Source organism: Acinetobacter sp. BIGb0196, from assembly GCF_011759595.1.
Lineage (GTDB): Bacteria > Pseudomonadota > Gammaproteobacteria > Pseudomonadales > Moraxellaceae > Acinetobacter > Acinetobacter guillouiae.
Genome location: NZ_JAAOZA010000002.1, coordinates 519,043 through 576,713 on the forward strand (window position 1 = coordinate 519,043; position 57,671 = coordinate 576,713).

49 protein-coding genes and 5 tRNA genes (2 of these 54 only partly in view) are annotated in these 57,671 nt (G+C 39.2%); 43 read left to right on the forward strand and 11 right to left on the reverse strand.

Annotation, left to right across the window (positions count from 1 at the left end; all coding sequences use genetic code 11):
- From FHR28_RS15185 to FHR28_RS15280, 20 genes are all read left to right on the forward strand, one after another.
- Positions 1–331, forward strand: the final stretch of a protein-coding gene (locus FHR28_RS15185; RefSeq protein WP_004718502.1) for a type II secretion system protein N. It extends 515 nt beyond the left edge of the window; only the last 331 of its 846 coding nucleotides appear in the window; its start codon lies beyond the left edge, outside the window; the stop codon is at positions 329–331.
- Between the two features lie 41 nt (positions 332–372).
- Positions 373–2,619 carry a type II secretion system secretin GspD gene (gene gspD / locus FHR28_RS15190; protein WP_166783003.1) on the forward strand — a complete coding sequence of 749 codons (2,247 nt, stop codon included), beginning with the start codon at positions 373–375 and terminating at the stop codon, positions 2,617–2,619.
- A 184-nt stretch (positions 2,620–2,803) separates the two neighbouring features.
- On the forward strand, positions 2,804–3,526 hold the full coding sequence (locus FHR28_RS15195; RefSeq protein ID WP_166783004.1) for an FHA domain-containing protein: 723 nt from the start codon (positions 2,804–2,806) through the stop codon (positions 3,524–3,526).
- Between the two features lie 94 nt (positions 3,527–3,620).
- Positions 3,621–4,289 (forward strand): HAD-IA family hydrolase, encoded by a 669-nt coding sequence (locus FHR28_RS15200; RefSeq protein ID WP_004718496.1) that lies wholly within the window; start codon positions 3,621–3,623, stop codon positions 4,287–4,289.
- Between the two features lie 130 nt (positions 4,290–4,419).
- Positions 4,420–5,913, forward strand: a complete 1,494-nt coding sequence (gene trpE / locus FHR28_RS15205; RefSeq protein ID WP_166783005.1) for an anthranilate synthase component I — start codon at positions 4,420–4,422, stop codon at positions 5,911–5,913.
- A gap of 98 nt (positions 5,914–6,011) precedes the next feature.
- Positions 6,012–6,087, forward strand: a tRNA-Thr gene (locus FHR28_RS15210).
- A gap of 53 nt (positions 6,088–6,140) precedes the next feature.
- A tRNA-Tyr gene (locus FHR28_RS15215) sits at positions 6,141–6,224 on the forward strand.
- Positions 6,225–6,256: 32 nt separating this feature from the next.
- Positions 6,257–6,332 (forward strand) — tRNA-Gly (locus FHR28_RS15220).
- 11 nt (positions 6,333–6,343) lie between these two features.
- Positions 6,344–6,418, forward strand: a tRNA-Thr gene (locus tag FHR28_RS15225).
- A 144-nt stretch (positions 6,419–6,562) separates the two neighbouring features.
- Positions 6,563–7,753 carry an elongation factor Tu gene (tuf, locus tag FHR28_RS15230; RefSeq protein ID WP_004723653.1) on the forward strand — a complete coding sequence of 397 codons (1,191 nt, stop codon included), beginning with the start codon at positions 6,563–6,565 and terminating at the stop codon, positions 7,751–7,753.
- Between the two features lie 50 nt (positions 7,754–7,803).
- Positions 7,804–7,879: transfer RNA gene (locus tag FHR28_RS15235), tRNA-Trp, on the forward strand.
- 74 nt (positions 7,880–7,953) lie between these two features.
- Positions 7,954–8,394 (forward strand): preprotein translocase subunit SecE, encoded by a 441-nt coding sequence (secE, locus tag FHR28_RS15240; RefSeq protein ID WP_004718489.1) that lies wholly within the window; start codon positions 7,954–7,956, stop codon positions 8,392–8,394.
- 7 nt (positions 8,395–8,401) lie between these two features.
- Complete coding sequence (gene nusG, locus FHR28_RS15245; protein ID WP_004718486.1) at positions 8,402–8,935, forward strand: transcription termination/antitermination protein NusG; 534 nt, start codon at positions 8,402–8,404, stop codon at positions 8,933–8,935.
- A 117-nt stretch (positions 8,936–9,052) separates the two neighbouring features.
- Positions 9,053–9,481, forward strand: coding sequence for a 50S ribosomal protein L11 (gene rplK, locus FHR28_RS15250; RefSeq protein WP_004718484.1), 429 nt, complete (start codon positions 9,053–9,055; stop codon positions 9,479–9,481).
- A gap of 3 nt (positions 9,482–9,484) precedes the next feature.
- On the forward strand, positions 9,485–10,180 hold the full coding sequence (rplA, locus tag FHR28_RS15255; protein WP_004718482.1) for a 50S ribosomal protein L1: 696 nt from the start codon (positions 9,485–9,487) through the stop codon (positions 10,178–10,180).
- Positions 10,181–10,541: 361 nt separating this feature from the next.
- Complete coding sequence (rplJ, locus tag FHR28_RS15260; RefSeq protein ID WP_004718479.1) at positions 10,542–11,048, forward strand: 50S ribosomal protein L10; 507 nt, start codon at positions 10,542–10,544, stop codon at positions 11,046–11,048.
- Between the two features lie 48 nt (positions 11,049–11,096).
- A complete protein-coding gene (rplL, locus tag FHR28_RS15265; RefSeq protein WP_004718477.1) occupies positions 11,097–11,462 on the forward strand; it encodes a 50S ribosomal protein L7/L12 in 366 nt (121 codons plus the stop codon).
- 304 nt (positions 11,463–11,766) lie between these two features.
- On the forward strand, positions 11,767–15,855 hold the full coding sequence (rpoB, locus tag FHR28_RS15270; protein WP_004718475.1) for a DNA-directed RNA polymerase subunit beta: 4,089 nt from the start codon (positions 11,767–11,769) through the stop codon (positions 15,853–15,855).
- A 154-nt stretch (positions 15,856–16,009) separates the two neighbouring features.
- Positions 16,010–20,203, forward strand: a complete 4,194-nt coding sequence (rpoC, locus tag FHR28_RS15275) for a DNA-directed RNA polymerase subunit beta' (protein ID WP_004718473.1) — start codon at positions 16,010–16,012, stop codon at positions 20,201–20,203.
- Positions 20,204–20,289: 86 nt separating this feature from the next.
- Positions 20,290–22,497 carry a tetratricopeptide repeat protein gene (locus FHR28_RS15280; protein WP_166783006.1) on the forward strand — a complete coding sequence of 736 codons (2,208 nt, stop codon included), beginning with the start codon at positions 20,290–20,292 and terminating at the stop codon, positions 22,495–22,497.
- A gap of 115 nt (positions 22,498–22,612) precedes the next feature.
- Here FHR28_RS15280 and FHR28_RS15285 read toward each other — a convergent pair whose 3' ends face one another.
- Positions 22,613–23,653, reverse strand: a complete 1,041-nt coding sequence (locus tag FHR28_RS15285) for an IS481 family transposase (protein ID WP_166783007.1) — start codon at positions 23,651–23,653, stop codon at positions 22,613–22,615.
- Between the two features lie 131 nt (positions 23,654–23,784).
- Between FHR28_RS15285 and FHR28_RS15290 the strand changes: the two genes are divergently transcribed.
- Positions 23,785–24,348, forward strand: a complete 564-nt coding sequence (locus FHR28_RS15290; RefSeq protein WP_166783008.1) for a hypothetical protein — start codon at positions 23,785–23,787, stop codon at positions 24,346–24,348.
- A gap of 394 nt (positions 24,349–24,742) precedes the next feature.
- Entirely contained in the window at positions 24,743–25,099 is a 357-nt protein-coding gene (locus FHR28_RS15295) for a DNA transfer protein p32 (protein ID WP_166783009.1), read from the forward strand.
- 173 nt (positions 25,100–25,272) lie between these two features.
- On the opposite strand, the gene FHR28_RS15300 is transcribed toward FHR28_RS15295, so the two are convergent.
- The gene (locus FHR28_RS15300; RefSeq protein ID WP_004818511.1) at positions 25,273–25,761 is read right to left on the reverse strand and encodes a PaaI family thioesterase; all 489 of its coding nucleotides are present in this window, start codon (positions 25,759–25,761) and stop codon (positions 25,273–25,275) included.
- Between the two features lie 119 nt (positions 25,762–25,880).
- On the opposite strand from FHR28_RS15300, the gene FHR28_RS15305 reads away from it, so the two are divergent.
- The 6 genes from FHR28_RS15305 (at position 25,881) to FHR28_RS15330 (ending at position 32,315) form a co-directional block, all read left to right on the forward strand.
- Complete coding sequence (locus FHR28_RS15305; RefSeq protein ID WP_166783572.1) at positions 25,881–26,756, forward strand: alpha/beta fold hydrolase; 876 nt, start codon at positions 25,881–25,883, stop codon at positions 26,754–26,756.
- Between the two features lie 145 nt (positions 26,757–26,901).
- Positions 26,902–28,320 carry a Na+/H+ antiporter family protein gene (locus FHR28_RS15310; protein WP_004718465.1) on the forward strand — a complete coding sequence of 473 codons (1,419 nt, stop codon included), beginning with the start codon at positions 26,902–26,904 and terminating at the stop codon, positions 28,318–28,320.
- 379 nt (positions 28,321–28,699) lie between these two features.
- Positions 28,700–29,311 carry an OmpW/AlkL family protein gene (locus tag FHR28_RS15315; protein ID WP_016539694.1) on the forward strand — a complete coding sequence of 204 codons (612 nt, stop codon included), beginning with the start codon at positions 28,700–28,702 and terminating at the stop codon, positions 29,309–29,311.
- Positions 29,312–29,478: 167 nt separating this feature from the next.
- On the forward strand, positions 29,479–29,820 hold the full coding sequence (locus FHR28_RS15320; protein WP_004818519.1) for a lysozyme inhibitor LprI family protein: 342 nt from the start codon (positions 29,479–29,481) through the stop codon (positions 29,818–29,820).
- A 92-nt stretch (positions 29,821–29,912) separates the two neighbouring features.
- Positions 29,913–31,844 (forward strand): molecular chaperone HtpG, encoded by a 1,932-nt coding sequence (gene htpG, locus FHR28_RS15325; RefSeq protein WP_166783010.1) that lies wholly within the window; start codon positions 29,913–29,915, stop codon positions 31,842–31,844.
- Positions 31,845–31,973: 129 nt separating this feature from the next.
- On the forward strand, positions 31,974–32,315 hold the full coding sequence (locus FHR28_RS15330; RefSeq protein ID WP_228722093.1) for a hypothetical protein: 342 nt from the start codon (positions 31,974–31,976) through the stop codon (positions 32,313–32,315).
- A gap of 81 nt (positions 32,316–32,396) precedes the next feature.
- On the opposite strand, the gene FHR28_RS15335 is transcribed toward FHR28_RS15330, so the two are convergent.
- Positions 32,397–33,542: a hypothetical protein gene (locus FHR28_RS15335; protein WP_035372393.1), complete on the reverse strand. Its 1,146-nt coding sequence runs from the start codon at positions 33,540–33,542 to the stop codon at positions 32,397–32,399.
- A 722-nt stretch (positions 33,543–34,264) separates the two neighbouring features.
- On the reverse strand, positions 34,265–34,966 hold the full coding sequence (locus FHR28_RS15340) for a DsbA family oxidoreductase (protein ID WP_004818526.1): 702 nt from the start codon (positions 34,964–34,966) through the stop codon (positions 34,265–34,267).
- A gap of 191 nt (positions 34,967–35,157) precedes the next feature.
- On the opposite strand from FHR28_RS15340, the gene FHR28_RS15345 reads away from it, so the two are divergent.
- Positions 35,158–35,907, forward strand: a complete 750-nt coding sequence (locus tag FHR28_RS15345) for a hypothetical protein (RefSeq protein ID WP_105714611.1) — start codon at positions 35,158–35,160, stop codon at positions 35,905–35,907.
- A gap of 50 nt (positions 35,908–35,957) precedes the next feature.
- A complete protein-coding gene (locus FHR28_RS15350; RefSeq protein WP_166783012.1) occupies positions 35,958–36,773 on the forward strand; it encodes a DKNYY domain-containing protein in 816 nt (271 codons plus the stop codon).
- A 12-nt stretch (positions 36,774–36,785) separates the two neighbouring features.
- Here FHR28_RS15350 and FHR28_RS15355 read toward each other — a convergent pair whose 3' ends face one another.
- Entirely contained in the window at positions 36,786–37,151 is a 366-nt protein-coding gene (locus FHR28_RS15355; protein WP_166783013.1) for a MerR family transcriptional regulator, read from the reverse strand.
- Between the two features lie 239 nt (positions 37,152–37,390).
- Here FHR28_RS15355 and FHR28_RS15360 point away from each other — a divergent pair, with 239 nt between their 5' ends.
- Positions 37,391–37,900 (forward strand): hypothetical protein, encoded by a 510-nt coding sequence (locus FHR28_RS15360; RefSeq protein ID WP_166783014.1) that lies wholly within the window; start codon positions 37,391–37,393, stop codon positions 37,898–37,900.
- A 297-nt stretch (positions 37,901–38,197) separates the two neighbouring features.
- Here the strand turns inward: FHR28_RS15360 and fadA are convergent, their stop codons facing one another.
- Both fadA and fadB read right to left on the reverse strand, forming a co-directional pair.
- Entirely contained in the window at positions 38,198–39,370 is a 1,173-nt protein-coding gene (gene fadA, locus FHR28_RS15365; RefSeq protein ID WP_004718442.1) for an acetyl-CoA C-acyltransferase FadA, read from the reverse strand.
- Between the two features lie 12 nt (positions 39,371–39,382).
- On the reverse strand, positions 39,383–41,536 hold the full coding sequence (fadB, locus tag FHR28_RS15370) for a fatty acid oxidation complex subunit alpha FadB (protein WP_004718440.1): 2,154 nt from the start codon (positions 41,534–41,536) through the stop codon (positions 39,383–39,385).
- Between the two features lie 432 nt (positions 41,537–41,968).
- On the opposite strand from fadB, the gene FHR28_RS15375 reads away from it, so the two are divergent.
- The 9 genes from FHR28_RS15375 (at position 41,969) to FHR28_RS15415 (ending at position 51,469) form a co-directional block, all read left to right on the forward strand.
- Positions 41,969–42,961: a hypothetical protein gene (locus FHR28_RS15375; RefSeq protein ID WP_166783015.1), complete on the forward strand. Its 993-nt coding sequence runs from the start codon at positions 41,969–41,971 to the stop codon at positions 42,959–42,961.
- A 226-nt stretch (positions 42,962–43,187) separates the two neighbouring features.
- On the forward strand, positions 43,188–44,132 hold the full coding sequence (lpxO, locus tag FHR28_RS15380; RefSeq protein ID WP_004718437.1) for a lipid A hydroxylase LpxO: 945 nt from the start codon (positions 43,188–43,190) through the stop codon (positions 44,130–44,132).
- A 110-nt stretch (positions 44,133–44,242) separates the two neighbouring features.
- Positions 44,243–44,866, forward strand: coding sequence for a PH domain-containing protein (locus tag FHR28_RS15385; RefSeq protein ID WP_004718435.1), 624 nt, complete (start codon positions 44,243–44,245; stop codon positions 44,864–44,866).
- Positions 44,867–45,001: 135 nt separating this feature from the next.
- On the forward strand, positions 45,002–45,421 hold the full coding sequence (locus FHR28_RS15390; protein ID WP_166783016.1) for a PH domain-containing protein: 420 nt from the start codon (positions 45,002–45,004) through the stop codon (positions 45,419–45,421).
- Between the two features lie 321 nt (positions 45,422–45,742).
- The gene (locus FHR28_RS15395; protein ID WP_166783017.1) at positions 45,743–46,570 is read left to right on the forward strand and encodes a hypothetical protein; all 828 of its coding nucleotides are present in this window, start codon (positions 45,743–45,745) and stop codon (positions 46,568–46,570) included.
- Positions 46,571–46,680: 110 nt separating this feature from the next.
- The gene (gene uvrC, locus FHR28_RS15400; protein WP_034613521.1) at positions 46,681–48,480 is read left to right on the forward strand and encodes an excinuclease ABC subunit UvrC; all 1,800 of its coding nucleotides are present in this window, start codon (positions 46,681–46,683) and stop codon (positions 48,478–48,480) included.
- A 126-nt stretch (positions 48,481–48,606) separates the two neighbouring features.
- A complete protein-coding gene (locus FHR28_RS15405) occupies positions 48,607–49,401 on the forward strand; it encodes a thioesterase family protein (RefSeq protein ID WP_105714641.1) in 795 nt (264 codons plus the stop codon).
- Positions 49,402–49,506: 105 nt separating this feature from the next.
- On the forward strand, positions 49,507–50,094 hold the full coding sequence (gene pgsA / locus FHR28_RS15410; RefSeq protein ID WP_004718416.1) for a CDP-diacylglycerol--glycerol-3-phosphate 3-phosphatidyltransferase: 588 nt from the start codon (positions 49,507–49,509) through the stop codon (positions 50,092–50,094).
- A gap of 214 nt (positions 50,095–50,308) precedes the next feature.
- The gene (locus tag FHR28_RS15415; protein ID WP_166783018.1) at positions 50,309–51,469 is read left to right on the forward strand and encodes a hypothetical protein; all 1,161 of its coding nucleotides are present in this window, start codon (positions 50,309–50,311) and stop codon (positions 51,467–51,469) included.
- A gap of 102 nt (positions 51,470–51,571) precedes the next feature.
- On the opposite strand, the gene FHR28_RS15420 is transcribed toward FHR28_RS15415, so the two are convergent.
- The 4 genes from FHR28_RS15420 to FHR28_RS15435 all read right to left on the reverse strand — a co-directional run bounded on the left by FHR28_RS15420 (position 51,572) and on the right by FHR28_RS15435 (position 54,489).
- Entirely contained in the window at positions 51,572–51,790 is a 219-nt protein-coding gene (locus tag FHR28_RS15420; protein WP_056516559.1) for a hypothetical protein, read from the reverse strand.
- A gap of 188 nt (positions 51,791–51,978) precedes the next feature.
- Positions 51,979–52,608 carry a hypothetical protein gene (locus FHR28_RS15425; protein WP_259191662.1) on the reverse strand — a complete coding sequence of 210 codons (630 nt, stop codon included), beginning with the start codon at positions 52,606–52,608 and terminating at the stop codon, positions 51,979–51,981.
- Positions 52,609–52,640: 32 nt separating this feature from the next.
- Positions 52,641–53,048 carry a DNA polymerase III subunit chi gene (locus FHR28_RS15430; protein WP_004818553.1) on the reverse strand — a complete coding sequence of 136 codons (408 nt, stop codon included), beginning with the start codon at positions 53,046–53,048 and terminating at the stop codon, positions 52,641–52,643.
- On the reverse strand, positions 53,041–54,489 hold the full coding sequence (locus FHR28_RS15435) for a leucyl aminopeptidase (RefSeq protein ID WP_056516564.1): 1,449 nt from the start codon (positions 54,487–54,489) through the stop codon (positions 53,041–53,043). The genes FHR28_RS15430 and FHR28_RS15435 overlap by 8 nt, the downstream gene beginning before the upstream one ends.
- 144 nt (positions 54,490–54,633) lie before the next feature.
- Here FHR28_RS15435 and lptF point away from each other — a divergent pair, with 144 nt between their 5' ends.
- The 3 genes from lptF to gpmI form a co-directional block, all read left to right on the forward strand.
- Entirely contained in the window at positions 54,634–55,734 is a 1,101-nt protein-coding gene (gene lptF, locus FHR28_RS15440; protein WP_035371793.1) for an LPS export ABC transporter permease LptF, read from the forward strand.
- Complete coding sequence (lptG, locus tag FHR28_RS15445; protein WP_166783020.1) at positions 55,734–56,804, forward strand: LPS export ABC transporter permease LptG; 1,071 nt, start codon at positions 55,734–55,736, stop codon at positions 56,802–56,804. Before lptF ends, lptG begins: the two co-directional genes overlap by 1 nt.
- A gap of 154 nt (positions 56,805–56,958) precedes the next feature.
- Positions 56,959–57,671, forward strand: the 5' portion of a protein-coding gene (gpmI, locus tag FHR28_RS15450; protein ID WP_034613550.1) for a 2,3-bisphosphoglycerate-independent phosphoglycerate mutase. 835 nt of this gene lie beyond the right edge of the window; 713 of the gene's 1,548 nt are visible here — the first part of the coding sequence; the start codon lies at positions 56,959–56,961; its stop codon lies off the right edge, out of view.

Below are 57,671 nucleotides of genomic sequence, written 5' to 3' on the forward strand. Positions count from 1 at the left end.
TAATCCTGTGCCATCGCCACAACAAAATTCAAGCCAAAATGCTTTAGGGCAGGCGATTGAAAGGATGAATGAAAATCGGGACGAATACCTAAAGAACATGGGGGTTAACGCAAGTGGCGGTCAAGGCTATGAAGTGACAGATCAGACCCCCGCAGCGCTCCGAAATAAACTGGGACTAAGATCTGGAGATCGTATTCTTTCACTCAATGGACAATCAGTAGGTCAAGGACAGAGTGATGTTCAGCTGCTAGAACAAGCAAAGCGTGATGGCAAAGTAAAAATTGAAATTAAGCGTGGTGATCAGGTGATGACCATTCAGCAAAGTTTGTAAGTGGCTAGGACTACAAATAAAATTAGGATAGATAATAAGTTATGGCTTTTTTGAATCACAATCGACCACTTTGGGCTTTAGTTGCAGCGGCACCAATGATGGTTGCGGTCAGTACAGCAGCACATGCACAGACGTGGAAAATTAACTTACGCGATGCTGATCTCACGGCTTTTATCAACGAAGTTGCAGATATTACGGGCAAAAATTTTGCAGTCGATCCCCGTGTACGTGGCAATGTCACGGTTATTTCAAATAAACCTCTAAATAAAAATGAAGTTTATGACCTATTTTTAGGGGTGCTGAATGTCAATGGTGTGGTGGCTATTCCATCGGGGAATACCATTCGCTTGGTACCAGACAGTAATGTAAAAAACTCGGGTGTACCTTATGACCCACGCAATAATGCACGTGGTGATCAGGTTGTAACACGGGTGATCTGGTTGGAAAATACCAACCCCAATGATTTGATCCCAGCATTACGTCCTTTAATGCCACAATTTGCGCATTTGGCGGCAATACAAGGCACCAATGCGTTAATTGTGTCTGATCGTGCAGCGAATATTTATCAACTTGAAACCATTATTCGCAACTTAGATGGTACTGGGCAAAATGATATTGAAGCTGTTCCTTTACAACAGAGTCAGGCTGAAGAGATCATTAAGCAATTGGATGCCATGAGTTCGACAGGCGCATCGAAAGACTTTGCTGGGGCAAGGGTTCGTATTATTGCTGATGCACGGACCAACCGTATTTTGATTAAAGGGGATACAGGTACGCGTAAACGTATCCGCAATATGATTGAAATGTTGGATGTGCCTTCTGCAGATCGTTTAGGCGGTCTTAAAGTCTTTAAATTAAAATATGCCAGTGCAAAGAATTTATCTGAAATTTTACAAGGTTTGGTTACTGGTCAGGCAGTCAATTCTAGTTCAAATAATTCTTCTAATAGTAGTTCTAACAACAGCAATAGCAACAGTTTTAATAATAACAATTCATCATCGAATACCGGCTCAAGCACTGGAAGCAGTATTTCAACACCAGCAATTAATTTAAACAGCAACTCAAATAACAATAATCAAAATAATATCACCAGTTTTAATGCCAATGGTGTGAGCATTATTGCAGATGGTGCTCAAAATGCGTTGGTGGTTAAAGCTGAGCCACAACTTATGCGAGAAATAGAAGCTGCGATCCAACAGCTCGATGTCCGTCGTCAACAAGTATTGATTGAAGCGACGATTATTGAGGTTGAGGGTAATGATACTGATCAACTCGGTGTGCAATGGGCAATGGGTGATCTAAGTAGTGGTGTGGGTGTCGTCAATTTTTCAAATGTGGGTACAAGTTTATCTAAATTGGCAGCAGGCTATCTGTCAGGTGGGGCGGCTGGTTTAGGTAGTGCTGTTGGTGCAGGTACATCTCTGATTTTAGGGGATTATAGAGAAGGTGCTGATGGTTCTCGTAAATTATATGGTGCAGTGATTCAGGCTTTAAAAGCCAACACCAAGTCAAATTTATTATCTACGCCATCGATTGTCACAATGGATAATGAAGAAGCGTATATTGTCGTTGGGCAAAACGTTCCATTTGTTACAGGCTCAGTCAGTACCGGGACAGGGGGTACTGTCAATCCATATACCTCAATTGAGCGTAAGGATGTGGGGGTGACCTTAAAGGTAATTCCGCATATTGGTGAGGGTGGTTCGATTCGTTTAGAGGTAGAACAAGAAGTCTCCGCAGTTGCTGAAAATAAAGGACAGGCAACGGATTTGGTCACCAGTAAACGTTCTATTAAAACCTCTGTGCTTGCGGATCATGGGCAAACCGTGGTCTTAGGTGGCTTGATTTCAGATGATACTGCTCATACACGCCAATCTATACCATTCTTGGGTGATATCCCGGGCTTAGGCCGTTTATTTAGAGCGGAAGGCAAATCGAATGCTAAACGTAACTTATTGGTGTTTATTCACCCAACGATAATTGGTGATAATGCAGATATACGCCGTGTATCTCAACAACGTTATGATCAGCTGTATAGCCTGCAATTGGCGATGGATAAAGATGGTAATTTTGCCAAACTCCCAGCCAATGTTGATGATGTTTTTCAGCAACGACTGCCAATTACCTCAACACCAAGTTCGCAGCCTAAGCTGGTACAACCGCAACCGACAGCACAACCACCAAGTCAGTATCAAAAAGTGCCTACAGGTGCCAAGACAAGTGCAGTACAAGGCAATGCGGTGACTACACCCGTTGCAGAGGAACCAAATGATATCCGTAAGCAGTAGCATTGTGGGCTTCGCGTAACAAGTGCTTCTAATCGCATGCTTTATTTGATATTTAAAATAACTTGTTAAAGTATTGTGGTGTGTTCTGTTGTGGCGTAGACAACATAAAGCTTGGTTTTGCGCTGATTTAGCACTGTAGAAATGTCATGCTAAGATAGACTTGAATTAGAATGGGAAGATAATCATGACTTGGAAATTACAAGCAATTACAGGTGAGTTAGAAGGGCAGGAAGTCACGATTGACCGTGATATGCTGGTTGGACGCCATCAAGATGCAGACCTGTTATTACAAGCTGCGGAAATTTCACGTCGCCATGCTGCATTCTTATTAAAAGAAGATGCACTTTGGGTTCAAGATCTAAAGTCATCCAATGGTACTTTTGTGAATGATATCCGTATCGATCAAGATAAACTATTGATGGACGGCGATATCGTTCAATTTGCCAGTGTTAAATTTAATGTACTTGCACCGGTAAAACCTGTTGTTTTGCAAACTGAACAGGCAGCGCCTGAGGTTGAAGTTCAACCCGTTGTAGCTCCAGCAGGAACGCCGGTTCAACAACCTGCAGAGGCTGTGGCGACTGCTGAAATTAAACCAGTTGCCCCAGTAGAACGTACAGTGGCAGATCAGATGAATGAACAGGGCATGCCTGAGCTTTCAGAACGAGATAGCAGTGTGCAAATCAACCGTGAAGGTATGCCGTCTGGTGTAGCAATCCCTAAACCTGCGCCAATTCCAGAAGGTGTGGATATTCATGCGGCTACACAGCCAAAAGTAGAGCAGGTCAAAGCACCTGAACTTGTTGCAGAAGAACATGTCGAAACCCAGAAAAATGCAAAGTTAGGTTTGGCAACACTGGTGATTTTGATCATTTTGGCAATTATTGCATGGCTATTGTTTAAATAATTTGCGAATGCGCTACACTCAAGGCATGCAATCGCATGCCTTTGTTTTTTGTATTTTCGTTTTTAAAAATTAAAACTCGATTTAGGTGTAAATCATGAATGTGGCAAAGCTAGACCAACGCGAACTGATTTTATTTGATTTGGATGGGACCTTGGTTGATTCAGCATTTGATTTATATCGTGCCATGAATTTAAGTCTAGCGCGTTTGAACTTACCCCAAGTCACTGAACAACAGGTTCGGGTTTGGATTGGTAAAGGCACCTCGTTATTTTGTGAAAGTACATTGAAGTATTTAAAAGGTGAAGTGGATCCTGTACTGCATCAACAGCTTTTGGATACATTCTTGGAAATTTACAATGCAGAACCTTGTGTCGATACCAAACCATTCTCTGGAATTTTAGAATTTTTAGAATGGGGAATTGAAAACAATAAGAAATTGATTTGTGTGACCAATAAACCAGAACAGCCCGCCCGAAAAATTCTAGAAGAATTGCAAATGGATCACTATTTTGTCGATGTAATAGGTGGTGATCGTTTTGAAGTGCGTAAACCACATCCAAAACCATTGTTGTATTGTGTTGAAACTTATCAGTCATCAACTGACAAAACCTTGATGATTGGCGATTCAAGTAATGATGTCGAGGCTGCACGCCGTGCAGAGGTTGATTGTATTGTGGTCAGCTATGGTTATAATCACGGTGAAGATATTCAACTCTGTCAGCCACAACAAGTGGTGGATGATTTAACAGAGCTTTTGGCTTAACTCCGGTATATTTAAATTGTTGCGAAAAAAGGGAAGAGGAATGAATAGCAAACGCACTTTTCGATGGCGTCACTAAGTGAAATGCAGAGACATCCATACTTAGTATTATCGAAAATAGAGAGAATTCCTGATGACAACCTTAGCGCAATTTGAACAACTAAAATCAGTGGGTTATAACCTTATCCCTGTATACCGCCAACGCTTAGCCGATACAGATACGCCATTGTCTGTATTTGCACGTTTAAAACAGCATCAACAAGCCTATCTTTTTGAATCTGTCGAAGGTGGTGAAAACTGGGCAAGATATTCAATTATTGGACTGGGAGAGTCAATCGTGTTTTCCTGTAATGCAGGACAGCTCACGATAAAATTAGTAGATGGCTCGATAGATACCCAACTATGCGCAGATCCCTTTCAATATATCCGTGATTTTCAAGCGCAGTTTAAAGTACCCACCCAGCAAGATTTACCCGCACTGCCTAATTTTACTGGCGGCTTGGTGGGCTACTTTGGCTATGACGCAGTACGTTATATTGAGCCACGGTTAAAGAATGTGCCTGAGGCGGATCCCGTTGGACTGCCTGACTTATGGATGATGTTGTCTAAAACCGTCATTGTGTTTGATAACTTAAAAGATACTTTGTTTTTAATCGTGCATGCAGATGTTAATGATACAGAGGCTTATGCCAAGGCTCAGCAACAGCTGGATGAGATTGAGGCATTATTGGCTATGCCAATCAGCTTGGTTGCTAAAAAACATACCGCTCCGCATTTTGAGTCACTGACTGGGCATGACAAATTCCTTGAGTCAATTGAGAAAGTTAAAGAATATATCCGTGCTGGTGATGTGATGCAGGTTGTTCCTGGGCATCGTATGGTGTCGGATTTTGATGGTGAGCCTTTACAGGTTTATCGCGCATTACGACATCTCAATCCATCACCATATTTATTTTTGGTGCAAGGGCAGACCCTTTTAGATCAAAAGCCGTTTCATATCGTAGGTTCTTCACCGGAAATTCTTTCTCGACTCGAAAATGGGATCGCGACTGTACGTCCGCTTGCAGGTACACGTCCACGAGGAAAAACCAAAGAAGAAGATTTGGCGCTTGAAAAAGATTTGCTTTCTGATGAAAAAGAGATTGCGGAACATTTAATGCTGATTGATTTAGGCCGTAATGATGTGGGGCGCGTCTCGAAAATCGGTAAAGTGCAAGTGACTGATCAAATGGTGATCGAACGTTATTCACATGTCATGCATATTGTTTCCAATGTACAAGGTGAAGTGTTGGATGATGTCGATGCTTTGGATGTTTTTAAGGCAACTTTTCCAGCAGGCACGCTTTCAGGTGCCCCAAAGATTCGTGCAATGGAAATTATTGACGAAGTTGAGCCGGTAAAACGTGGAATTTTTGGTGGTGCAGTGGGTTATTTGGGCTGGCATGGCGAAATGGACATGTCGATTGCGATCAGAACCTGTGTTATTCGTGAAAATAAGGTCTATGTACAGGCTGGCGCAGGCTTGGTTGTCGACTCAAATCCTGAATCAGAGTGGAATGAAACCCAAATAAAAGCTCGCGCAGTGATCAAAGCGGTTGAATTATCGTCAAACGGATTGATTTTATGAGTTTTTGAGGTTTTTTTTGCAAAAAACACTTGCAAGGATTCTGAGTTTTGCTAAACTGCACACCGTTCCGATACGAAACGTACGAAACACTAAGAAACGCCGGCATAGCTCAGTTGGTAGAGCAACTGACTTGTAATCAGTAGGTCCACAGTTCGAATCCGTGTGCCGGCACCATCTTAAGGTTTTGTGTTATAATGTTGAAGAACAACACTGAAAGTAAGTGTAAAGGTGAGATTCCCGAGCGGTCAAAGGGAGCAGACTGTAACTCTGCCACGAAAGTTTCGAAGGTTCGAATCCTTCTCTCACCACCATTACTTCGATAAGTGGTAATTACCAACATTAAGCGGGAGTAGCTCAGTTGGTAGAGCGGTAGCCTTCCAAGCTACATGTCGCGAGTTCGACCCTCGTCTCCCGCTCCATCGAAGATGATGCTCTTATAGCTCAGTGGTAGAGCACTCCCTTGGTAAGGGAGAGGTCTCGAGTTCAAATCTCGATAAGAGCTCCAGATACAATTTGGTAGATTATTCTACACCAGTTTCTCAAAAGCAGGCTTATTAGTCTGCTTTTCAAGTATTAGGTGTCTAGTTTTTTAGACGATTGTCGATGCTGAGTTGTTTAACTCGTGTTCGACATAAACGAGGAAGAGCAAATGGCTAAGGCTAAGTTTGAACGTAATAAGCCACACGTAAACGTGGGTACAATTGGTCACGTCGACCATGGTAAAACAACTTTAACTGCTGCAATTGCAACAATTTGTGCAAAAACTTACGGCGGTGAAGCTAAAGACTACGCAGCAATCGATTCTGCACCAGAAGAAAAAGCACGTGGTATTACAATTAATACTTCACACGTAGAATACGATTCTCCAATTCGTCACTACGCTCACGTAGACTGCCCAGGTCACGCCGATTATGTTAAAAACATGATCACTGGTGCTGCTCAGATGGACGGTGCGATCCTTGTATGTGCTGCGACTGATGGTCCAATGCCACAAACTCGTGAACACATCCTTCTTTCTCGCCAAGTAGGTGTACCTTATATTCTTGTATTTCTTAACAAGTGTGACCTTGTTGATGATGAAGAATTACTTGAATTAGTAGAAATGGAAGTTCGTGAACTTCTTTCTACTTATGACTTCCCTGGTGATGACACTCCTATCATCCGTGGTTCAGCACTTGCTGCACTTAATGGTGATGCTGGTCAATATGGCGAATCAGCTGTACTTTCACTTGTTGAAGCGCTTGACTCTTATATTCCAGAACCAGAACGTGCTATCGATAAAGCATTCTTGATGCCAATCGAAGATGTATTCTCTATTTCTGGTCGTGGTACAGTGGTAACAGGTCGTGTAGAATCTGGTATCGTTAAAGTCGGCGAAGAAGTTGAAATCGTTGGTATCAAAGATACAGTTAAAACAACTGTAACTGGCGTAGAAATGTTCCGTAAACTTCTTGACGAAGGTCGTGCGGGCGAGAACTGTGGTGTTCTTTTACGTGGTACTAAGCGTGAAGACGTACAACGTGGTCAAGTACTTGCTAAACCAGGTACAATCAAGCCGCACACTAAATTCGACGCAGAAGTATATGTACTTTCTAAAGAAGAAGGTGGTCGTCATACTCCGTTCCTTAACGGTTACCGTCCACAGTTCTACTTCCGTACAACTGACGTAACTGGTGCAATCCAATTACAAGACGGCGTTGAAATGGTTATGCCAGGTGACAACGTTGAAATGTCAGTAGAACTAATTCACCCAATCGCAATGGACCCAGGTCTACGTTTTGCGATCCGTGAAGGTGGTCGTACAGTTGGTGCTGGTGTAGTTGCTAAAGTAACTGCATAACCGCTAATATGTTTGTTCTAACCGAGAGTTTAGGCTCTCGGTTTGTTTATAGGTCAGTAGTTCAATTGGTAGAGCGTCGGTCTCCAAAACCGAATGTTGGGGGTTCGAGTCCCTCCTGACCTGCCATTTTTTAAATAAAAAACTTGATGTCGGCTAAACTGGTCATATAATAAGTCGCGAAACCTACGACGAGTACAAAAATGTCGAATGATAAATCACGTGACGCAATGGGCGGCGCGGCAATTCCTCAAAGCAACAATTCTGCTGAAATGGTGAAGACAAGTTCTCCATTTGATTTTATTTTGTGGATCATAGCATTGGCTTTATTTGGCGGTGCGTTGATGACAAATCAATATCTTCCAGCGTATTGGGCACCTGCAAATAGTGTCTGGGTGCGTATTGGGGTAATTTTAGCTTGTATCATCGTAGCTTTAGGTTTATTATACGCCACCCATCAAGGCAAAGGCTTTGTTCGTTTGCTTAAAGACTCTCGTATCGAATTGCGTCGAGTTACATGGCCTACGAAACATGAAACAGTAACCACTTCATGGCAAGTTCTCCTCGTTGTTGTAGTTGCCGCAATTATTTTGTGGTGTTTTGACTATATCATCGGTTGGTTTATGAAGTTTATTATCGGGTAAGAGAGCTATGAAACGTTGGTACATTATTCATGCCTATTCAGGTTATGAAAAACAAGTGATGCGTTCACTTAATGATCGAATCCAGCGTAGCGCTGTTGCTGATAGTTTTGGTGAAGTCCTTGTTCCTACCGAAGAAGTGGTAGAGATGAAGGATGGTAAGAAACGTAAATCAGAGCGTAAATTCTTTCCTGGCTATGTGTTAGTTGAAATGGAAATGAATGATGAAACTTGGCACATTGTTAAAGAATGTCCAAAAGTATTAGGTTTCATCGGTGGTACAGCTGAAAAGCCAGCACCAATTACGCAAAAAGAAGCTGATGCGATTCTTGCACGTGTACACAATAAAGGTGAAGCACCTCGTCCTAAGACGATGTTTGAGCCGGGTGAAGAATTACTTGTTACTGATGGTCCATTCACAGACTTTAAAGGTGTGGTGGAAGAAGTTCAGTACGAAAAATCACGTTTAACGTTGACGATTAATGTATTTAATCGACCAACTCAAGTTGAATTGGAATTTCGCCAAGTCGAAAAAACAATTTAATTTGCACTGTTTGAAAGCGCCCGATTTGTTATGGATCGGGCATTGTTGTTGTAACGGTATCGTTACTTGAAATGTTGGGGAGCTCTAAAAGGCGTTTGTACCCAGAGGTAATTTGAAATGGCTAAGAAGATTGACGGCTATATCAAGCTGCAAGTTCCAGCTGGTAAAGCGAATCCATCTCCACCGATTGGTCCTGCACTAGGTCAACGTGGTGTTAACATCATGGCATTCTGTAAAGAATTCAATGCTGCTACACAAAAAGTTGAACAAGGTCTTCCAATTCCTGTAGTGATCACTGTGTACAACGATAAGTCGTTCACATTCATCATGAAAACTCCACCTGCTGCGATTCTTCTTAAGAAAGCTGCTGGTATCCAAAAGGGTTCTGCTGTACCAAACAAAACTAAAGTTGGTAAGTTGACTCGCGCTCAGTTAGAAGAAATTGCGACTACTAAAGAACCAGATTTAACTGGTGCTGATTTAGACGCACGTGTACGTACCATTGCTGGTTCTGCGCGTTCTATGGGCTTGGAAGTGGAGCTATAAGACATGGCAAAGTTAACTAAACGTCAAAAAGCCATTGCTGCAGCTATTGAAGCAAACAAAGTTTATACTTTGGAAGAAGCAGTACAAGTTCTTAGCAGCCTACCTGCTGCAAAATTCAAAGAATCTTTGGATGTTGCGGTAAACCTAGGTGTTGATCCTCGTAAATCTGACCAAGTTGTTCGTGGCGCGACTACACTTCCTGCAGGTACTGGTAAAACTGTACGTGTTGCTGTGTTTGCTCAAGGCGCTGCTGCTGAAGCTGCTAAAGCTGAAGGCGCGGACATCGTTGGTTTTGATGATCTTGCTGAAAGCATTCAAGCGGGTAACTTAGACTTCGACGTTGTGATTGCTGCTCCAGATGCAATGCGTGTTGTTGGTAAGTTAGGTACGATCCTTGGTCCACGTGGCTTAATGCCAAACCCTAAAGTGGGTACTGTAACTCCTGACGTAGCAACTGCAGTTAAAAATGCAAAAGCTGGTCAAGCACGTTACCGTGTAGACAAAGCGGGTATCATCCACGCTGCGATCGGTCAAGTAGGTTTCACTGCTGAAGCTGTTCGTTCAAACGTTGAAGCGCTTATCGCTGACCTTAAGAAAGCAAAACCTGCGACTTCTAAAGGTATCTACATCCAAAAGATCACTTTGAGCTCAACTATGGGTCCTGGTCTTGTTGTTGATGTACAAAACGTTTCTAAATAATTATTTTTCAATAATTATATTGCGATAAAAGAATTTTAAAGTCCTGAGTGAAATTTGAAGTGTTACTTTAAATTTTACGCAAGAAAGAGTGATGGCTTCTATTGAGGTTGAGCTTTTCTTCTTGTGGATTGATAAAGCATTGCTTTGTTGATCATCAGGCGGACTTTGAATTGATAGATGTAAATTTATCAGCGTCAAAGACCTCAGGCGAGGGGAGTCTTCGGATTCGCTTCTTAAAATACCAGTCTGAGTAGACGCGGTGGTGTGATTGATTCCTCCTCCGCGTGTAAGTCAAGAGATTGATTTACGAATTGGGAGTGCAGTCCGTGGATTGCATAAATCACCGTTAGGAGGTTTTACAATGGCTCTTCTTATCGAAGACAAAAAACAGATCGTTGCGGAAGTAAATGAAGTTGCTTCTACCGCGTTTGCTGCTGTTGTTGCTGACTACCAAGGTTTAACAGTTGAACAATTGACTACACTTCGTGTTGAAGCTCGTAAGTTAGGTGTTAAGACACGTATCGTGCGTAACACTTTGGCTAAACGTGCTTTCGAAGGTACTCAATTTGATATCTTAGACGAAAACCTTGTTGGTCCAACTATTCTAGCTTTTTCAACTTCTGAAGATGACATGGGCGCAGCTGCTCGCTTGTTTGAAGAATTTGCTAAAACTAACAAAGCATTTGAACTTAAAGCTGCTGCATTTGACGGCAAACTTTATCAAGGTGCTGACGTTAGCGTTATCGCGAATCTTCCGAACCAAGAAAAAGCACTTACTATGCTTGCCAATGTTCTTCAAGCTCCTATTTCGAAATTGGGTCGCCTTATTACAGCGCTCAAAGAGAAAAACGAGTCAGAAGCTGCATAAGCTTAATAAATTTCACACACCATTCAATATCCATTTGGAGTTATTCTCATGGCTTTAACTAACGAAGAAATCTTAAACGCAGTTGCTGAAAAAACTGTTCTTGAACTTGTTGAACTTATCTCTGCTTTCGAAGAGAAATTCAACGTATCAGCTGCTGCTGTAGCTGTAGCTGCAGGTCCTGCTGCTGCTGTTGCTGAAGAGCAATCAGAATTCAATGTTGAATTGACTTCTTTCGGTGCTAACAAAGTTGCTGTAATTAAAGCAGTACGTGAAGTTACTGGTCTTGGCTTGAAAGAAGCTAAAGACTTAGTAGAAGGCGCTCCTTCAAATCTTAAAGAAGGCGTTTCTAAAGAAGAAGCTGAAGAACTTAAGAAAAAACTTGAAGAAACTGGTGCTACAGTTACTGTTAAGTAATTTCGCTAGGGGTCGAATTTTAATTTGACCCCAAAAATTGGCTGATGGCTCTTGGGTCATCAGCCTTTTTGCGTTACAATAATCGGCTCGATTTTAGATTGATTGGTAGAAAAACCATCAATTTTAAAAATAAATAAACACAATCAAACGCTTACCAATATTTTTCCATTTTAAAAATATTGCTAAGCGTTTTGTACCACTGAAATTTGCAGCATTTGTATAAAAGTGGTGGTCATATCGACCTGCGTAATTCCTTCTAAGTTCGTTCTGCAGGCGGACTTAGTTTACTTTCCGAGGACTCCAGATGGCATACTCATATACCGAAAAGAAACGGATCCGTAAGAATTTTGGTAAATTGCCCCAAGTCATGCATGCTCCGTACCTGCTCTCGATTCAAGTCGACTCGTACAGAACATTCTTGCAAGACGGCAAAACACCAAAAAATCGCGAAGATATCGGTCTCCAAGCTGCATTTCGTTCAGTTTTTCCTATTGAAAGTTATTCGGGCAATGCTGCTTTAGAATTCGTTGAGTATAGTCTTGGTAAACCAGAGTTTGATGTTCGCGAATGTATTCTTCGTGGCTCAACCTTTGCGGCACCAATGCGCGTTAAAATTCGTTTGATCATCAAAGATCGTGAAACGAAATCTATTAAAGACGTACGTGAACAAGAAGTGTACATGGGTGAAATGCCACTCATGACTGAGAATGGTACCTTTGTCATCAATGGTACTGAGCGTGTAATCGTATCTCAATTACACCGTTCACCAGGCGTATTCTTTGACCATGATAAAGGTAAAACGCATTCAAGCGGTAAAGTGCTTTATTCAGCACGTATTATTCCTTATCGTGGTTCATGGTTAGATTTTGAGTTTGATGCTAAAGATTTAGTCTTTGTACGTATTGACCGTCGTCGTAAATTGCTTGCGACTGTTGTGTTACGTGCATTGAGCTATAGCAATGAACAAATTCTGAATATGTTCTACGAAAAAGTACCTGTATATCTTGATATGGGTAGCTATCAGATTGACCTTGTGCCTGAACGTCTTCGTGGTGAAATGGCTCAATTTGATATCGTGGACAATGATGGTAAAGCCATTGTTGAACAAGGTAAACGTATTAATGCTCGCCATGTACGTCAAATGGAAGCTGCTGGTTTAACTAAACTTCCAGTTCCAGATGAATATTTGTATGAGCGTATTACTGCTGAAGATATCGTACTTAAAGACGGTGAAGTAATTACTGCTAACACTGTATTAAGTCATGAGATTTTGGTCAGAATTGCTGAAGGTGGTATTAAACAATTTAATATCCTGTTCACCAATGACATCGATCGTGGTTCTTTTGTTGCTGACACCTTACGTGCAGATACAACATCTGGTCGTGAAGAAGCACTTGTAGAAATCTACAAAGTGATGCGTCCAGGTGAGCCACCAACGAAAGAAGCGGCTGAAAACTTATTCAATAACTTATTCTTCTCTACAGAGCGTTATGATTTATCGCCTGTGGGTCGTATGAAGTTTAACCGTCGTTTGGGTCGTCCTTACGAAGTAGGTACAGATCAGAAGTCTCGTGAAGTAGAAGGTATTCTTTCTAACGATGACATCATTGATGTACTGAAAACACTGGTAGAAATTCGTAACGGTAAAGGTGAAGTCGACGATATCGATCACTTGGGTAACCGTCGCGTACGTTCTGTTGGTGAAATGACAGAAAACCAATTCCGTGTTGGTTTAGTTCGTGTTGAACGTGCTGTTAAAGAGCGTTTAAACCAAGCTGAAACAGATAACTTGTCTCCACAAGATTTGATCAATGCGAAACCAGTTGCTGCTGCAATCAAAGAATTCTTTGGTTCAAGCCAATTGTCACAGTTTATGGATCAAAACAACCCATTGTCAGAAATTACACACAAACGTCGTGTATCTGCGCTTGGGCCTGGTGGTTTGACACGTGAACGTGCGGGCTTTGAAGTACGTGACGTACATCAAACTCACTATGGTCGTGTATGTCCAATTGAAACACCTGAAGGACCAAACATTGGTTTGATCAACTCGCTTTCTGTTTATGCAAAAGCGAACAACTTCGGTTTCTTGGAAACACCATACCGTCGCGTTGTTGATGGTCGTGTAACAGATGATGTTGAATATTTATCTGCAATTGAAGAAGTAGGTACTGTTATTGCACAGGCCGATTCTGCATTGGATAAAGATGGACATTTAACAGAAGACTTCGTTTCAGTACGTCACCAAGGTGACTTCGTTCGTATGCCACCTGAAAAAGTGACGCATATGGATGTATCTGCTCAACAGGTTGTATCTGTCGCTGCATCACTTATTCCATTCCTTGAACACGATGATGCCAACCGTGCATTGATGGGTTCAAACATGCAACGTCAGGCTGTTCCTACATTGCTTGCTGATAAACCACTTGTGGGTACTGGCATGGAAGCAAACGTAGCGCACGACTCTGGTGTATGTGTGATCGCGAAACGTGGCGGACGCATTGAGTTTGTAGATGCATCACGTGTGGTTATTCGTGTCAACGAAGATGAAATGATCGCGGGTGAAGCAGGTGTAGATATCTACAACTTGATCAAATACACGCGTTCAAACCAAAACACATGTATTAACCAAAAAGTGCTTGTGAGCATGGGCGATAAAGTCGGCCGTGGTGACGTTCTTGCTGATGGTCCATCAACTGATGGTGGTGAATTAGCATTGGGTCAGAACATGCGTGTCGCGTTCATGACTTGGAACGGTTATAACTACGAAGACTCGATTTTATTATCTGAACGTGTTCTTCAAGAAGATCGTTTAACGTCAATTCATATTCAAGAATTATCATGTGTTGCGCGTGATACGAAGTTAGGTGCGGAAGAAATCACTGCCGATATTCCTAACGTAGGTGAAGCAGCGTTATCTAAACTTGATGAATCAGGTATTGTTTATATCGGTGCTGAAGTCGCAGCGGGTGATATTCTTGTTGGTAAAGTGACACCTAAAGGTGAAACACAATTAACCCCTGAAGAAAAATTACTTCGTGCAATCTTTGGTGAGAAAGCGGCAGACGTTAAAGATTCATCTTTACGTGTTTCTTCAAGCGTTAAAGGTACAGTCATCGACGTTCAAGTGTTTACACGTGACGGTATCGAGAAAGATGAACGTGCTCAAGCGATTGAGAAAGCGCAACTTGATGCTTATCGTAAAGACTTGAAAGAAGAATTCAAAATCTTCGAAGAAGCTGCTCGTGAACGTATTATCCGTTTGTTAAAAGGCCAAGAGTCGAATGGCGGCGGTACGACCAAGCGCGGTGATAAGCTATCTGAAGATGTATTGTCTGGTTTAGAGCTTGTTGATCTTTTAGAAGTTCAACCAACAGACGAAGGTATCGCTGAACGCTTAACTCAAATTCAAGTGTTCTTGAAAGAGAAGAGCTACGAGATTGATGAGAAATTTGCTGAGAAAAAACGCAAACTTTCTACAGGTGATGAGCTTACAACAGGTGTCTTGAAAGTTGTTAAAGTTTACTTAGCTGTAAAACGTCGTATCCAGCCTGGTGATAAGATGGCGGGTCGTCATGGTAACAAAGGTGTTGTATCAAACATCTTGCCTGTTGAAGACATGCCGCATGACATCCATGGTGTTCCAGTTGATGTCGTACTTAACCCATTGGGTGTACCATCACGTATGAACGTGGGTCAGATTCTTGAAACTCACTTAGGTATGGCTGCAAAAGGTCTTGGCGATAAGATCGACAAGATGATGAAAGAGCAACGTACCGTTCTTGAGCTTCGTGATTTCTTAGACAAGATTTATAACAAAGTTGGTGGCGAGCAAGAAGATCTTGATAGCTTAACTGATGAAGAAATCTTGGTGTTATCAGGTAACTTGCGTAAAGGTGTTCCTTTAGCTACGCCAGTATTTGATGGTGCAGAAGAAAGTCAGATCAAAGAGTTACTTGAGCTTGGTGGTATCTCACGTACAGGTCAAACAGTATTGTATGACGGACGTACAGGTGAGCGTTTTGACCGCCCAGTAACTGTTGGTTATATGTATATGCTCAAGTTGAACCATTTGGTTGATGACAAGATGCATGCACGTTCTACTGGTTCTTATTCACTTGTAACTCAACAACCGCTTGGTGGTAAAGCACAATTCGGTGGTCAGCGTTTCGGTGAGATGGAAGTCTGGGCACTAGAAGCTTATGGTGCTGCTTATACACTTCAAGAAATGCTTACTGTGAAGTCGGATGACGTTGAAGGTCGTACTCGCATCTATAAGAACATTGTAGATGGTAACCATTATATGGATCCGGGTATGCCTGAATCGTTTAACGTATTGACCAAAGAGATCCGTTCTTTAGGTATCAACATTGAACTGAAAAATGGTGACTAAACTTCACCATTGAATCTCCCTAAATCCCTCTTTATGAAAGAGGGACTTTCCCCCTTAGAAAAAGGGGGATCAAGGGGGATTAAAATTCAGTGAAAAAACAATATTTGTGACCCAGTCGTAGCCTGAAAAGCGCTTCGACACACGGAGAAAAAAATTGAAAGACTTGCTCGATATCATGCGCAAAAAGACGGATTCAGATGGTCATGCTCCAGTAGAGTTTGACCGTATCCGTATTGGTCTTGCGTCACCAGAAATGATTAAGTCATGGTCTCACGGTGAAGTTAAAAAGCCAGAAACCATTAACTATCGTACGTTTAAACCAGAACGTGATGGTTTATTCTGTGCCAAAATCTTTGGTCCAGTAAAAGATTACGAATGCTTGTGTGGTAAATACAAGCGTATGAAATATAAAGGCGTCATTTGTGAAAAATGTGGCGTTGAAGTAACAACTGCAAAAGTTCGTCGTGAGCGTATGGGTCACATCGAGCTTGCTTCTCCAGTTGCGCATATTTGGTTCTTGAAATCATTACCAAGCCGTATCGGTTTATTACTTGATATGACTTTACGTGATATCGAACGTGTATTGTACTTTGAATCTTATGTGGTTACTGATCCTGGCATGACGCCAATGGAAAAGTACCAACTTCTTAACGATGAAGAATACTTCACTGCGTTAGAAGAACATGGTGACGAATTCAGCGCGAAAATGGGTGCAGAAGCAGTTCAAGATTTGTTGAAAGACATTGATCTTGAAGCTGAAATTTCTCGTTTACGTGAAGAAATTCCGAACACAACTTCAGAAACGAAGCTTAAAAAAGCCTCTAAACGTTTGAAGTTGATGGAAGCGTTCAAAGAGTCGAACAACAAGCCAGAATGGATGGTGATGAATGTACTTCCAGTACTTCCACCTGATCTTCGCCCGTTGGTACCGCTTGAAGGTGGTCGTTTCGCGACTTCTGACTTGAACGATCTTTATCGTCGTGTGATCAACCGTAACAACCGTTTAAAACGTCTTCTTGACCTTGCTGCACCAGACATTATCGTGCGTAACGAAAAACGTATGTTACAAGAGTCTGTAGATGCGTTATTGGACAATGGTCGTCGTGGTCGTGCTATTACCGGTTCGAACAAACGTCCGCTTAAATCTTTGGCAGATATGATCAAAGGTAAGCAAGGTCGTTTCCGTCAAAACTTACTTGGTAAGCGTGTTGACTACTCTGGTCGTTCGGTAATTACTGTAGGTCCAACTTTACGTTTACACCAATGTGGTCTTCCGAAGAAAATGGCACTTGAATTATTCAAGCCGTTTATCTTTGCTAAGCTACAAGCTTCTGGCCAAGCAACAACCATTAAAGCTGCGAAGAAAATGGTTGAGCGTGAAACTCCTGAAGTTTGGGACGTTCTTGCATCTGTAATTCGTCAACATCCAGTGATGTTGAACCGTGCGCCAACACTTCACCGTTTAGGTCTTCAAGCATTTGAACCTATTCTAATTGAAGGTAAAGCGATCCGTTTACATCCACTCGTTTGTGCTGCGTTTAACGCCGACTTCGATGGTGACCAAATGGCGGTTCACGTTCCATTAACACTTGAAGCTCAATTAGAAGCTCGTGCGTTAATGATGTCGACCAACAACATCTTGTCACCTGCCAACGGTGAGCCGATCATCGTACCTTCTCAGGACGTTGTCTTGGGCTTGTATTACATCACACGTGATGCAATCAATGCCAAAGGTGAAGGCATGGTGTTTGCGGATACTCACGAAGTAAACCGTGCACTTGCAACAGGTCAAGTTGACTTACATGCGCGTGTAAAAGCACGTGTACACCAAACAGTGATTGATGAAAACGGTAACCGTGAGCATCAAACCATTGTTGTAGATACGACACCTGGTCGTTGCTTACTTTGGGAAGTTGTTCCTGAAGGTATGGATTTCCAACAAATCAACGTTGAGATGACTAAAAAGAACATCTCTAAGTTGATTAACTCTTGCTACCGTAAATTAGGTTTGAAAGATACTGTTATCTTTGCTGACCAATTGATGTACTTGGGCTTCCGCCAAGCAACACGTTCTGGTGTTTCTGTGGGTATGGAAGACATGTTGATTCCGCCACAAAAACAAGCAATTATCGAAAAAGCAGAAGTTGAAGTTCGTGAAATTGAACAACAATTCGAGCAAGGTTTCGTAACTGCGGGTGAGCGTTACAACAAAGTTGTCGATATTTGGGCGCGTACTAACGACCAAGTTGCCAAAGCGATGATGGACAACTTGTCATTCACGACTGTTAAAAACAAACAGGGTGAAGATGAGAAGCAAAAATCATTCAACAGTATCTATATGATGTCTGACTCAGGTGCCCGTGGTTCGGCAGCTCAGATCCGTCAGCTTGCAGGTATGCGTGGTTTGATGGCGAAACCAGATGGTTCGATCATTGAGACACCGATTAAAGCAAACTTCCGTGAAGGTTTGACAGTACTTCAGTACTTCATTTCAACACATGGTGCGCGTAAAGGTTTGGCCGATACAGCACTTAAAACAGCAAACTCTGGTTACTTGACACGTCGTCTAGTCGACGTTGCGCAAGACTTGGTTATTACTGAGCCAGATTGTGGTACGCTTGAAGGTCTTGTAATGACTCCGTTCATTCAAGGTGGCGATGTCATTGAGCCATTAAGTGTACGTGTATTAGGACGTGTAACTGCTGAAGACGTGAAAAAAGCGGGTTCAGATGAAGTTGTGCTTCCACGTAACACATTGATTGACGAGAAAATCGCGGCGTATCTTGAAGATGCGGGTGTCGATGAAGTTAAAGTACGTTCAGTTGTAAACTGTGCTTCGACTTTCGGTGTATGTGCTAAATGTTATGGTCGTGACTTGGCGCGTGGTCACTTGGTGAATCCAGGTGAATCTGTCGGTGTTATGGCTGCGCAATCAATTGGTGAACCTGGTACACAGTTAACCATGCGTACATTCCACGTAGGTGGTGCTGCAAGCCGAACGTCTGCTGCAAATAGCGTACAAGTACGTAACAAAGGTACAGTTCGTTTCCATAACGTTAAAACTGTTCAACATGCCAAAGGTCACTTGGTGTCTGTTTCACGTTCAGGTGAAATCGGTATCGCTGATGATTTAGGTCGCGAACGTGAGCGTTATAAACTTCCATACGGTGCGTCTATCTTGATTAAAGATGGTCAACCTGTAGAAGGCGGCGGTATTGTTGCAACTTGGGATCCGCATACACATCCATTGGTTACAGAAGTTGCTGGTAAAGCACGCTTCAGCCAAATTTCGGATGGCGTAACTGCAACATCGAAAACTGATGATGCAACAGGTATGACCACTGTTGAAATTTTACCTGTAACAGCACGTCCTGCTTCTGGTAAAGATTTGCGTCCTGCAATCGTGTTGGATACAACCGATGGCGGCGAACAGTTCTACTTCTTGCCACAAAACACGATCGTGACTGTTCGTGATGGCGAGACGATCGGTGTTGGTGACGTTATTGGTCGTGTACCACAAGAAACTTCACGTACTCGTGATATTACCGGTGGTCTGCCGCGTGTAGCTGACTTGTTCGAAGCACGTAAGCCGAAAGAACATGCAATTCTTGCTGAAATCTCAGGTGTTGTAAGCTTTGGTAAAGAAACCAAAGGTAAGAACCGTTTAGTGATTACACCAGATGATGGCTCTGAAATTTATGAAGAGTTGATTCCAAAATGGCGTACCATTAACGTGTTTGAAGGTGAGCATGTGAACCGTGGTGAAACCATTTCTGATGGTCCACAAAACCCACATGACATCTTGCGTTTGAAAGGTGAAGTTGCATTAACCAACTACATCGTGAACGAAGTTCAAGACGTTTACCGCTTACAAGGTGTAAAAATCAACGATAAGCATATCGAAGTAATCGTTCGTCAAATGTTGCGTAAAGTTGACATTACTGACGGTGGCGATACGAGCTTTATCAAAGGCGAACAAGTGGATTACATCCGCGTTGTGGGCGAAAACCAAGCGGTATTGGCTCAGAACAAGTTCCCTGCGAAGTATGAACGTCAATTGATGGGTATTACCAAAGCATCGCTTTCTACTGACTCGTTCATCTCTGCTGCATCGTTCCAGGAAACAACTCGTGTGTTAACTGAAGCGGCTGTAACAGGTAAAGAAGATGATTTACGTGGCTTGAAAGAAAACGTTGTTGTAGGTCGTTTGATTCCAGCAGGTACTGGTCTTGCATACCACTTAGAACGTCGTCGTCAAGAAGCAGAAGCTGCAGAGCATGAGCTTGTAAATGACTTCTCTGAAGTTGATCAAGCATTCTCTCAAGCTTTAAACGAAGATTCTTTCTAAGTTAAACAGCTTTTGAAATGAAGAAGACGCCTTAGGGCGTCTTTTTTTGTATAATCAAAAATTAAATATATTTGAGGGAAGAAGAGGTGAATTTAAAAGAAGCAAAAGAAATTTTTGAACAAGCAATTGAAGCAAATAGAAATGATAATATTGATAAAGCAATTGAATTATTTTCTCAAATTGGAAAAACCTCTAATGAGATGAAAGAAATTTATGCAAAAGCTCAGTTGAATTTAGGAAATTTGTTGAGTGACTTGAAGCGATTTTCAGAAGCAGAGCAAGCGTATAAAAATGTTTTAAGAGCAGATCGAGTTGAGTCATATGCAAGTGCTCAATTGAATTTAGGTATTTTAATAAAACAACAAGAGCGATTTTCAGAAGCAGAGCAAGCGTATAAAAATGTTTTAAGAGCAGATCGAGCTGACACATATGCTAAAGCTCAATTGAATTTAGGAAATTTGTTGGTTGACTTGAAGCGATTTTCAGAAGCAGAGCAAGCGTATAAAAATGTTTTAAGAGCAGATCGAGTTGAGTCATATGCAAGTGCTCAATTTAATTTAGGAAATTTATTGGGTGACTTGAAGCGATTTTCAGAAGCAGAGCAAGCGTATAAAAATGTTTTAAGAGCAGATCAAGTTGATACATATGCAAGTGCTCAATTGAATTTAGGTATTTTAATAAAACAACAAGAGCGATTTTTAGAAGCAGAGCAAGCGTATAAAAATGTTTTAAGAGCAGATCGAGCTGACACATATGCTAAAGCTCAATTGAATTTAGGAAATTTGTTGGTTGACTTGAAGCGATTTTCAGAAGCAGAGCAAGCGTATAAAAATGTTTTAAGAGCAGATCGAGTTGAGTCATATGCTAAAGCTCAAGCAAATCTAGGTTTTTTATATAATAAACTGGGAAAAAGTGAGTTATGTCTAAAGTATCTCAGAAAAGTTAAAAGAAAAGATTCTGAACTTTCATATGCATATGCACAATATTTTTTGTGGTTAAAAACTAAAAATAAGATTTATTTAAAGCATATTATGAGAACAGATGACGAAAAACAGTACTATAACGCTCAATTTAAATTAGGAGAGTTAGAGTATTCTACAGAAAAACCTAAATTAAATAGTATATTAGACTATTGGGACAATATTCCAGAATATTCTGAATCATATACTAAGATATATTACAAAAAGCATTTGATAAGAAAAATTTTTAATACTCAAAAAAGTCTGTCTATGAGCCTATTAGGGATCTTCAAGAAAGTAGATTCTCTTTTGAGTTCTTTGATTATCAAACATGAGAATGAAGATCTAATCGCACATTATACATCTCCATTTGTAGCTAAATTGTTGTTAGCTAAAGACATATGTGGATTTTCTAAAAACTCTAATATGAGACTAAATACAATTGATTTGATGAACGACCCTACAGAAGGAGTAATATTGAATCATTACTTAAACTTATCGCCAGATTTAATATCAACAAATGATCAAGCATTTATGGCATGTTTTACTTTACATCATGATTCACTAAATCAGTTTCGACTTTATGGTAAGGAGAATCAAAAGGAAGGTAGTGGATTAAGTTTAATTCTATCGAATCAGTTTTTTGAACAAGAGAATATCTTTTCGAATATCAGATTTCAAAACGCTGATAATTCAGTGATTGCAGGCAGAGAAGATGATGATCTTACTGATATTAGGGCTAATTCTGTAGTTGAGGATTTGAAGGAAAACATTATTCAAAAGTTACCATTGTATCGTTGCGTTTATATTGATCCAGATTCTAAACTTATTGAAATATCACATAGAGAAGAATGGACTTTTTGTAGAGAAGAAAAAAGCTTAAAGAGCCATAAATGGGATACATATGCTGAGGAAATAAAACAATTACGTGATAGAGTCAGAAAAGAATTTCAAAACTTAGAAAATCTGATACTGCCTCTTTATCAAAGAATTTCTCAAGATTTAAAGAAATACTCTAATGAAGCTGAACTCTTAGCAGAAATTTTATTACCACTTAGATTTTTGGTTAAACATATGGCTTTTAAAGAAGAACAAGAGTGTCGAGTAGTGTATGTAACTCAATGGGATGATCATTTTGTTCAATATGATGAAAATCTTAAACGCTTTTATATAGATTATGGTCAAGATATTGTCACAGATTTAAAGAAAATTTATTTAGGACCTCATGCTTTACATGAAAAAAATATGTTTGAGTACTTATGTTCTCATGCAAAACAAAATAATAGAACAGAACATGAAGTGAAGATAAAAACTTCGCATAATCCGTTAAGATAAGCCGTTAAGAATATTGAAATGAAGAAGACGCCTTAGGGCGTCTTTTTTTATATACTGAGTTGTACTAGCTCAAACCAGATCTGACAGTTACCCATTTTTTAGTGTGCCTGTCAGGTTAAATTTGAGCTAAATTCTTCTCAGCCCAAATTCGCTTCCCATCAAGTAATGTTTCCAGTGGTGTGCGACCACAGCACATTTTTCCCTGATGAGTTCGTTCAGTATTATAGAATTTTTGCCAAACGTCTAGATCAGCTTGTAATTCCTCTAATGTATTATAAAGCTTCTTCCTAAATGTAATTTGATAAAACTCCTGCAAGATCGTCTTATGGAAACGCTCGCATATTCCATTCGTTTGTGGGGATGCTGCTTTTGTTTTGGTGTGATCAATATCATTGATGGCTAAATATAGCTCATAATCATGTTGTTCAACCTTACCGCAATATTCAGTACCTCTATCTGTCAGGATACGCAGCATTGGTAGATCCTGCGACTGATAAAATGGTAGTACACGATCATTTAACAGATCTGCCGCTGTAATCGGTGTTTTCGTTGTATAGAGCTTGCAATGAACGACTTTGCTGTAGGTGTCGATGAAAGTTTGTTGATAGATTCGACCGACACCTTTCAGATTGCCAACGTAAAATGTATCTTGGGCTCCAAGATATCCTGGATGGTGTGTTTCTATTTCGCCACAAGCAACATCATCTTCATGTTTACGCTCAAGTGCAGCAATCTGATGATCATTTAACTCAAAGCCATCTTGTGCCACTTTGGCTTCTAAGGCTTTCAATCGCTTTTTAAAATTCTCTAAATCGTGGCGGAGCCAAATAGATCGAACCCCGCTACCTGAAATGAATACACCATTTTTACGTAACTCATTACTACTGCGGTGTTGACCATAAGCTGGATATTGGATTGCGAAATCAATAACGGCTTGTTCTGTGGCATCGTCTACACGATTCTTAAGATTCGGTACTCTTCGGGATTTATTGATGAGTGAATCAACATCACCTGATTCAACGAGTTCCTGATAACGGTAAAAGGTATCTCTAGAGACACCCATGATTTTACAAGCTCTGGATACATTCTGAAGTTCTTCAGCTAAATTGAGTAAGCCTACTTTGTGTTTGATGATTTGATTGTTAGTATGCAACATAAGAAAGTTACCTTTGTTTGATTAAGATTCGACACCTTTATCAAAACGGGTAACTTTCTCTTTTTCAAGATCAATGTCTGATCAGATCGGAACTAATACAACTGAGTAGACCTCAGTCACAAACATTAAAAATGGCAGTTAAAATTAGAAATATATGGATAGTTTTACTGGCAGTCACGTTCATTCCAGTTTGCTTGTTGATGATTTTACCAGCTCAGCCAGAAATGAATTGGCAGCACGATGTATTTCAATTCATCACAGAAAAATTAAAGATTCAAACGGGAATGTTTGGCCCCTTAGCATTTTATACCGTATCGGTGACTGCATATTTTTCGCTATTGAGCAGCATTTGGGCCGTTTTTTTATTTTGCATGATTTGGCAAGAAGGGCGTCAAACTATACCTCAAACAACGCTCCAGACAGCGCAGTTTAAGTTGTGGGATGCGGTGCTTGTAGTTGTATGTATTCTTGGGTTTATCTGGTTTAGTTTTTCGATGATGCAATGGCATTTCGCGAAACAAGATATGACCATAGGTTTAGGTCGAAATGGCTATTTATTCCAATCCTTGTATCACTATCAACTTGGCGTTGTCTTTGCTGAACTCTTTTTTATGCTTTTCTTGGTATTCAGCCAGCTGGCAATCTTGATGCTTGTTTATGCAAGTTATCGTTTTCTCAAAGAGAAATTTAAATAAGCAAAATTAAGATTCAATATGAGTTATTTAATGATTAACCTGTTGTTTTTAAATATTTAACTAGAAAATGGTTGCTCAAAAATAGGCTTTTTTCATAACGCCTTTTTAAAACGATAAATCAACATGAAATTTCCCTCATCCTAGCCTTCTCCCAAAGCGAGAAGGGACTTTCAGTACCAATATAATTCACTCAACATGATCATCTTTTGCTTTATGAAAGCGACCTAATAATTTCTTATTAACATGAATGTTATTTAAATTCGATTGTGCATCTTTGATAATCAAAAACTACAAATGGCAACATGAAAATTTAATTTAATCCATAAATTAGTGTTTTCATAAAATCAGTCGTAATCAATTGCATTTGTAAGTTCAGATAGAAAGGATGAATAACATGAAAAAAATAGTAATGACTATGATGTGTGTGAGTTTACCTATTGTGATGCTTACAGGTTGTGAAAACATGTCAGCAAACGATAAGCGTATTGCTTCAGCGGCCCTTGGTGGTGCTGTTGGTGGCGGTGTAGGTAATCATGCAGGTAATGGCGTTGGTGCTGCTGTTGGTGCAGGCGGTGGTGCAGCTGTAGGAAGCAAAGCCAACAATGGTTCAAATCGCAACGCAACCTATAGTGGTGTCGGTGCGGGTATCGGCTCAGTCATTGGTAAGGGTGTTCTTGGCGGTGATGCCGGTGCTGCAATTGGTGGCGCGATCGGTGGTGGTGCTGGTGCTGCTATTGAGCAAAATAAGTAAGCGTCTAAACCCAAGACTCAAAAAAAAATAAGCGCAACGTATTAGCATTGCTGATTACGTGATGCGCTTATTTTTTATCCCTATTCATATCTAAGCTTAAAAGATTTGACCACTTCAGCACTCTTGTTGCATCTGTTGATATTTCGTTTTAGCAAGACTGATTTTAATCTTATTTAGCGTTTTAAGGGGTGTGGGTTTTTACGACGGATATATACGGTTTTTTGTACCTCAGCAATTCTTAAACCAGAATCATCAAAAATATTCACGGTATAGTTACGATAGACTGGACTATAGTTTTCCGCTAAATCTTTGACATGTTCGATTTCAATCGCATCTAAACGAATATCTGCATAAACCGTACTACGTCCAGGGGAAAGGAAATTGATGCTTGCGGTTTTATCCCAAACCATATATTTCGGACCCAGATGATGCATTAAAAGAAGCATATAAAATGGATCAACCATTGAATACAAACTACCGCCAAAGTGCACACCAACAATATTTTGATTGCTGTGTGTCAGTGGCATTTTGACCCGAACATGATAGTTTTTTAGATCAATTTTTTCGATTTCAATCCCTGCACCTTTATATGGAGAAAAATGATTCAACATAAATTTGGAAACAAATGGGATTGTCTGTAGTTTTTTGATTAGCGCATTCATGGTCAATTCTAGTTATCGATTTTTAAACCATAATAAAGAACTGAATGGAATGTGGCATTGATCCAAATGCCCTCTACTACGAAATCACAGCCAATGGTAAAACAATAAAAGGTGACTCAATGCAAGTGCAAACTTATTGGATATCCACACAAGATAAGCAAAAACTTTATGCAAAAACATGGGGTAATGCTGAAAACCCTGCATTGGTTTTGGTCCATGGCTATCCTGATAATCAGGAAGTTTGGGAACCTATTATTGAACAATTGATCTCAAAATTTTACATCATTACTTATGATGTACGTGGGGCAGGACAGTCTTCTGTGCCGAAACGAATTCGTGATTATGCTTTAGCACGCTTATCTCTGGATTTAGAGTGCGTGGTAAATGAGCTACTGCCCAATCGTAATTTTCATCTTGCAGCGCATGACTGGGGCTCGATTCAGTCGTGGGAATCTGTGACTGAACCTAAATTTAAAAATCGTATTTTGTCTTATACCACCATGTCTGGACCTTGCTTAGATCATGCTGCTTTTTGGATGCGTGAACAGTTCTTACATGAAAAGCCTAAATTTTTTAAGCAGTTATTTAAATCTTGGTATATCGTTGCATTCCAGTTACCATTTCTTGCACCGACCGTTTGGCATTTCTTTAGTCCACAACGCTGGGGCGCAATTTTAACGCAACTTGAGAAAAAGAAAGGCTTACCGTTAAACCAAAATATTGCAAAAGATGGTGAACATGGTATCGGACTATACCGTGCTAACTTTCTTCCACGTTTAACTCGACCACGTGAGCGTTATGCAGTATGTCCTGTACAGGCTGTTGTACTGTTAAGAGATAAATTTGTAAGCCCAGAATTGATTGATGAAGTGCCTAAATGGGCAACAGATTTTGAACGTGTAGAAGTTGATGCAAACCATTGGGCAGTACTTAGCCAACCACAAGACATTGCACAATATATTCAAACATTTGCACTCAAAAATAGTGAGAGTTGATTTACTCAAAGTGATGATTAGTTCTTGTAAGAATAGGCCATGTTTTCACATGGCCTATTCATTTTATGACCAGTTCGACTAAATTACAGCTTCATTGTAGTGAATCTGATAAAATATCGGCTTTCAAATTTTCGTAAATTTCTCCATGAATGCTGTCGTTATTGCGATTGCCGTGATGTTTATCTTGTCACTGGCACGAGTTTCTGTTGTTTTAACATTGGTTATTTCAGCAATTATAGGTGGGTTGGTTGCAGGTTTAAGTCTGTCAGATACAGTTACAGCATTTAATGCGGGCTTAGGTGATGGTGCAGAAGTTGCCTTGGCATATGCGGTATTAGGCGCTTTCGCTTTGGCACTTTCAAAGTCAGGCTTGCCCGATTTATTGGCATATAAACTGATTGGCTTACTCGGTATGGAAGCCACGCAGAAACAAGCAACCAAAGTAAAATTCTTATTATTGGGTATTTTACTGATTGCCGCGATTTGTTCACAAAACTTAATCCCTGTGCATATTGCGTTTATTCCTGTGCTTGTTCCACCGTTATTAAAAGTGATGAATCACTTGAAACTCGACCGTCGTGCCGCAGCATGTGTACTGACCTTAGGTTTAGTCGGCACATATATCTTCTTGCCTGTAGGCTTTGGTGCAATTTTTCTTGAACAAATTCTGATGGGGAATATCAACAAAATTGGCGCTGCTTATCATTTGCATGTTGAAAGAAGCATGATGCCTATGGGAATGGCTATTCCTGTATTGGGTATGGTGATTGGTACTTTATTTGCCGTTTTTGTCAGTTATCGTAAACCGCGTATTTATGTTGATCGTAATGTTGCGCCAATTACCACGATTGATTTAGATAAACCACTTCGTGCGGTAAATGTTGAGGTATTAAAAGCTGATGGCATTGCCTTAGAGCAAGAAGCCAAACAAGAAGCTCCTGTGATTGCCAAGAAAACTATTGTTATGGCATTGCTGGCAATCATTTTAACCCTGATCTCTCAATTGTATTCAGGCTCGATGATTCTTGGTGGATTGGTTGGATTCTCTGTTCTTTCTGCCGCAGGGATTTTTAAATGGCAAGAAGCGGATGATGTTTTTGTACAAGGGATGCGTATGATGGCATTGGTCGGTTTTATTATGATCTCTGCCGCGGGTTTTGCATCTGTGATGACCCATACTGGGGACATTAATCAGTTGGTTAACGGTGTTGTTCATTTGATTGGTGACAATAAAGCGCTGGCTGCTTTCTTGATGTTATTTATTGGGTTATTTGTGACGATTGGAATTGGTTCATCATTTTCAAGTGTGCCTGTACTTGCAGTCATTTATGTTCCTTTATGTGTACAATTCGGCTTCTCTCCGCTTGCAACTGTTGCCTTAATTGGTACTGCGGCAGCACTAGGAGATGCGGGTTCACCAGCTTCAGATTCGACATTAGGACCTACTGCTGGTTTGGGCGTAGATGGGCAACATGATCATATTTGGGATACAGTTGTTCCAACATTTATCCATTTTAATATTCCATTATTGGTGTTTGGTTGGATTGCAGCGATGGTTTTATAAGCTGGCATTGATCAAACATAAGGAGATTCATTAAATGATTGATGAATCTCCTTTTTTTATGGTTATTTAGTCTGAAACAACTTGTATTTGCGAGAAATTTCCTATAAATATTAAAAAATAAAATAATAGTTATGATTTTATTTATTTAAAATAACTAACCAATCGATAATATTATCTTGATTAAAATACTTGGTTTTAATTAAATAAACTTGATTAATTAAGTTGGGTTTAAAAACCAACCATATTGATATGGTTAAAATAAATTTACTTATATAACAATTATTTGAAAATATATGATAATTTTTGATTTAAATAAATGTTGCAATATTATTAATACCTATGTTTAATGTTTATTAATAACAACGCTGGGGTATTTATAATGTTAAAGCAAACTGCTCTTATTGCATTAATGGCAATTTCTTCTGCTTCATTTGCAGATTGGCAAGTCAAAGTTGGTGGTTCGGTGATTGCACCAACACAAGACACCAAAGTTGCTGGTGTTGGGACTGTGAAAGCAGACCATGAATATGCTTTTACGCCTTCTGTAGAATATATCTTTGGTGAAACACCTTTCTCTGCGGAAGTTTTATTAGCTACACCAATTAGCCACGATGTGAAATTAGATGGTGAAAAAGCAGTTAACCTTAAACACTTACCACCAACAGTAACGTTTAAATATAACTTTAAAAACTCTACACGTTTTACACCGTATATTGGTGTTGGTGGTACAGCATTCCTTGCTTGGGATGAGGAATCATCTGGGGCATTGGCGGGCACTAAGGTTAAAGTTAAAGAAGATTTTGGTTTTGCTGGTCAAATCGGCTTTAACTTCCAACCTGCTGATGCAAAAAATTGGGGTGTTTTCTTTGATGCCCGTTATGCTCAATTAAGCCCAGAAGTGACTGTTAAAGCGGGTAATACTACTGCTGCAAAATTTGATTTAGATATTGATCCAGTTATCTATACTTTGGGTTATAGCTATAGATTCTAAGTTTGCTTTAGAATCATAAAAAACTCGGTAAATTTACCGAGTTTTTTTATTTTTACAGAGCCTTATATATTGAAACAAGAAGCAATAAAAAATAGTTATTTTTAGCTATATAAGCGCTGATTAAATCCATTTAATCTATCAGAACATCAATAAGACTTTGACATGATATGAAAAATTTAATTTTTATAATATTTGTAGGGTTAAGTAGCAGCACTATAGCCAATGCTGCAAGTTTTAATTGTGAGCATGCTCAGACCAAAAGCGAACATGCCATTTGTGAGCATCGCAGTTTAAACGATGCAGATGTCAAAATGGCGACCACCTATACCATTATCCGTAAACTCGTTCCGATGGGAACACGGGGCGTGATACAGGATCAGCAAGTGAAATGGTTACAACTGCGCAATCAATGTCAGGACAATCTACGCTGTTTAACCGATGCGTATCAGATGCGTCAGCAAAAACTAGAAATTTATATGAATCGAGTTTACCAACAAGGGCCATTTTAAAAAAAATTAAATTTTCCTATTGAAATATGCTTAAACCACTCCATTTCTAATGCATTCAATAAAAAAGCGTTATGAATTTACGGAGTGATTTTATGAGTGAACAGAACGTACAACACAGTTCAAAAAAGCATAGCTTTCAAGCAGAAGTGGCTCAGCTTTTACATTTAGTGACGCATTCACTTTATTCTAACCCTGAAATTTTCCTACGCGAGCTGATTTCAAATGCTTCAGATGCATGTGATAAGTTACGTTTTGAAGGAATTAACCATCCTGAATATTATGAGAATGATCCAGACTTACATGTTCGTGTAAGCTTAGATAAAGATGCCAAAACAATCACCATCTCAGATAATGGTATTGGTTTAAGCCAACAGGAAGCAATTGATAACTTAGGGACGATTGCTAAATCAGGCACCAAAGACTTTATGTCAAAGCTATCTGGTGACCAAAAAGCAGATGCGCAACTGATTGGTCAGTTTGGTGTAGGTTTTTATTCTGGTTTTATCGTTGCTGATAAGATTACCGTTGAATCTCGTCGTGCAGGTTTAGATACATCAGAAGGTGTACGTTGGATCAGTGGCGGTACAGGTGATTTTGAAGTTGAACAAATTGAGAAGACTTCACGTGGAACATCGATTATTTTGCATTTACGTGATGATGCGCTGGATTATTTAGAATCTTATAAAGTTAAACAAATTATCAATAAATACTCTGACCATATCAGCTTACCTATCGAAATGCAGAAGGAAGTTTGGCAGGAAGAAGAATCTGCTGAAGGCGAAGAGAAAAAAACAGGTCATTATGTTAAAACAGATGAATGGGAAGCGATTAACTCAGCAAGTGCTTTGTGGACACGTAGCAAAGGCGAAATTACAGAAGAGCAGTATGTAGAATTCTATAAGAATTTAACCCATGACTTTGATGCACCACTGGCTTGGGCGCATAACCGAGTTGAAGGCAGTACTGAATATACCCAATTGCTTTATATTCCAAGTAAAGCACCAAGTAATATTTTCACACGTGAAGCTAAAGCAGGCATCAAACTTTATGTAAAACGTGTATTTATTATGGATGATGCAGACAATCTGATTCCAAATTATTTACGTTTTGTACAAGGTGTGGTGGATAGTGCTGATCTGCCGCTTAACGTAAGTCGTGAGATTCTACAAGAAAGCCGTGATGTGAAAACCATCCGTGAAGGAAATGCACGTCGTGTATTGACAACATTGGATGCTTTAGCAAAATCAGAAGATCAAGCTGACCAAGACAAATTTAAAACCTTCTATGCTGAATTTGGTTCAGTAATCAAGGAAGGTTTAGGTGAAGACTTTGGTAATCGTGAACGTATTCTAAAACTTTTACGCTTCTCTACTTCGAGCAATGATGAAGTTTCAACATCATTGGAAGCGTATAAAGCACGCATGAAAGAAGGGCAAAAAGCCATCTATTATGTGACTGCCGATAGCTTAGCGGCTGCAAAAAACTCACCACAACTTGAATTGTTCCGTAAAAAAGACATTGAAGTTTTGCTTATGGCAGACCGTGTTGATGAATGGGCGATGGAATTTGTGCATGACTTTGATGGTACACCTATGCAAAATGTCGCAAAGGGTGCAGTCGATCTTGGTGATTTACAAGACGCTGAAGAGAAAAAAGCACTTGAAGCTGCTGCAGAACAGTTTAAACCTGTGGTTGAAAAACTCTCTGATTCATTAAAAGCTAAGACCAAAGAAGTGCGTGTGACAACGCGTTTGGTGGACTCACCAGCATGTCTAGTGACCAGCGATGGTGAGCTTTCTCCACAATTGATTCGTATGTTAAAACAAGCGGGTCAGGCTGTACCTGAATCTAAGCCAATTCTGGAAATTAACCCAGAACATCCTTTAGTGAAAAAATTGGAAGGTTCGGCACAGTTTGATGATTTAGCCAATGTGATCTTTGATCAGGCAGTAATTGCTGAGGGTGGTTTACCTGATGATCCTGCGGAATATGTAAAACGTATTAACAATTTATTGCTTAAATAAGTCGTCATTTGTTTTAACAGAGCCTATCTTAGAGATAGGCTTTTTTATTAATAAGATTAAATGAATAAATTTAAAAGAATTCAATGTATAGGCTGTTCTGTATTACTCAGTTTAGCTACAACAGTAGTGATGGCATATGAACTTCCAGCTGTTGAAAAGCGCAATGCAAATACCACAGATCTTTCAGTACATAACGCGATGTTCTTACGACAAAACACACAGGCTGCTGTGATTGGTATATTGAAAAAAAATGGTCAGAACTATGAACTTGCAGCTAGCGATGGGAAAGGGGGAATGGCGTTACCGATAGCAGTACATCCAAGCCTTAAAATAGACGATGCTTTAGTCGATAAAGAAGTTAGGGCGATTGGGCGAATGACTTACGAAACAATGTATATGCCAAATTCAAGCGACTTTGGTCCCGCTTATAGTTTTACTTTTGAATTGTTTTCAATTTCCTCATTGAATTAAAAGGATGTGGCAGGCGTTTTATCAACATCAGTGGATAAGTCGAAACTTATCCACAGTTCAGCTTAAAGATTCAGCTTATGCTTAAAATAACGCTTCTAAACGGACCAAAGCACTTGGGAAATGGCTACGATCTTCACGACGATCATTAAAATAATTTAAATCACCTTGTACGTAAAACCATTCACGCCAAACAGGTTGTCGCCAAGACACGAAAGGGCCCCAACTGTTGAGCTTAAGGTCATTATCATTATAGTAACCGCCAGTGTAGATACCGTAGTTAAATCGATTGTTTTTAAAGAACTGATGTTGACGATAAGTACGGTTATCCCAAGTTAAATCATCGTCTTGTTCATCTGCATACGTCACATAGAATTGGTTAGAAATAAAGGGCTGATTGGGGCGAGCATGGGTTAGCTCTAAGTTGGTTCTTAAATAGTTTTCACTGTCGATCCCATAGCGGTAAATTTGTTCTGCATGAAAAGTAAAATCATTCCCCAGTTTCCAATCCTTTTGGGCCTTTAAACGTGCATAAATATCATCGCCTGAACGAATACCAAGGTCTGCATCTATGTCAAAAGGTAAGCGTTTAGAAAGCTGTGACCAACGTAAAGCAATCGAGCTGTTATCATCACGAATTTGTTTACCATCCACTCGTTTATCTGGATTGCCATCAGCATGATTGTTATTGATCGCAATATTATTGGAAATTTCATCATCTAATGAATCATCACCAAAGACCACACTTAAACGGTTTTCAAGTGTGGGTAATTTTACTTTCCCTCGAATACGTGGATTGACATCATAACCATCATGTTTGTTCCATTGATTATCAACAATGATCCGCAACGTTGCTGATGCTGGATGTGCCGGATCAGTTTTTCCAAACCAGTTGTCCATTTTATTGGCTGTACGGTCTGCCCAATTGCTAATCTTTTTCTGCTTTTTGTCGGCCCAAGTTTGATCTTCTGTCGCATCTGTTGGAGGAACAATAACCTGATCAGATTGTTCAGGAAAAATGGTCGGTGTTGAGTCAACAATTTTTGGAATATAGTTGAGCAAGCCGATCTCATTTTCTTTGGTGGTGGCTAAAGAAGGTTGCTGATCGACTTTCCCCGTTTTAGCATTCGCTTCAAGACTGCTATTTACTTCTGCAAATGCAGCGTTCCCAAAAAAACCGCCTAATATTAAGACATAAGGTAGTTTTGAGAAGATTGATATTTTATTCATATGCACACTTCTTAAACTTTGAGTCATTCAGTTTTTAATTTTCAGTATAACTATGCCTTAAAAAAACACTGAATTTCAATGGAATCGCTATTTTAAGTACAAAAAACATAAATTTATTTAAAATGAAACGCATTCTATCAGCGATATCGCGAACCAAAGCGCAGTTTAAGCTGTTTTTGAATAGATCAGTGCTTTTATTATCCACAGCCCAATTGTAGTAAAGCTTTTAAGCTAAAAATTGCTTTAGGTACAAAATATGCACTTATCCAAGAAGAATAGATAAGCGATTGTGAATAGATCCCATAAACGTTTGAAAATCGAGAATGAAGAAAAATTATACGCTGTTGTGGATAACTTTAATTTTATCCTCAAGGCCGATTTTATTGTGGCATAAACAAAAACACCTCCAAAAGAGGAGGTGTTGTGTCTTAAAAAATAAGAAAATTAAAAAAAGAAACTACAGCGCATGAATTTCGTGGGAACGAAAAATATTTACAAATCTTAGTCTAAGAAAAAGGTGATGAATAGTTCCTTTTCTGCAACGCTGTATTGCAAAAATGGCACGTAAAATTTTAAAAATGGCCCATTAAAAATAAGGCATAGAAATCATTCAATATATTTTTATGATCTATTTACGTTGTTTTTTAGCGATTTTCTTAAATATTATGATAGTTATTGAACAATGAAGAAATTCCTTCAAGGAATTTCTTCATTGTCTGAGTTTATTTGTTGGGAACTTCACAAGACTCATCAGCACAAACAGGGCCATCCTGTTGTTCGATTTCAGCATCATTTGCAGTTTCAAGGGCTTTTTCTAACACTTGTACAAAGACTTCACGTGGTTGAGCACCCGCTAAAGCCACACGTTGATCAAAGACAAAGAATGGTACACCTGTTACTTTTAATTGTTCATGAGCAACTTGTTCATCGAATTTTACAAAGTCAGCATATTCTTCAGAGTCTAGAACATCATCAACTTCGATCGGATTTAAGCCAATACGAGATGCGACATCTTCAATTGTTTCACGCTCACCAATCGGTAGGCCTTGTGTCATATAGCTATAGAAAAAAGCTTCTTCCGCTTCTGAACCTAAACCCTTACTTTGTGCAAGGTGAATGATACGATGGGCATTAAAGGTATTTCCTGAGTTGGCATTTTCCCAGTTAAATTGGATGCCTTCTTCTTTCGCCATTGCTGCAATATTGCGTTGCATATCTTCGACTTCAGGGATGCTACGTCCATATTTTTGCGCAAGACGTTCAGAGTTTGAAACTTCTTGACGCGTAGGTGCTTCAGGATCAAGTTCAAAACTGTGCCAATGGACTTCAAGCTCAATACCTGCTTGTTCAGCAGCAGCTTCTAAACGTTTTTTACCGATATAGCAAAAAGGACAAACCACATCTGACCAAATATCTACGCGCATGGGAAATCTCTACAATCTAATTCTGGATTATGATGGGGTTTGTTTGCATAAATTTAAAGTGAAACTTTTAAGTGATGCCCATTTTAAGCTTATTCAGCAAAAGTTATTTATTGTTATTTTGCATAATTAATATACAAAAAAGAGTCGCTTAGGATATTCTAAGTAATCTATAAGGATGTTCGGAGCTTGGTATGCGTCGACTTTTGATTGTTTTCGGTATCATCTTTCTGGCTGTTATTGGATTTTTCTACTATGACCATAGTTCAATAAAGAATGAAGAAGCCAATCGCCAAGCATTTGATTTGGTGATGACTGAAAAAATGCGGCAACTTTCTGAACAAGCCCAAGACCGTTCTAAACCAGTAAATATTGATATTCATGATAATCGGCTCAAAGGTGATTACAAAACCTTGTCTGAGTTTTTATTGAAATATTGGGCCAAGAATGTTGATACACGGAACACTTATTTAAATCAGCTCGCAGCGGCCAAATGGGATCATTTTTTAGATGTAAATCGTTTGGATGCAGACCGTAAACAGAACTATGTAGAAACAACACAGATGCTGGTGACTGTACGACAAGCAATGCAGCAATATCAGCAAAAAAATAGACAAAATAAAACCGAGGCTTTAAACGAATTAAAAAAAATAGATTTGCGTAAAGACCTCAAGAAACCCTTACAGGATAAGCTCGAACAGAATGCTGAACTTGACCCTGAAAATACCCTAATCCTAAATGAGCTACAAATTTTAGGTAAAGCTGAAACCATGTTTGATTTGTTAAAAAAATATGAGTGGCAGAAGCAGGGCAATCAAATTTTGTTTAAAGAAGATGCTCAAGTGAAACAATTTAATCAGTTATTTCAGGATGTACTGAAATTGAATAGCCAAATCAATCAGAAAAAAGAGCAAAATGCGGAAGTATTAGAAGAAGCCTTGTAAATTTTAGAAGTAGATGAATGAAAAATATAAAAATATGGTTGTTTTTTACAATGTTTATACTGCTATTGCTGGGTGGGATTGGCTATGTCTACCAGACGCCAATTCTCGTTCAGCAGGATTGTAAAAGTGTTGCTTTATATCGTTATCATTTTGGTGTTTATCAAATTGACCGAGATTCCATTCTGGATGTCGATACTTATAAAAAGGTTTATGGATGGAAGCATTTTTTAGGCTTAGCCCCTATTTTATGTGCTGAACAAATTGAGTATGACCAATGTGTCGTGGAGGAAAAGCAAGCGGCTTTAAATGCTGAGCAGGAAAAACAGCAATGGAGCCTTGTGCGGGACAATTTATATATCAATCCTCAACGAGAATTGGCTTTAAAGTTTCCTTATGCAAATCGTTGTAGCATGTTTCTATCTGAACATGTTCTGCCTAGCAAAAGCCTGTCGATCATGGGTGAGCGTTTTTATCGACATTTGGGTTTTGGTGGTGAAGATGGGCCTTCTTTGAATGACACTATCGATTTAGCGAGCTTCAAGCAGTTAAACCCTTCTAATTTATATAAAGATAAACGGCATGTTTATCGCTACTTTAGCATGCTGGATGGGGGCAGTTTTTCTATTTTAGAGGGTGCAGATGCCAGTAGTTTTGAGTTGCTCGGAGATTGTTATGCAAAAGACAAGCACAATATTTATGAAGAACGTTTTGGCAAACTTGACGATGCTGATTATGCAAGTTTTAAAACTAAATCTGATGCGGGATGTATTGCACAGGATAAAAATGGCTATTGGTTTTGGAATGATCGAAAAGCTTGGAAGGATATGAATAGTGAAGAAAAAGAGCGAGTCAAAGCGCTTCAATGAGGTTGATCTCGATTAGCGCTTGGTTTCTTCAACTTTTCCTTGCATTAAAAAAGATGCTAATAAGCTTTGAGATTTTTTGAGTTTGGCTAATTTTTCTGAAAGATGTTCTAACTCCATTTCTAATGTCTCTTTGGCAACTGGGCATAAGGTAAGTTTTTCCTCAGCCAAATCGAAACATGGCAATAATAATTTAATGTCTTTTAAATGCATGCCGGCATCATTGAGAACTTTAATTTTTTGAATATCCTCGATGTTTGCTTGATTATAATCTCGATAGTGATTCGCTGTTCGTTGCGGACGAATTAATCCTAGCTCTTCATAATAACGGAGCATACGCGGGCTGACTTGAGTTATTTCAGCAACTTTAGCAAGATTCATAATAGACCTCTTATAAACTGAAATGGATCAGTTGAAAAAATTTATCGGTGGCTCTATTCAAGCTGTTGAGTGAGCAAAACCTATTTAATCTTTATTTCAGAATTTTAACAGTATTTACCGTTTATCTGAGCTTTAGTGAATCTCGCTATAATTTGTTATAGCCTATTTAATAGACAATATTAAATGTATTGAATCATTTTATTGAATGTATAGGATGATTTATTTTTTAGGTGAAATGTATGAACTTTATCAAAGTTTCGATACTTGTAACTGCTCTTTCTGTTTGGTTACCCACTGTACAGGCAGAAGAAGTTGCCTCGTTACCTACCATTAAAGTGATGGCGGATTCTGAGCTGCGTCAAGAAGCTGTGGGTGTTGTTCCTTATCAAGAAGATAAGGATGTACGTAAAGCGTTACAGCATCAGATCATTAAAAAAGAGAATGAGATCCAAAATTATGTGATAGGCGATAATTTTGCTGTGCTTGATATGCAGCCCAAAGCCTCTGAACCGAATATAAATCAAATTTCTTCACCATTACTCAGAGAGTATGTTTTGGCTGTGGCTGCTGGTTTACAGTCCTCTGATCCTACATCAGGTTTGTTTACCATGATGGAGCCACTTTCGATGGGGATGAATCGCGAGAAAGCTTTAGAAGCAGTTCGTAATGGAACGTTTAAACTGAATATTGATACAGATCGTTTGAATTTTCTGTTAGGTGACAAGTGGCAAAGTGCTCTGCCTAAGTGATTCGTTATTTAAAATTTTGATTATTTCATTAAGCCAATCTATTGATTGGCTTTTTTGTATATTGTGTTCTGTCCTAAAATTAAACTTGGTGAATGCTATGCAAATAATAGCGAGAATAATTCAACGACTACAGTTACAGCTTGGTTTCTAAACTGTCTGCAGCAGATCAAGTGAGTAAAAGTAAAATGATCTATAAAAAACTCAAAATGAATAGAGTCTTTTAGGGAAAGTTGGATCACTTTTAATAAAAATCCCCGCATTAAGCGGGGATTTTATATCGTGGTATTTAATTAAGAATTAAACACGTTCGATAATTGTCGCGATACCTTGGCCAAGACCAATACACATTGTTGCAAGACCGATTTGAGTATCTTGTTGTTCCATCACGTTCAACAATGTAGTGGTGATACGTGCGCCTGAACAACCCAATGGGTGACCCAATGCAATCGCACCGCCGTTTAAGTTGATCTTGTCTTGCTTGTCATAGATGTTCAAGCCTTTCATTACAGAAAGACCTTGAGCAGCAAATGCTTCGTTTAACTCGATGGTTTGGATGTCTTCCATTGTTAAGCCAGCACGTTTAAGCGCTTTCTGTGTTGCAGGAACAGGACCATAACCCATGATCGCAGCATCACAGCCTGCAATCGCCATAGAGCGAATCACAGCACGTGGCTTAAGACCTAAAGCTTGAGCACGTTCAGCAGACATTAACAACATTGCCGATGCACCATCAGACAATGCAGAAGAAGTCGCAGCAGTTACAGTACCACCTTTAGGATCAAATACTGGACGTAATGCTTTGAATGCTTCAAGGTTTGCATCTGGACGAATGACTTCGTCGATGTCGCAAAGGATTTTGAAGCCATTGGCATCATGACCTTCAACACCCACGATTTCGTTTTTGAAACGACCTTCCTGAGTTGCAGCCCAAGCGCGACGATGAGATTCAACACCAAACGCATCTTGTTCGTCACGGCTAATGCCGTTCATACGACCTAACATTTCAGCAGTTAAGCCCATCATGTTAGATGCTTTCGCATAATGCTTAGATGCTTCTGGGTTAAGGTCGATGCCGTGCATCATACCAACGTGACCCATGTGCTCTACACCACCGATGATGAATACATCACCTTGGTTGGTTGCAATTTGCGCCGCAGCAGTATGGATTGACTGCATAGAAGAACCACAGAGGCGGTTTACAGTTTGACCACCAACAGTCTTCGGCAAGTCAGCCAATAACACGATGTTACGGCCAATGTTCATACCTTGTTCTAGGGTTTGGTTAACACAACCCCAGATCAAATCTTCAACTTCATTTACATCAAACTGGTTACGAGCAACTAAAGCACGTACCAATTCAGCAGATAAGCTGTCAGCACGTACATTGCGGAACATACCGTTTTTGGTTTTACCCATTGCAGAACGTACGCCATCAACGATGACAACGTCACGTGGATTTAAAGTAGCCATTCACGTTGCTCCTTAACCGTAGAATTTTTTGTTGTTTGCAGCCATGTCACGCAACATTTGTGGCGCTTCATAAGCCTTACCTAAGTGTGCATATTTGTCGCAAAGCGCAACATATTCAGCAACACCTGTTTGGTCGATGTAACGCGCTGGACCACCACGGAATGGAGGGAAACCTACACCCATGATCATTGCCATATCTGCTTCAGAAGCAGTAGAAACAATGTTGTCCTCTAAGCAACGAACAGTCTCGTTACAGAACGCGAGCATCATACGGTCAATAATTTCTTGAGCATCAAACTCGTGCTTTTCAGTTGTTGCCATCGTTGCAACAAGCTCATACGCAGTTGGATCAATAGATTTCGCTTTCTTACCTTTACGATCAAGCTCGTATTTGTAGAAACCGATGTCATTTTTTTGACCAAGACGTTTGTTTTCGTACATGATTTCGATCGCGCCTTTATAGTCAGGCTTCATGCGGTCTGGGAAACCTTCAGCCATAACTTCAGCACCATGTACACCAGTGTCGATACCCACAACGTCGATCAAATAAGCAGGTCCCATAGGCCAGCCGAATTTTTCCATGACTTTGTCAACTTGTTGGAAGTCTGCGCCATCTTTAAGCAGAAGGTCAAACGCACCAAAGTAAGGGAACAATACACGGTTTACAAGGAAGCCAGGGCAGTCATTTACAACGATTGGTGTTTTACCCATTTTCTGAGCAAGAACAACAGTTGTCGCAATTGCTTCTTCAGATGTTTTCTCACCACGGATCACTTCAACCAAAGGCATCATGTGAACTGGGTTAAAGAAGTGCATACCCACAAAGTTTTCAGGACGAGTCAATGCATTTGCAAGACGCGTGATTGAAATCGTAGAGGTATTTGAAGCAATGATTGTGTTGTCACGAACTTTTGCTTCTGTATCACGTAACACAGCTTCCTTGATTTTAGGATTCTCTGTGACTGCTTCGATCACGATATCGACTTCTTTAAACTCGTCATAGCTTAAAGTTGGACGGATACGTGCAAGTGTTTCACCCATTTTTGCAGGTGTCATCTTTTTACGTTCAACTTGTTTAGTCAACAAGCCATTCGCTTCAGACATACCCAAAGCAAGCTGTGGGTTACCAATGTCTTTCATGATGATTGGTGTGCCTTTGCTTGCCGCTTGGTAAGCAATACCGCCACCCATAATACCCGCACCTAAAACAGCTGCTTGGTTAACAGGGTGAGCACCTTTTTCATGTTTTTTAGATGCTTTTTTCACAACTTGGTCATTGATGAATAAACCGATCAATGCACCTGCTTGTGGTGTAATCGCAGCTTTAGCAAATGCTTCAGCTTCAATTTTTAACGCTTCATCACGTTTTTGACTTACACCAGCTTGAAGTGAATCAAGAAGAAGTTTTGGCGCAGGGTATTGGGCAGGGTTTGCTTTCGCAAGGACCACACCTTTAGATGAGTTAAACGCCATCATTTGTTCAAGCATGTCTAATTTAACAGGCTCTAATTTTTCTTGACGTTTTGCTTTCCAGTCTAAACGACCAGAGATTGCTTGTTTAACAAGATCAATCGCAGCTTCTTGGAGTTTGTCAGCCGCAACAACTGCATCTACAGCACCGTCTTTCAGCGCAGCATCTGGACGTTTGTTTGCTGAAGTCGCGATCCACTCAACCGCATTGTCAATACCAATCAAACGGCTTAGACGAACAGTACCACCGAAACCAGGAATGATACCCAGTTTAACTTCTGGTAAGCCTACTGTTGCAGCATTTGACATTACGCGGTAGTCACATACCAAACACATTTCAAAACCGCCGCCCAATGCAATACCATTGATCGCAGCAACTTTAGGAATCTCTAGATCTTCAAAAGCGTTAAAAATCTCGTGAACAGGCATTGCCCATTCTACAATTGCACTTTCACCTTGCTTAAAGTTTTCACCAAACTCAGTAATGTCTGCACCAACGATAAATGTTGATTTACCAGAGGTAACGATGAGACCTTTCACTTCACTGTTATTTTTTACAGCTTCAATAGCAGCTTTAAAGTCTTCAATCGTTGCACGGTTGAATTTGTTAACCGACTCACCTTGTAAGTCAAAGCGGAATTCTGCAATTCCGTCCGAAAGCAATTGGACGGTAATGGCATTGCCAGCGTGGATCATGCCCTGATCTCCTTTTTTGGAGGACTTCTTAAGTTGATGTTTTGAAGTGTGTATGCAATTCCCGCACACATTTCGACTTCACTAATCTTACGATAACTATATCTAAAAATAACCTAACAAGTTGTATCAAGCCGTGACGCAAGGGTCATCAATTTTTTTTGAGTAGAAGATTAAATTAAGCTTTTAAATTTTAATAATTTTATAGGTTTATCATATAAATATTTGAAATTTATTTATTTAATATAAATTCCTTTGAACATTTCTTTAGCGAAATGGATAATAATAGGCATACATAGTGATTCATTTTTTTTGTCATTTAGGTCAATTGGTGTGAAATTTAATTATATGTTTAGAAAATCTTTATAATCTATTGAATGTTTTGTATTATATATGTAATATTTGGTTGGTATTTGCTTAAAAAAAGAACCCGTTATGAATACACAAAACAAGAACCTCGTATTTACAGCTATTTTTTTATCACTCTCCCTGATTGGATGCGGGGGTGGTGGTGACTCTTCATCAGATAATTCGAAACCTTCAACAGTACAAGACAGTTTGGATAATGGAACTCGCTATTACTCCGTTGATTACGCATTGAATAAGGGTTCTGATAATTTAACGATGAAATATTTTGAAATTTTCAATAAACAGTTTAAGGATGAGACAACCAACACGAGCTTAAATATATATGTATTAACAGCCAACAAATTATATACTCCACAAGAGATTGCGGCGAATACAGTTGCATTAAACTCTATGACCTCATGGACATTAACATTCATTGGTAATGTTAAAACGGACATTAAATTAGAAAAAGTTGATGTCTCAGGAAAAAATATTTTTGATACAGTTTTACCAGGCTATCGTAGTTTAGGTTTCGATAGTGAAAATAGTTATTTTGAAGCACGAAAATTATTAGCTTCATACGGCAATGATCGTTTTCCACAGGGGAGTAACTGTTATCGTTTTATTTCCAGAAAGAACAACCAAGATTATTTTAGTTTTAATGCAGATGATGAATTAAATAAAACATTTGAAGAGTTTGATAGTGGTAATCTTAGCTATGTGGATTATTTGAATAAAACATATGAAGGATTAGGTATAACTTATCGTTATTCAAGTGGTAATTGGCAAAATGTTCCTTGGACAACTATTTATGAAACTGATACGGGGGTGAGGGATAAAAGTGCAGTTGCGGTTAAATATCAAAATAAAACATATTTGGCTGATTACGATAGTGAAATTGAATGGACGAGAGCCAAAGAAATTAAACAATGGGAAAAACTGCTAGCTGCAGCGACAACAGACAAACAAAGAAGAACAGCAACGTTAAATATTGAACGGTTGAAGAATGGATGTTTTATATATAACACGCAAGCTGCATCAGCTTTGGTTTCTTTAAGACTGATTGATTGGAATAAATAAGAAAACAACTTAGATGTCTGTCTAATAAAACTTAAACCAAATTTGTAGAAGTGACTACAAATTTGGTTTATTTTTAATAATAATTAATAAAAACATACAATTAGGTCATTATGGCTTTTTGATTTATAGGTTTGTTATAATTTGTAGAAACATTCTCACTTTTTGAGATTTAAAATTCTATCAGCACATGTTGCTTGATTAACCTGATTAATGAAAAGAGTGCTGTATGATTAAATGGATCATATTGGCGATTTTTGTGATTTCTGCTTTGTATATCCAAAATCGCGGTAAAGTGCGACATTCGTTTTATCGTCAATTTTTTGACCATTCAACGATACTCGCGCCAATTAACTTTCTCATGTATATGTTTTCAAAAGTGCCGAATCAGCCGTATATCGACACACAACATTTTAAAGATTTAAAAGTGTTAGATGAAAACTGGGAAATGATTCGTGAAGAGGCGCAAGCGTTATATGCCAAAGGTGGAATTAAGGCTTCAAGTACATATGATGACTTAGGCTTTAATTCATTCTTTAAAACAGGTTGGAAACGGTTTTACCTAAAATGGTATGACTCAGCGCATCCATCAGCAGCAGAACTCTGCCCAAAAACAACTGAATTGTTGAAAACCTTGCCTAGTATCAAAGCGGCAATGTTTACAGAGCTTGCACCTGATAGTCGATTAGTGCGCCATCGTGATCCTTATGCAGGTTCATTGCGTTATCACTTGGGGCTCATTACGCCAAATGATGATCGTTGCTTTATTGATGTAGATGGTCAACGTTATTCATGGCGAGATGGTGAAAGCGTGGTTTTTGATGAAACCTATATTCATTATGCTGAAAATACCACGGACCAAAATCGTATTATCTTCTTTGCTGATGTAGAGCGCCCATTAAAAACAAGGTTTATGCAGCGCTTTAACCACTGGTTTGGTAAAAAAGTGATGACAGCTGCCAGCTCTCCAAATGAGGCGGGCGATCAAACGGGGGGGTTAAACAAAGTTTTTGGTTATGTGTACCAAATCCGCATTAAAGCCAAAGCCTTGAAAAAAACCAATCGTCAGTTGTATTACTTTTTAAAGTGGTTCTTGATGTTAGGGATTTTCTTCCTGATTTTTATTCGACCATATATGTCACAGATCATTGCATTTTTTGAAAAAATGATTTGATTTAAAGCGCCCGTCAGGGCGTTTTTTTTAATAACAAATTTTGACTTGAGTTTAACGCTCGTTTTTTTTAATTTACTTTCATAATTTATAAAAGCGCTGGAAAACACAAAATGTTTAAAAATTTAGCCTCAGAAATGATGGGTATGAGTGATATTGGAACAATTATTGAGCCGCATGATTTCAATAAAACAGATATTGATGATTATATTTTTCATGAAGATAACGAGAAAATTTTCTTTGTCATCAAAAGTAAAACAGATGAATATTGCTTTACCAATGTGGCCTTTATGCACCTAGATGGTAAAAGTGCGATCAGTAAAAAACGCATGTTGTATCGTTACTTGTATAAGCACAACCCAATTAAAAATGTACTTTTAGAAACAGCAGGTACCGTGGATTTAGATGCTGAAATCAAGTTTCAATTAGGTGAACAGCATTTCTCTATCGATATTGATAAAAAACAAATCGAGAAAATTCGCGATCTCTATAAAGCATTATTTACCATTGGTGAAACCTGCAAAGAGATCAATCGTAAACGTAATGTGCTATTACAAAGCACTGACAATGTGCAGAAAATGTTTAACTTACGAGAGCTCAGTGAACAGGCAATTTTAAATTTACCTGAAATCATCAATCAGACTGCGCAACAAGTTGAAGATTATGCCAACCAGCGTATTCGACAAATTGAGAATTATGATTTTTCTGAAATTTTTGATCGCTATTTAAAAAATTGATGTTTAGACATTTAGTCAAAAATTAAAACGCTCGAAAGGGCGTTTTTTATTATGTAAATCGATGATTTTACAGTCATATTTAACTCGAAATTCAGATAGAATAATATTTTATATGGGGAAACTTTGAAGAGCGTGATGCAAAAATTTCATACTAAAATTGATTGGTGGATTTTAGGCTTTTTAATCGCAATGACAGGTCTGCTGATTCAATTGCTCTTTACCATGTATGCAAAGGGCACTATGGTTGAATATCCTGAACATACAGCGGTGTATATTTTAACCATTGCTGTGATTTGGTGGCCAGTTTTCAATACACGCTATATCGTTGAAAATGAAGCATTGATCATTCATAGTCTTTTTTTAAAATGGCATATCCCTTTGACAAGCATTCAAAAGATTAGCAAAACCAATAATTCAATTTCATCACCTGCATTATCTTTAGATCGTTTGAAAATCGAATATATGAAAGACGGAAAAATCAAACAGGTCTTGGTTTCTCCAAGAGATCAGCAGGCCTTTCGTCAGGCAGTAGAAGTAAATAGTTCTCAGATTTAAATAAACAGATAATAGCGATCGTGTGTGATAAATATTTCAGAATCATCATAAGAAGTGAATCATACTGCTATTGAAAGTTCTTTCTCCCATTGGGAGAAGGCTAGGATGAGGGGCTTTTATGTTGATTTATGGTTTTAAAAGGGATTTATAAAAGAAGCTTAAAGTACAAGGCCTAACTGAGACGAGAGTCTCTTGAAATTTACTTTAATAATCAACTAAGTGAAAATAAAAAACAGTCGAAATTTAAGCGATTTACACTTGTGATTTTATGAAATATTGGTTAATAATGATTCAAAATAAATAGTCGAGTGAACCGCTATAATGAAAAAAACAATATTTTTTATAATCAATGCTTTAATTTTAACAGCGTGTGGTGGTGGATCGGATGATTCAAAAAGCGAATCAGATAAATTTGATACCCTATATTCATTTCAAGGTGGAGGCATTGACTTACTATTCGGAGCAAAAACTTACCATATTAATGAAAATAAAAATCTCTTGGTTCAAGATGCTTCTATAGAAGAAACTTCAAAATATTATCTAACACATAATGCGATTTCGACATTTACCCCACCACAATTAGATCAAAATACATTTTTGCTGAGTGAGTCTGCAACATTTGATGGAAAGAAATTACAATATGCAGTGAGTAATTATATTGCTGAACAACCTTTGGTTTTATCTTATCAATATAAGAAAATTGATGTCTCTGGGCAATTGATTATTGATGATATTTATAATCCAATCCGTCAAATGAATAGTAGTGCGGCAGGTCAGATTTTAGTTGCAATCTTAGGGTTAGGTTATTCGCCAAATGAAGTATTTCCCAAAGGCTCTATTTGTTGGCAAAGTTTGTCAGCCAATAGTAATCAGGAATATATTGAGTTCTTACCGTATATCGTTGATGCAAAGGTATTTGCAGATTTAGAAATAGAAGCAACAGGAAATTGGAGTAATGTGGCTTGGACTCGATTCAAAGATAAGGAAAACACCCTATATAGCAATGTAAAGTTAACAATAGATGGAAAAGACTATCAAGGAAAATATCATCCTCAAAATGAATTTTTTTATCATAAATCTGATGAGTTGGCGTGTAATTGGATGAACCATACCGCTTATAAAGCTGTTAATCAGCCCTTTGAAAAATGAAAAATCAAGATATTTTCCAATTGAAAGCGCAAGTAATTCACTCAAGTAGACTTGAAAAATGGATGATCTAACTACATCATCCATTTATAGTCCAAAGTTAAAAGTCTACTGTGAACGAAAACGCACGTGAAAATATCGAAAAGATTCTAGCCAATATGACGACTTTACCTGGCGTGTATAAAATGCTGGGAAAAGAGGGTGAATTATTATATGTCGGAAAAGCCAAAAATCTAAAAAATCGCGTACTGAGTTATTTTGTCAAAACCATTGAACACCCGAAAACACAGGCTTTGGTTGCACGTATTTATAATATTGAAACTCTTGTCGTCCGTTCTGAAACTGAAGCTTTATTACTCGAACAGAATCTAATAAAACTGCATCGCCCACCGTATAACATTATGTTGCGCGATGATAAATCCTATGTCTATATTTTTGTCTCCGCAGATAAACCTTATCCGCGGATTGCTTCAGGGCGAGGCAAAGGCAAACATCAAGTGGGTAAGTTTTTTGGACCCTATCCAAGCGCTTATAATGCAAGAGATACGCTTTTAGTTCTACAAAAATTATTTAATGTCCGCCAATGTGAAAACAGCTATTTTTCACAGCGTAAACGTCCTTGTCTGCAATATCAGATCAAGCGTTGTACTGCGCCTTGTGTGGGGCTGATTTCAGCCGAAGCCTATAATGAAGATGTACAAAACTCGATTCGTTTTTTAAATGGTGATACCAAAGAACTGAATCAGGAATTGATTCAAAAAATGGAACAGGCGGCAGAAAATTTAGAATTTGAGAAAGCAGTATTTTACCGTGACCGCATGGCCTTACTGCGTGATGTCCAAGCACAACAAGCCATTTATAAAGTTAAAGGCGAAGCGGATATTCTTGCCATTGCCTATCAAGCGGGTGTGACCTGTGTACAGATCATGCATGTGCGTAATGGGAAAATGCTGGGTGGGAAAAGTTATTTTCCCGATATGTTGGATGATGATTTGGGGCAAATGTTATCTGATTTTATCGCCAATTTTTATTTTCAGGTCGCAGATGAAGTTCCTGCTGAACTGATTGTCAATGTGAATGTGACAGACCGAAAAGAACTAGAAGAAGCTTTACATCAACAGTTTGAAAAGAAAATTCAGATTAAACACAATGTTCGTGAAACTCGTGCTGAATGGCTTGAGTTGGCTGAAATGAATGTTCAGCATGCGATTAAAGGAAAATTAGCCAATCATTTAGAATTAAATGAGCGTTTTCATCAATTGGAACAAGTTTGCGGACGACCTGTTGATCGTATTGAGTGTTTTGATATTTCGCATACTATGGGCGAAGCAACCATTGCATCATGTGTGGTTTTTGATGCAGGTGGCGCACGTAAACGCGATTATCGTCAATTTGCGATTGAAGATATTACCGGCGGTGATGATTATGCCGCAATGCGCCAAGCCTTAACACGCCGTTATAAAAAAGCCATGTTACCCGATTTATTACTGATTGATGGGGGTAAAGGGCAACTTCATATGGCGATGGAAGTCATGCAAGAGCTTGGCTTAGATGCATTTATGGTGGGTGTTTCCAAAGGTGAAGGGCGTAAACCTGGTTTAGAAACATTACATTTTACCGATGGTACGAAGATTCAGCTTCCTGAAGACCATAAGGCATTGCATTTGATTCAGCAAGTCCGTGATGAAGCACATCGCTTTGCAATTACCAAGCATAGAGCTAAGCGAGATAAACGTCGTGGAGGGTCGGTACTTGAGGCTATTCCGGGCTTGGGTCCAAAACGTCGCCGTGATTTACTGACCCATTTTGGTGGTATTCAAGGGGTACTTAAAGCCTCTGAACATGACTTAAAAAATGTTCCTGGTCTAGGCGATGTTATGGCACGAATGATTTATAAAGTGTTGCATGAATAATATCGTTATTGTTCTCGATGATGAGTAGCATTTGCTAAAACAACCATTGACGCATGAGTCACTGATCATTTTCATCTCACGTTAAATATGAAACAGTACAGCAAAGATCGAAAAATTGGACAGATCATGTCATTAGAATCGCTATTTCAGCAGATTGAACAGGAAGAATGGATTGATATTCCTCAAGGATGGTTGCAGGGGCGTACCATCTTTGGTGGTCTTGTTGCGGGTATGTTGGTTTATAAAGCAATTGCAACCATTCATGATCCAGTTAAAAAGTTGTTAAGTTGTAGTGTCACTTTTGTTGGGCCTGTTGAAGAAACGCCAGTGAAATTGACTGCTGAAATCCTGAGACAGGGTAAATCAGTCACGACGATTGAAGTCAGATTGTGGCAAAATGAGGCTGTGCAAAGTATTTTAATTGCAAGTTTTGGTAGCCAACGAGATTCTAAAATTCAAGTGTCTTTAGAGCCTCAAGCCCCTGATTTTCCGTCACTTGATCAGATTAATATTGTCCCTAAATATTTACCTTTTCCAGAGTGTGTAAAAAATTTCCAACTGGCATGGACTGAAGGGAATTATCCAATGTCAGGCAGTAAACAACCTGATTTTTCAGGTTGGTGTCGTTTTGACCCTGAGCTACATGCCAATCGAGCAATGAATGTCTCAGATATCATGACCTTAATGGATGTTTGGCCACCCGGTGTATTGCCGATGTTTAAACTGCCAGCACCTGCAAGTACACTGACGTGGCAAGTGACCTTTATCCATCCTTTACAAAATCAGTTGAATGATTGGTTCAAATATAAAGTGATTACAGACTTTGCTGAGCATGGATATGCAACAGAACATGCCTATCTTTGGGATGAACAAAATCGACTCATTGCGATTGCAAGACAAACGGTTACGGTATTTACCTAGTCGACAGTTTCATGTGAATCGTTTAAAGTACTAAGGAAATAGAGCTTCACTCTAAATTATTATTTACCTTCATTCGGGTAAGTAGGGGACTCACTGGCGGTGTCTATGACTACAGGTCGTATCCTGAATATTCCAAATATCTTGACGCTTGCTCGAATCGCGTTAATTCCTGTTTTTTTAATTATTGCCTATTGGCCACCTGCAATTGGAGTGGCTGGACATACTGGTGGTATGACGCGTCATATTATCTTGACTGCAATTTTTGTTGTTGCTGCAGTCACAGATTGGTTTGATGGTTATCTGGCACGAACATTAAATCAAACCTCAGCTTTTGGGCGGTTTTTAGATCCAGTTGCAGATAAATTAATGGTGGCAGCAGCATTGATTGTTTTAGTGCAGTGGCAACCATCAATCACTATGGCATTTGCTGCAATTGTGATTATTTCACGTGAAATTACAGTTTCAGCACTGCGTGAATGGATGGCTGAATTAGGTGCACGTACCAATGTGGCAGTCTCCACGGTGGGTAAATATAAAACAGCCTTTCAGATGATTGCAATCACGGTGTTTTTACTGAATTGGCAGCCGCTTGAAATACTGGCTTATGCCTTGTTATATACCGCGGTCATTTTGACACTCTGGTCGATGTTTATTTATTTAAAAGCAGCGTGGCCTTATTTAAAACAGCCTTAATCTGCGCAAATGAATGCAATATACAGATCAAAGCCTTTCTCTCGTGAAAGGCTTTTTTTGTGCTTGAAAGTCAGTACAATGGAAAGATTGATGAAAACAGATACAAATCATTAAACATCATCTTGTGCTATATTGAAAATCCATCAAATTACAAGAAACACTGTAACTGGAATATTGAGAAACACGCCATTGCAGGTAAAATTAAGGAATACACATGGCAGCATTGCTTTATTTATCGAATCAAAATCTGTATTTATTGGATGGGAATAAAAGTATTACGGTTCCTTGCCAAGCGATTGACTTATATAAAAAGAATTTAGTTGAGATTCAACAACGTAAAGATTGGAAAACCAAAGGTACGGGTGCACAGTTCATGGGAGCATCGTCACAAAATGATGAGGTGGATTTAAACCATATTTTCCCCACAGATGTTGCTCTTACTGTTGATCATAAAATGATTTATACCGCTTGTTTGCAAGAAGGCACTTCGATCAATATCAAATCATTGACAGATTTACAAGAAACCGAAGGCTTAGTATTACGAAAGAATGATTTTGTGGTGCAGGACATGGCTTATGATGAGTCCAAAAAGCGTTTAGCACTATCCGTCAACACACAGGGCTATGAACGACATATTTGTATTCTGCCTTTAGACGCCAATCGAACACAGTATTTGACTGAAGGGGATTGTCAGGATTCAAATCCATGTTTTGATCCGCGAGATACCATGCAGTTGTATTATGATTCGTGTGGTTTAGCCTATGGTGAACACCGTATTGCCTATAGTCCCAAAGAAATTTTTCATTTGGATATGAGAACAGGCGAGTTGCAAACAATCGCTTCAAATCCAAAGTTTGATTTCTTTAAACCAAAAATGGATGGGCTGGGTAATTTGTACTTTATTAAGCGCCCATATTCCCGTGATGGTTCTCACCAATCTCCTTTAACAACGTTTAAAGATATTATTTTTGCGCCTTTTAAAATTATTCGTGCGATTGTGGGGTGGTTGGATTTCTTTACTCAACGCTATACGGGTGAATCGTTAAAAACAACGTCTGGAAATAATCCAGCCAAATCGCAACAAAAGTCAGAAGAAGAACTATTTGTTGAAGGTAATTTGATTAAGGCTCAGCAAAACTTAGAACGTAATCAGAAGGCTGGCGAAAAATATCCTGGGATGATTCCAAACTCGTGGGAGTTGATCAAAATGACAGCTTCTGGTGAGATGATCGTATTAAAAAAGGGCGTGATGAGTTTTGCTTTAAAAGACAATTCTATTTTTTATTCCAATGGAAAATATTTGGTTGAAATTGATCAAAACAACAATGAGACCTTGCGGGTTGAAGCAAAGCTAATTTCAAAAATTATCTGTTGAGGTTTTGTGTTTCCACACTACATTTAGATAAACCAAAGCCGAAATGAGACTTTGGTTTATCTAAGAAATTGCTTTGAGAACGAGACAAAATATCAGGCTTAATTAGTTTTTGATAATCGTCAAAGAGGTATGTTCAAAGCGCGATTTTAGCTTGTCTGTATCTGTCAGTGAGAACGTCCCTTTTTCAGATTCCCGAGAAAGAAATACTGAAAGCGATTGAAAATCTACACGGCTAATCAGTAAATCTTGTATAGAAACAGTCCATTTTTCACCTGAATGTAGTCGCGCAATTTGGTTCGAAATGTGGTTAAGCAGATCCATTTTATTCATCCTGATGCAAGTGATTGGAAATTTTTATCTTGAAAATAAAAACTCACTGAGTTGATCACTTAAAATATTTTTAACCTGTACACATAAGCTTTAAAGCCATCCGAGATGACTATCATGTGACATTAATATTGCATTTTCGTGACAAGTAAACGTGGATATCCGATTAAAATAAATAAACTTTATTTTTTTTCTGTCGAAAAATTTGAATTTGCCAAAATATATTCAATTTCTTCTTTTGCCGCAGTTTGCAGTTTGCTACGTAAAGCATTTAGGCTCTGTTCGATTAGCGTTTCTGCTTCTAACTCAAGACGTAGACGAACACTTTCCAACTCTGAAGTCATTTGTGCATCTGTGATGCGGAATTGCCCATTGGCATAATCTATTGCTGGATAATCAGGATTTTTAGTGTATTTTTCACTATATTCTGAAATTTCAATATCAATTTGTTGACGTAAATTTTGTAAGGTCAATTGTTGATGTTCAAACTGCTGAATTTCATCTTGTTGTAGTGCTAAATTATATGCGTGCTGTAGTGCTCGTTTTTCAGCTAAAGATTTTTCAAGAGCCAATTGTCTACGGATTCGCGCTTCTTCAATCAGCTGGGCTTTTAGCTCAGCATAGGCGTGTTCAACTTGGAGTTGCGCCACTTGCATTTGGCGTTGGTCGTTACTTAGCCAGTCCTGTACATTTGTTGTCGGGCTGAGAAGGTCACAGATGCGGTTGAGGTCATCTACAAAAGTTTGGCGTACCGCTTCAGGCGTATCTAACCAGCGCTTTTTAAAATCTTGACCGACATTTAATGTCACCACATATCTCCTTGATATAAAATGAGAATGAAGAATTAAAGTTTAAATGTTTGAGGCGAAACACCCATTCGTCGATAGGCTTTATATTTCTCTCGACCAATTTGTTTTGCTGACTCAGCATTTTCAATAATTTCTATAATGTGACTAAATTGTGTCACTTGTTCAAGTGCTTGATTGTTAAAATTAAACACAATCCAGTCTAAAGACTCAGGTAATCTTGAAGAAATACAGATCGGTGCATCAATTTGATCAATTCCATGCGCAATAAAACTGGTCGGATCAAAACTCCATAAACGTTCATCCAGTTGTTGCTGCATGTCTACATCAGGGCAATGCAACCAAACTTTGGCTGCATTTCGTAAAATTTTACGACATAAACGACAGGCACTTTCCACCTGCCGTTCAGGGCTTTTTTCAAACAAATAAAAGCTAATTTTAGCCATTCTTTTGTACACGGTTGGCAATTAATTGCATCAACAATGGTACTGGACGTCCTGTTGCACCTTTATTTGCACCAGAATTCCACGCTGTACCTGCGATATCTAAGTGTGCCCAACGATAGTCACGGGTAAAGCGTTGTAAGAAACAGGCCGCTGTAACTGCGCCAGCTTTTGGACCCCCAATATTGGCAATATCGGCAAATGGCGAATCAAGTTGTTCTTGATAATCGTCATATACGGGCATACGCCATACACGGTCAAATGCAGTGTGTCCTGCTGCTGTAATTTCTTCTGCAAGTTCATCATCTGGTGTAAATAAACCAGAAACCACTGAACCTAAAGCGACCACACAAGCACCAGTCAGTGTTGCAATATCAATCACTAATGCAGGATTAAAGCGCTTAATATAGGTTAAGGTATCACAAAGGACTAAACGACCTTCGGCATCGGTATTCAGGATTTCAACCGTTTGCCCACTCATGGTGGTTACAATATCACCAGGGCGAGTTGCATGACCAGAAGGCATGTTTTCAGCGGCGGCAATTGCACCGACAACATGAATCGGGAGTTTCGCTTCACAAAGTGCACGAATCGTACCCAGTACAGATGCTGAACCACACATATCAAATTTCATTTCATCCATGCCTAAGCCTGGTTTTAATGAAATACCACCTGTATCAAAAGTCACACCTTTACCCACGAGCACGATCGGTGCTTGATCAGGATTGGCTTTATATTCAAGCGTAATCACACGTCCTGGACGATCAGAACCTTTGCTTACCGCAAGAAAAGCATGCATGCCTAGATCAGCAAGTTGTTGTTCTTCAAGCACAGTCACTTGTAAAAGCTCAGGGAATTCAGCTGCTAAAGCATGTGCTTGTTCTGCTAAATATTCAGGGAAGCAAATATTAGGAGGGCAGTTACCTAAGTCACGAGCAAAGTTTTGTCCTTTTTGAACAGCTTCAATAAGCGTGATCTGCTCTGCACTCAGACTCGATTGCGTTGCAATAAATTCAATATTTTCTAAAGTAAATTCATTCTTCTTCGATTTGAATTCATCATAAGCATACGCAGCTTGCGTCAAATTTAATGCAAATAGATAATGTAACTCAGACGGCAAAGCCGAAATATCAATGCTAATTTTTTGGAATTTTTTTTGTGAAGCTTTGATAATGGTTTGTGCGATTTTTGCTAATTTCGCGGCTTTAATTTCGGAGGCTTTATCTATGCCGACTAAAGTACATTGCGTAACTTGAGTTAGCTTTCCGATAAGTGGTAGAGTTTCGTTTAAACTTGCTTTGAATTGAGTGTCTTCAATTATGCTGCTCAAGTCATTGATTTTATATGTTTCTTGAGCTTGCTTAGCGTTTTCAGAATCCACCAGAATAAATAACGACTGGCTAGATGTAGACGCTGAAAATGACGTATTGATCGTAAGTTTCATGTGTTGTCTTTGTGCCTTTTGTACATTTCAAATCATTAAACCATTGAACCACTTCAAATGGTAGAATTTCAATCTAGTTTTATAATTTTAACTTCGGGTAAACTAGCGCTACATCACGATATTACCCTTATTTGGAAGATTAATTTGATTATTCGACGTTACCTTGTCAAACAAGTCGTTTCGACCTCTCTTGTGGTTGTCACATTACTGACAGTCATTATGATGGGTGGGCAATTGATTAAACGATTTGGTCAAGCTGCTATGGGGCGTGTAGATCCGAGTATTCTATTGAGTATTATCGGTTTTCGTTTACCTGAGTTTTTGACTTTAATTCTTCCTTTGGGTTTCTTTATTGGGTTGATGCTGGTTTTTGGTCGTTTATATGTCGATCATGAAATGGCGGTACTGAACGGGAGTGGTATTAGCCGTATTCAAGTCGCCAGATTATTGATCCCACTGACCGTTATTTACTTGTGTGTACAAAGTGTCTTAATGATCTGGATGTCTCCATGGGGAATTCGTCAATATGAGCAACTGATCTCTACACAAGCGGTACGAACGGGCTTTGATTTAGTTCGGCCACGTGAGTTTATTTCTTCGGGAGCTTATACGATTTATGCTGGCTCTTTATCTGAAGATCGTAAAAATCTAAAAGATATTTTCTTTTATCAACGTGCTGAAAAAGAAGGTAAACCTGATGTCATGATTTTGGCAAAGGAAGCAACACGGATTGAAATTGCCAATGAAACTGCCAGTGTTGTCGATTTAGTTCAAGGTCGTCGTTATGAAATTTATCCTGGAACACCTAAATATAGTCAAACTGAATTCCAATCATATCGTTTGCGTTTAGAAAATAATAAAGAAGCCAAGTTTGAAAGTGATGAAGTCGAGGGGCTATCATTTGGCAAATTGCTTGAAAATAGAAATGACCCCGTTGTGGCAAGTGAGTTGGGATGGCGCTTATTTGTTCCATTTTCTATTATTGTCGCCTTAATGCTGGCAACAGCATTATGTGAAGTCAGCCCAAGACAAGGTCGCTATCTCAAACTTTTCCCTGCATTATTGATTTTTGCCAGTTTAATTGTGGCACTTATGGCAATACGAACTCGTATCAGTAAGGATGAGGTGGGTGTTTGGGCATATCCTGCAGTGTTATTATTCTATGCTGTTGCTGCCGCTCTATTTTCAAGAAAACAGAAATTAGCACCTAAGATTAAAAAGCAAATACAGCGAGTAAAATCATAATGTTAGCACGTAGAATTGTCGCAAAACATGTGACGAAAACCACCTTGCTCGCCATGTTAGGTGCGACCGCAGTTCTTGCCAGCTTACAGATCTTATTCACCTATTTGGGTGAGTTAAGTGATCTAAAACAAGGCTATACCGCTTGGAATGCACTGCAATATGTTTTATGGGGTGCACCTCGTTATTTGTATGAGATTCTTCCAATTGCTGCCTTGATCGGCGCTGTATTGGGCTTAGGCTCAATGGCTTCCAACAGTGAATTGATTGTGATGCGAGCAGCGGGTATTAGCCTCTGGCGTATTGTCGGTTGGGTGATGCGTTCTGCTATGCTTTTGGTGGTGCTTTCATTTTTATTGACGCAATTTGTGATTCCTTATACCAATGAACAGGCGAAAAGTATTAAAAGCCATCGCAGTGTCGCGGCGCTTGGGGAAGTTAAAGGCTATTGGACACGTGAAGGACAACGCTTTATTTATATTGATTATGCCAACTCGCAAGGGACACTAAAACAAGTTCAAGTTGTCGATTTTGACGAAAATTATCGAATGAAATCATTGCTAAATTCGGAAGAAGGGCAGTTTTTCAAAGAGGGTCAATGGAATTTAAAAAACAGTGCCCAAGTCAATTTATTGGCCAATGGTCAAGCTCAGGTTGTCAATAAAAACCAACAGGATTTAGCACTCGCATTGCAACCGAAATATGTGCATATGGTGACCATCAATCCTGAGGACTTAGCCCCTACGCAGTTGTTGAGTTTTATGCAATATATGCATGAATATAGCCAAGTACCTAAGACGTATCTGTTGGCTTTCTGGAAAAATATCGGTTCACCATTTGCATTGCTTGCTTTGGTCTTGATTGCCTGTTCATTTATTTTTGGGCCTTTGCGTCAACAATCGATGGGTTTTCGTTTAGTGATCGCATTATTTGTTGGTTTAGGCTTCTATTACATACAAGACTTCTTGGGTTATGCAAGTTTGGTCTACGCGCCATCTCCAGCTTGGTTTGTATTTTTGCCAATTGTATTGATGTTTGGTATCGGCAGTTATTTGTTGTATAGAGCAAGATAATCTGATGAATCAATCGCTTAGTTTAGTGGGATTTTAACTAGATTAGAAATTTAGATGATGGCAACCCGTTTTTGCCATGGTCATAGCATAGAGTCTGCCGTAAAAAAACGGTAAGATGTAACGATTAATTTGTAAACAGTAAAGAGTGTAAATCATGACGGATGCAACTGCTGGCAAAATCCCTCACGTTCTGGTGATTATGGATGGTGTGGGTCATCGTGAAGCGGTCGAAGATAATGCGTTTTTAGCAGCAAAAACGCCAAATCTAACCATGATGCAAGAAAAGCATCCGCATAGTTTAATTTCAGGTTCAGGTGAAGATGTCGGTTTGCCAGATGGGCAAATGGGTAACTCAGAAGTTGGTCATATGAACTTGGGTGCAGGTCGTGTGCTGTATCAAGATTTTACTCGTATTACCAAAGACATCCGTACAGGCGATTTTTTCGAGCATGAAGTTCTGATTGATGCGGTAGAAAAAGCCAAAGCGGCAAATGGTGCATTACACATCATGGGATTGTTGTCAGAGGGTGGTGTCCACTCTCATCAAGACCATATTATTGCGATGTGTGAGCTTGCCTTGAAGCGTGGGGCAAAAGTCTATTTACATGCGTTCTTAGATGGTCGTGATACACCACCACGCAGTGCAAAACCTTCTTTAGAAAAACTCGATGCGGTATTTGCACAATATCCAAATCAAGGCCGTATTGCCACGATGATTGGACGTTACTTTGCCATGGATCGTGATAATCGTTGGGATCGTGTGGAACAAGCTTACCGTCTGATGACTGAAGGAGAAGCTTTACGTGTTGTTGATTCAGCTGTTGAAGGTTTAGAGCAAGCTTATTCAGCCAATGAAAATGATGAATT

What these genes read in the sequence shown, in the direction of transcription:
- gspD (WP_166783003.1), top strand. Translation starts at nt 373, where the DNA reads ATGGCTTTTTTGAATCACAATCGACCACTTTGGGCTTTAGTTGCAGCG.
- FHR28_RS15330 (WP_228722093.1), top strand. Translation starts at nt 31,974, where the DNA reads ATGGCATATGAACTTCCAGCTGTTGAAAAGCGCAATGCAAATACCACA.
- fadA (WP_004718442.1), bottom strand. Translation starts at nt 39,370, where the DNA reads ATGGCTACTTTAAATCCACGTGACGTTGTCATCGTTGATGGCGTACGT.
- FHR28_RS15355 (WP_166783013.1), bottom strand. Translation starts at nt 37,151, where the DNA reads ATGAATCTTGCTAAAGTTGCTGAAATAACTCAAGTCAGCCCGCGTATG.
- FHR28_RS15385 (WP_004718435.1), top strand. Translation starts at nt 44,243, where the DNA reads ATGTTTAAAAATTTAGCCTCAGAAATGATGGGTATGAGTGATATTGGA.
- FHR28_RS15200 (WP_004718496.1), top strand. Translation starts at nt 3,621, where the DNA reads ATGAATGTGGCAAAGCTAGACCAACGCGAACTGATTTTATTTGATTTG.
- FHR28_RS15360 (WP_166783014.1), top strand. Translation starts at nt 37,391, where the DNA reads ATGAACTTTATCAAAGTTTCGATACTTGTAACTGCTCTTTCTGTTTGG.
- FHR28_RS15395 (WP_166783017.1), top strand. Translation starts at nt 45,743, where the DNA reads ATGAAAAAAACAATATTTTTTATAATCAATGCTTTAATTTTAACAGCG.
- FHR28_RS15390 (WP_166783016.1), top strand. Translation starts at nt 45,002, where the DNA reads ATGCAAAAATTTCATACTAAAATTGATTGGTGGATTTTAGGCTTTTTA.
- FHR28_RS15415 (WP_166783018.1), top strand. Translation starts at nt 50,309, where the DNA reads ATGGCAGCATTGCTTTATTTATCGAATCAAAATCTGTATTTATTGGAT.
- lpxO (WP_004718437.1), top strand. Translation starts at nt 43,188, where the DNA reads ATGATTAAATGGATCATATTGGCGATTTTTGTGATTTCTGCTTTGTAT.
- FHR28_RS15345 (WP_105714611.1), top strand. Translation starts at nt 35,158, where the DNA reads ATGCGTCGACTTTTGATTGTTTTCGGTATCATCTTTCTGGCTGTTATT.
- FHR28_RS15320 (WP_004818519.1), top strand. Translation starts at nt 29,479, where the DNA reads ATGAAAAATTTAATTTTTATAATATTTGTAGGGTTAAGTAGCAGCACT.
- htpG (WP_166783010.1), top strand. Translation starts at nt 29,913, where the DNA reads ATGAGTGAACAGAACGTACAACACAGTTCAAAAAAGCATAGCTTTCAA.
- FHR28_RS15195 (WP_166783004.1), top strand. Translation starts at nt 2,804, where the DNA reads ATGACTTGGAAATTACAAGCAATTACAGGTGAGTTAGAAGGGCAGGAA.
- FHR28_RS15295 (WP_166783009.1), top strand. Translation starts at nt 24,743, where the DNA reads ATGAAAAAAATAGTAATGACTATGATGTGTGTGAGTTTACCTATTGTG.
- FHR28_RS15285 (WP_166783007.1), bottom strand. Translation starts at nt 23,653, where the DNA reads ATGTTGCATACTAACAATCAAATCATCAAACACAAAGTAGGCTTACTC.
- FHR28_RS15420 (WP_056516559.1), bottom strand. Translation starts at nt 51,790, where the DNA reads ATGGATCTGCTTAACCACATTTCGAACCAAATTGCGCGACTACATTCA.
- FHR28_RS15350 (WP_166783012.1), top strand. Translation starts at nt 35,958, where the DNA reads ATGTTTATACTGCTATTGCTGGGTGGGATTGGCTATGTCTACCAGACG.
- FHR28_RS15315 (WP_016539694.1), top strand. Translation starts at nt 28,700, where the DNA reads ATGTTAAAGCAAACTGCTCTTATTGCATTAATGGCAATTTCTTCTGCT.
- pgsA (WP_004718416.1), top strand. Translation starts at nt 49,507, where the DNA reads ATGACTACAGGTCGTATCCTGAATATTCCAAATATCTTGACGCTTGCT.
- trpE (WP_166783005.1), top strand. Translation starts at nt 4,420, where the DNA reads ATGACAACCTTAGCGCAATTTGAACAACTAAAATCAGTGGGTTATAAC.
- rplJ (WP_004718479.1), top strand. Translation starts at nt 10,542, where the DNA reads ATGGCTCTTCTTATCGAAGACAAAAAACAGATCGTTGCGGAAGTAAAT.
- lptG (WP_166783020.1), top strand. Translation starts at nt 55,734, where the DNA reads ATGTTAGCACGTAGAATTGTCGCAAAACATGTGACGAAAACCACCTTG.
- FHR28_RS15335 (WP_035372393.1), bottom strand. Translation starts at nt 33,542, where the DNA reads ATGAATAAAATATCAATCTTCTCAAAACTACCTTATGTCTTAATATTA.
- tuf (WP_004723653.1), top strand. Translation starts at nt 6,563, where the DNA reads ATGGCTAAGGCTAAGTTTGAACGTAATAAGCCACACGTAAACGTGGGT.
- rplA (WP_004718482.1), top strand. Translation starts at nt 9,485, where the DNA reads ATGGCAAAGTTAACTAAACGTCAAAAAGCCATTGCTGCAGCTATTGAA.
- FHR28_RS15310 (WP_004718465.1), top strand. Translation starts at nt 26,902, where the DNA reads ATGAATGCTGTCGTTATTGCGATTGCCGTGATGTTTATCTTGTCACTG.
- rpoB (WP_004718475.1), top strand. Translation starts at nt 11,767, where the DNA reads ATGGCATACTCATATACCGAAAAGAAACGGATCCGTAAGAATTTTGGT.
- FHR28_RS15405 (WP_105714641.1), top strand. Translation starts at nt 48,607, where the DNA reads ATGTCATTAGAATCGCTATTTCAGCAGATTGAACAGGAAGAATGGATT.
- FHR28_RS15290 (WP_166783008.1), top strand. Translation starts at nt 23,785, where the DNA reads ATGGCAGTTAAAATTAGAAATATATGGATAGTTTTACTGGCAGTCACG.
- fadB (WP_004718440.1), bottom strand. Translation starts at nt 41,536, where the DNA reads ATGATCCACGCTGGCAATGCCATTACCGTCCAATTGCTTTCGGACGGA.
- FHR28_RS15305 (WP_166783572.1), top strand. Translation starts at nt 25,881, where the DNA reads ATGCAAGTGCAAACTTATTGGATATCCACACAAGATAAGCAAAAACTT.
- FHR28_RS15430 (WP_004818553.1), bottom strand. Translation starts at nt 53,048, where the DNA reads ATGGCTAAAATTAGCTTTTATTTGTTTGAAAAAAGCCCTGAACGGCAG.
- FHR28_RS15340 (WP_004818526.1), bottom strand. Translation starts at nt 34,966, where the DNA reads ATGCGCGTAGATATTTGGTCAGATGTGGTTTGTCCTTTTTGCTATATC.
- nusG (WP_004718486.1), top strand. Translation starts at nt 8,402, where the DNA reads ATGAAACGTTGGTACATTATTCATGCCTATTCAGGTTATGAAAAACAA.
- rplK (WP_004718484.1), top strand. Translation starts at nt 9,053, where the DNA reads ATGGCTAAGAAGATTGACGGCTATATCAAGCTGCAAGTTCCAGCTGGT.
- secE (WP_004718489.1), top strand. Translation starts at nt 7,954, where the DNA reads ATGTCGAATGATAAATCACGTGACGCAATGGGCGGCGCGGCAATTCCT.
- rplL (WP_004718477.1), top strand. Translation starts at nt 11,097, where the DNA reads ATGGCTTTAACTAACGAAGAAATCTTAAACGCAGTTGCTGAAAAAACT.
- FHR28_RS15435 (WP_056516564.1), bottom strand. Translation starts at nt 54,489, where the DNA reads ATGAAACTTACGATCAATACGTCATTTTCAGCGTCTACATCTAGCCAG.
- FHR28_RS15375 (WP_166783015.1), top strand. Translation starts at nt 41,969, where the DNA reads ATGAATACACAAAACAAGAACCTCGTATTTACAGCTATTTTTTTATCA.
- FHR28_RS15300 (WP_004818511.1), bottom strand. Translation starts at nt 25,761, where the DNA reads ATGAATGCGCTAATCAAAAAACTACAGACAATCCCATTTGTTTCCAAA.